Here is a 57671-nt window from a genome sequence, read left to right on the forward strand (position 1 = left end):
GTTGAGTGCAGACATTTATCTTGCATATATTTGGGAGGAAAGAGCAGTTGCCGACGGCAACTGCTCTTTCCCCCTTCAGAATGATTATCATTTTTATGGCTTGTATATCTTATTCTCTGGAAGTCCCTTTTGGATTTTCCTAGAAAATCGCAGGTTTCAAAGCCTCTACCCGTTTCAGGTAGAGGTACTCTGTGGGTTCGCGGTAGCATCTCGTAAGAGAAGCAAGCTATGGAGAGGGGTTTTTAGCAGACTTGAAGACTTTTCAAACACCCTCTTAGAAAACTCTTTCCCAATCTCTATTTCTGACTTGGTTTGAGCGCCAAGAGCATTTCTAGTTGACTGGTTGATTTGTCGGGGCTAGTCGCAGTCGCAGCAAAACCCCGAATTGAACTCAGAACGGCGTTAGCGTCAGGGGGAATGGGTCTACCTTGGGCTGCAAAACGGTTAACTAAAGATGCAGTTTTATCCACATCTAGGTAGAAGTAGCCACCATTAGGCTGTTGTAATGAACTGGTGACAGTTTTAAACGTGTCGCTTTTATCGAGAGATGAGGATTTAGAAGCGGCTAACGCGTCAGCAACAGGGCCACCAACTGCCAAAAAGACGGTATCTTGATCTAACCAACCGTGGGCTAATAAAGCTCCTTGCTGAGGTATTTGCCATTCAGTGACATCTTTACCGCCTATATTTCTTTTAGCGATGTTGATTCTTTGGGCTTTGGCCAGGTTATCAAGTTTGGTGAAGGTGGCTTCTGCGGTTTTACGATCGCTTGTGTCAAAGACAAACGCACCGCCAAAACCAAGACTCGCTAACACGCCTTGATTAGATGGAATTGCACCAAAGCCAAATTCCCCATCCATCCAGCCAAAAATCTCTTTATCTAAGTCAATATCGACAAATTTCAACTGTCCGCGTACTTGTTGCAGTGTTTGTTGTGCTTCTGGATAGTCTTTTGACTGTTCTACTAGTGTTTGCCAGCCACGGCTGATACCGTTACCACTAATTAAAGCAAATGTCTCACTGGGAAATTGCGCCAATATTTTTGCGGGTGTATTTTGATACTGAAACTTGTTCAGTTGGGGATCTAGATTAGCGATCGCTTTTACCCGCACTCCCATATCATCCACACCAACACCTGCCACCATTGATTTTACTTGTTTTAATTGTGACAAGGTTTGTGGAGGTAGTGGTTTACCCTGTGGGCTGGCTGCTGCCAATTGCTGTACCATACCTGCGTAGTCTGGTACATAAATTTGAGCTAAGGTGTTTTGCAGATTTACGCTCTGACTGAGAATATTATTAGCGCCTTCTTTACTAGCAAAAGAAGGTTGACCTTTATAAGTATCAATTGCTTTTTCTACAGATTGTTTTTCTGGAGCTAATAGCAAATAATTATTATTTACAACTACACTAAATGTTGGTTTACCATTTTCTATAGTTTCTGTAATTTTTTCACCTTTGTAGTCAAATTCTTGAGTTTTAACATTTTTTTGAGTTTTTAATTTATTGGCAAAATTCAAAGCAGTAAGTTTATCTTTGATCCCTACCACCATCAGCATACTTGTTTTTTCTGGCAATTTGAGTGAGGGATTCACTTCATTACCAGGAGACTGCAACTGAACAGGTTTAGTTTTACTGGGTGGTAATACTGCAATCATCACACCACCAACCCAAGGCTTGATATCTTTGTCATAAGAAATATCACTGCCTTTAAATACATCTTTGTTAAAGTCTTCTAGACTTTTTGTTAATAACTTTTGGGCTTCTGGTGTGCCGAACTGCTGCAATTTTGACCAAGCTTGTGCATCAGTAGTTACATAAGTAGCCATCAGTGCCGAGACTGGAACTAATTTAGCACTCCCTAAAGCACCTGAGCTATCTCCAGCCGGGCCTTTAAAAACATAGGTATATGCTGCTACACCTCCCGCCACAATTACGGCTGCACCAATAGCAGAAAATAAAAACTTTGACTTACGTTCAGGCATTGTTATCGTCCTCTTTTCCTCAAATTTTTACTGAGGTTAGTAAAAACGTCATTGTTGAGTTCTCGGAATTCTGAATAAACTTCATTAATTATGCGGTTTTTACTGATAAAATTAGTAAATCTACACACAACTGTTAAAAAACTCTAAAAAAATACTTCAACGAGATGAGCAGCAAATCCGTAAATGGGAGGTTATTCATCTTGAGAGATATCCTGTGGGAAAGAAGCAAGGTATCCTAAGCTAATAAGTAAAATTGGAGAGTATTTGTACTCAATGGAAATCAACCAAAAACATCCACACAAAAGATGGAAAGATTAATTTAGAATCTGCCAACAATTGCATCTTTCCTACCCACTGTTTGGATTTGGAAACACAACTAATAGCGCTATTCTCGTAAACATACTCAGATTTTTTAGGATTAAAAGGCCAGTCAGCATCAATGTCGCATTCCTATTTTGATACAGAAAATAACGGACACAAATCTTTTGAGTTACCAGGAGCCAGACCACACTATAATCCAGATCGTCCTGGACAGGTAGAGCATATTTTTCTCGACCTGCATTTGGATATTCCCAAACAAAGTTATAAAGGCGTTTGCAGTATTCGTCTGTCACCGATACGTAGTGGGATTGAGCGTTTGACACTGGATGCGGTCAACTTAAATATTCAGTCTGTACACGTGGATGAAGAGGCGCAAAAATTTGACTACGATGGCGAACAGCTTTCGATCCAGCTTTCCCAACCAACAGAACTAGGCAAAAGGTTATTAATTGCGATCGCCTATTCTGTAGAAAAACCCCAACGCGGTATCTACTTCATTCAACCAGACAAACACTATCCCCACAAACCAACCCAAGTCTGGACTCAAGGAGAAGACGAAGACTCGCGTTTTTGGTTTCCCTGCTTCGATTATCCCGGACAACTCTCTACTTCTGAAATTCGTGTCCGGGTTCCCAAACCATTAGTAGCAATTTCCAACGGTGAATTAATTGACACCGCCGAGGAAGGCGCTGATAAAATTTACCATTGGTCACAGCAACAAGTTCATCCCACCTACTTGATGACTCTGGCTGTTGGTGACTTTGCCGAAATTCGTGATGAGTGGAAAGGTAAACCCGTCACCTATTACGCAGAAAAAAACCGGGAAGCCGATGCTAAACGCAGCATGGGCAAAACTCCCCGTATGATCGAATTTTTGAGTGAAAAATATGGTTATCCCTACGCTTTTCCCAAATATGCTCAAGTTTGCGTAGATGATTTCATTTTTGGCGGGATGGAAAATACTTCCACCACTCTGTTAACAGACCGGTGTCTTTTGGATGAACGCGCCGCTATAGATAACCGCAACACCGAAAGTTTAGTCGTTCACGAACTGGCGCATCAATGGTTTGGCGATTTGCTGGTGATTAAGCATTGGTCTCATGCTTGGATTAAGGAAGGTATGGCTTCCTACTCAGAAGTCATGTGGACAGAACATGAATACAGTGCAGAAGAAGCAGCATACTATCGGTTGTTAGAAGCACGGAGTTATTTAAACGAAGATAGTAACCGCTACCGTCGCCCGATGGTGACACATGTTTACCGAGAAGCCATTGAACTATACGATCGCCACATCTATGAAAAAGGGTCTTGTGTTTATCACATGATTCGGGCGGAATTGGGGGAAGAATTATTTTGGCACGCCATCCAAACATTTGTGCAGGATAATGCTCATAAAACCGTCGAAACAGTAGACTTACTCCGCGCCATTGACAAAGCAACAGGACGTAATTTAGCGTTTTTATTTGACCAGTACGTTTATCGTGGCGGTCATCCTGATTTTAAAGTGGCTTATTCTTGGGATGGAGATGCGAATTTAGCCAAGGTTACAGTCACCCAAACCCAAGCTGATAATAATAACAGTAAAAATTTATTTGATCTGAAAATCCCCATCGGTTTCGGCTACGTTCAAAAAGATTCCACAGAAAAACTCAGCACTCAGCACCCAGCACTCAGCACTTTCATAGTCCGGGTACATGAACAAGAACAAAGCTTCTACTTTCCCCTGTCAGCCAAGCCTGATTTTATTAGCTTTGATGTCGGAAATCATTTCCTAAAAACAGTGTCTTTGGAATATCCCATTCCAGAGTTAAAAGCACAGTTAGAATTTGACCCTGATCCCCTTTCTCGGATTTACGCAGCCACAGCTTTAGCGAAAAAAGGCGGTTTAGAAGCAACCAAAGCATTATCAGCATCACTGAAAAATGATCCATTTTGGGGTGTGCGGGTAGAAGTGGCGAAACAACTCGCAGAAGTCAAGTTAGATCAAGCTTTTGATGGGTTAGTTGCGGGATTGAAAGACAAAAATCCTTATGTGCGTCGTGCAGTAGTTACCGCATTAGGGACAATCAAAACCTATGACAGCTACAAAGCAGTTAAAGAAGTCGTACAAGAAGGCGATCGCAGTTACTATGTAGAAGCGGCAGCGGCTCGTGCAATTGGCGCGATCGCAGCTGCTAATCTGGATGAAAAGCCCAAGGAAGAAAAGGTTATCAAGCTGCTGAAGTCGGTTTTAGAAGAAAAAGCCGGTTGGAATGAAGTAGTTCGCAGTGGCGCTGTTGGCGGTTTAGCAGAACTCAAAACCTCAGAAGCAGCTTTAAATTTGCTTCTGGAATACACAAAACTGGGAATTCCGCAAGCTTTACGTTTAGCAACTATCCGTGCATTAGGTAAGATTTCTGTTGGTCAAACTCCAGTCAATCTCGAACGGATTTTAGATAGATTAACAGAACTCGCCAAAGACACCTTCTTCTTAACCCAAATCGCGGTAGTCAACGCCTTGGGACAGATGGAAACACCAAAAGCAGTAGGCATTTTGCGATCGCTATCTAATCAAACACCAGATGGACGGGTGCGCCGCTATGCTGACGAAGAAATTGCCAATGTCCAAAAGCGTATCGGATCAGAAACAGCTTTGCGACAAGTACGCGAAGAACTTGACCAACTCAAAAAACAAAATCAAGAACTCAAAAGTCGCTTAGAAAATTTGGAGGCGAAATCTAAATAGAGACTAGAAATTAGCAAGTAGGGTGTGCGATCGCATCAGCGTAACGCATTGCAAATCTATGGCGATGCGTTATCACCCTACCAAACTACAAATTAGATATCTTTATTAATCGGAAATCGCTTATGCACTAGTAAACCTACACCCAATACATTTCGGTTAATATCTCCATCTTGTTCAGATCCCCCCAACCCCCCTTAAAAAAGGGGGCTAATAACCCTCTTTTACCCACTTTTTAAGGGGGTCGCCGCAGGCGGGGGGATCTGAATCTAGAATGACCAAACCTTTATCCGAAAAGTATTGAACCTACACCAACAACTACTAACATGGCAGGTATGGAATTTAATTCAGGTACTGGCACAATTTGACCCGAACCACTGATTGTGTTGGTAAAAGCACCAAAGTCAGCGACTCGACGGCCAGTTGTGACTAAAAAGTATTGTCTTTGAGCATCCAGTTCTCGGCTCAATGCAACAGTACCATCGTTGGGAGCAGTACTTGCTACGAGAGCATTGGTTAATTGTCTGGTGGGACTGAAACTATCTTGATATAAAACTAAAAAATTATCCCAATCTCCATTTGTAGGTGATGTAGCCCCAGGTACAGCACTTGTAAATGTATATAAACCCGATTGGTCAACTATAAACTCAAAAACACTGTAGCGTACACTCATACCCAGTGTTCCATCTCTTTCACCAGTGATGAGGATGGGAGGATCGCCCGGTGCAGTACGCCGCCAGATTGGTTGATTTGTCGTATCTCCTTGATAAGTAAATACAGACGCTGTAGAAGGTTTAGCTGTCAAAAAAGTAGCTAATGTTAACCCCAGAACCACAATTAATGGCTTTTGGAAAGACTTTGTTCTTAACATCAAACTAATAGTTATTGAACGCAAAGGTTAGTGCAGAGTTACGCAAATATTTTATACTGAGCGTTTTCTAGGTATGTCAGCGCCAACAGCATTACCAATTGGCTCTCCTAATCCTTGTTCTGCATCACCATTTACAATAAAAAAGTAGGGGGGAAGGGAGCTCTTAGCAGGGGAGAAAAGCCACCTACAAGAGATGGGGTTTTAACCAAAGGTGAAAGGGAGCAAGGGAGCCTGAACGAAGTTCGGTTTGTACCTACAGTCCCCTCTTCTCCCTGCTAAGAGCCCCCTGCCTCTAATCAAATTCTGACCGAGAGTAGCAGCATGAGTAGGATAGGAAAGTAATAGGCTAGATACCAGTCCTACTATAAATGCACTTGAGAGCATATGAGAGGATGTATATTTGCAGGCGTGTAGGCTTTGGCGTAGCCTTTCGTAGAGAAGCCCGTCGCAAGACATCGCTACAATTTCTCGCAGCTACAGCAGTCCTAGCCGCTACTTTCTTTTTTGAGGAGAATTAATTGTACTTTTATAAAGTATAATTAAGAAAAAGATAAAAAACCTGGGCAGAACCATAGGCTTTAATAGCTCCATGTCTACCCGAAAAAGTTAAAGTTTAATAGTTTTTTATAAAAAACTACGGTTATTCCCAACAAGTAATTAGCTTGGAATGGCGAATACCACAAAAAAAACAGTGTAGATTTCCCAGTTGAAGAGGCAAACAAAAGCGTGGGTCAGTATCAACCTGCTCAGCTAAAGCGATACAATCCAGAAGCGATCGCTCGTCACTATCGTTACCGCCCCTGGCTGGCATGGGGACGCTTGCTGAGAATTATCTGGTCTTTTGCTGGATTCATTTTAAGTTTAAAGTGGGATGAATGGCAAAATCAAGTTGAGCAGAATCGGGGAAAACGAGCTACCCAATTACGTCAACTGCTCACTCGTCTAGGCCCCACCTTCATTAAAGTAGGTCAAGCCCTCTCTACCCGGCCTGACCTGATCCGCAAAGATTTCTTAGAAGAGTTAGTGAAACTGCAAGACCAACTACCACCTTTCGATAATGCGATCGCTTACGCGCTGATCGAAAAAGAACTTGGCTGTGCAGTCACAGATGCTTATAGCGAATTATCACCAAATCCAGTAGCTGCGGCCAGCCTAGGTCAAGTTTACCGTGGTCGTCTACTCAGTGGCGAAGAAGTAGCAGTTAAAGTCCAACGCCCCAACTTACGCCCAACTCTCTCCTTAGACCTCTATTTAATGCGTTGGGCGGCGGGTTGGCTTGCACCTTGGCTACCCCTAAATCTCGGTCATGATTTAACCTTAATTGTGGACGAGTTCGGCACAAAGTTATTTGAAGAAATTGACTACATCAACGAAGGTCGCAACGCCGAAAAATTTGCGACCAACTTTCGTAACGACCCGCAAGTGAAAGTCCCAGCTATTTACTGGCGTTACACCAACACTAGGGTCTTAACTCTGGAATGGATTAACGGCTTCAAGCTGACGGATACAAAAAATATTCGCGCCGCCGGTTTAGACCCAGAAGCAGTTATTCAAATTGGTGTAACTTCGGGTTTACAGCAACTCCTAGAACACGGTTTCTTTCACGCTGACCCCCATCCTGGTAATTTATTTGCTATGCCCGATGGTCGGATGGCTTACATCGATTTTGGCATGATGGATCAGTTAGAAGAAACCACCAAAGAAACTCTGGTAGATGCGTTAGTCCATTTAGTCAACAAAGACTACCTCGACCTCGCCACAGATTTTGTGAACTTGGGTTTTCTGACTCCAGACACGAATATTTGCCCGATTGTACCAGCATTAGAAGCAGTGTTAGGTAACGCTATTGGTAAGAACGTCGGGGACTTTAACTTCAAAACAATTACCGATGAATTCTCGGAATTGATGTATGAATATCCCTTCCGAGTTCCCGCCAAGTTTGCGTTAATTATTCGTTCTTTGGTGACACAAGAAGGAATCGCCCTCACCCTCAACCCAGATTTTAAAATTGTTGAGGTTGGTTATCCTTATATTGCGAGACGTTTGCTCACCGGGGAATCTCCGCCATTAAGGAGGCGGTTGCTAAATGTGTTGTTCAAAGATGGTAAATTCCAGTGGCAGCGTTTAGAGAATTTAATTGCGATCGCCCGTACTGATGGTAACTTTGATGTCTTACCCACAGCACAAATGGGCTTGCAATTTCTGCTGTCAGAAGAAGGTAAATTCTTGCGGCGACAGTTAGTATTAGCGCTGACAGAAGATGACCGCTTGCATACTGAAGAAGTACAACGCCTGTGGGATTTAGTTAAAGATGACATCAAGCCAAATCGTTTATTAGATGTGGCGATCGGATTTTTGGCAGAGTTATCTAGAGAAGGAGTAGCCGCAATTTTACCAAAAGCTACCGCCTTTGTTAATTTGGGCAACCCGACTTCAGGAGTAATGCGCTGAAATTTCAAACTCAAAGTTTTGGTAAGGAGGTAATTTTACCTCCTACCACTTCATTATAAAAAACAAATTTTTCTACCTTTTAGGATAATTCGGAGTTTTCATGTACTATTTTCCTCAACAACCACCTTATTTTCTCCTTGTTATTGGGTTGTTTATAGCTGTAACTTCTGGCTTTGGTTTATCTGGAACGCTGAAAGTTATCGTCCAAAAATGGCGCAAAGATAGTGCAGAAAAAACCGAATCTCGTTCTTTATTAAAGCCAATATTTGTACCCTTTTTGGGTATAACTGTTGGCGTTAGTTTATTTCTCTATTCAGGTTTAGCAATATTTGGTTTTCCTACCTTACTCGCCTTGGCGATTGGTTTACCTATTAGTCTGTTAACTTGCTTACTTGTATGGTTGCAGTTGGGTAGTATGCTGACTTTTATTAAAAATAAAGGAATGCAAGCTCTCGATTTAGATTCTTGGTCTTAGACAAAAGTCAACTGACAAATAGAATTATTAGAATCTTTTGATGCAATATACCTAACGTACAGTACAAGATGCCGAATTGAGTAATGGGCTATGGGGTGTGACAGTGGGTGCTTGAGCCACTAAAGTCACATTACCTTTGTCATCAATCACCCAGCCTTGGGCTGGGACAATTTGAGTTTCTTTATTGACAGAATTAAGTTTTTGTAGATTGATCCGATGGGGCTGAGTGCGATCGCTACTCTGACTCTTATCATCTAGAGTGATCCAATTTGCGAGGACAGAATCATCCATTAATGGGTCTGTGGGACTGGGTGCAATTCCTCCCCTTCCTGTAGAGACAAGAGAACCTCTTCTGACTTTACCGCCTGGTTTACAACCTGTAGCAATTTGTCGAGAGGCATCAACTGTCTCTGCGGGTAATTCTAATCCTCTGCTGGGGTCAATATCGGGGGTGTTGATTTGGATAATACCGTTTAATGCGGGGTTTTGGAGAGAAAAGGCGGTAATATCGCTGGTTGGGACTCTGCTGGGGTTTAGTTGGGTGGGATCTTCTGTACCTAAGAGGCGGATTAAGTCGGTGCGATCGCGCTGCACAAATCCAAATATACTATTAGTGGTGATTTTAATCCTACCACCAGCACCAGAGAAGGCATTGGCTGTAATGTCGTTATTTCCTAGAGGAGTAGCGACTATAAAACCATTCGGTGCATTGATGGTAATATTGCCACCATTCCCTGGAGCATTGGCTGTACCTGCATTTGTAGATATTTGACTATTGCGGCGTAATAATAATACATCCCTCACCTGTAGCGTAATATTTCCGCCTCCTCCTGTTTGACTATTAGAGGTTATTTGTCCTCTGTTGTCCAGCAGGATAGAGTTAGCGTTGACATTTATTGCACCGGCCGGCCCTAAATTACTGGGATTGCCTAAATAAACTCTGAATCTTGGTACTCGACTACTAACATTGATTACAGCGCCATCTCGGACAGTCAATCTTCCTGTCGTTACTGTCACTTCTCCAGCCTTTCCAGAACCTAGAGTACTAGACGACAAGCTACTACCAAAGCCGTTAGGTGAGGTTCCAACTAGTTCTACAGATTCAGAAGCATTGATAGTTAAATTGCCTGCGTCTCCTGTAGCTGGTTGAAATTCGATATTTTGGGGAGGAATAGCAAATCCACTGGATTGTGTTGATATCTGTGCGCCATTTTGAAGCCGTAACCTTCGGGTATTGATGTTTATATCGCCAGCTTTTCCTTCACCACTAGTTGCACTAATCAAGAAACTAACTTGATCGAAATTAGTATTTGGTAAGGGAGAGCTACCAATTAACTGCACAGAGTCAGAAGCGTTGACAAATAAATTTCCTCCCCTACCCTTTCCATCTGTAGAAGTATCTATTTGTGCGCCATCTCGAACAATTAATTTTTCAGCATTAATTGTTAAATCCCTGCCGTCTAAACTACCTGTAGTCCGACTGATCAAGGTAGCAAGATCACCAGTTAATTCTACTGTCTTACCCCGTACCTGGATACTACCACCACCTTCACCACTGACATCAACCGTAGACGGAATTTCAGCAGTTCCCTCGATTAGTTGAATATTCCCGAAATTCTGGACTTTTTCATATCCCAATACCCAACCTTGGCTAGTATGGTTAAGGCTGACCAAACTATTACTAGCAACACTTCCTAGCTCAATTCTTCCTGACTTTGCTGTTAAACTTCCACCTTCTAGTCTAATGCCACCGCCCACAAGTGCTAAAGTTTTACCTGCTTGTACTTGTAAACCTACAGGTTGCCTAAAGATATTAATTGCACCACCTAGACTAGCTTGAGATTGATTGCGGATGGGAGCCGCAGTCTGTCCAAACTGTAAACCAATAGGAATATTGATTGACAATGTAGGTGTTGTTTGGGGTTCTGTAGCACTAAATTTTTGACCATCGGCAAAGTTAATACTACTGGCTGTAGTCGCTAAAAATGAACCGCCAATATCTAATACAGCATTAGGCCCAAATACAATGCCGTTGGGATTAATCAAGAATAGGTTAGCCGTACCTTGGGCTTTTAGAATGCCATCAATTTGAGAGACAGAGTTACCCGTAACCCGACTAATAATATTTTGAACACTATCAATATTTCTAAACTCAGCAGTCATGTTCTCGCCTACAGAAAACTGCTGAAAACTATGGAATAAATTGCTGTTTACCCGCGTTCCACCTTGAATAAACAAAGTGTTAGCATCGCTATCTGGTATTACAACAGAATTATTAGGTAAAGTCCTATCTGGAATAATTTGAGCAACAACAGAACTTGGAGAGATAGCTATCGTAAGAGCTACTATAGATCCTAAACTTTTAAAACAGACACAAAAATAACTCATAGCCTAATGTAATCTCTTCCAGAAGTTCTTATTCTACTATCTCTTAATAACAAGTAAACTTTCAGATATTGAAGAATTTCTGGAAAAGACTACGTTAGCGAATCTCTTTTATACTAAGTACAATATTTTATACCATTAATGAGGACACAACTGTTGTTTAGCTTCTTAACGCCAGTTAGAATTTTACTATCCAATTTTTGAACTTCTTCCTGGTTATCACGATTAGGTAAATTAACCTCTTGATTAATAGTAGCAATAGCCACATTTCCATAGAAAGCTATGGCACCACTGACTGCAATTACTAAAGCTTGAGCTTTTATCATGTTATTACTCATGGGTTACTTTTTTCCTTTTCTAAAACTGACCTAAAATTCTATTAGCAGGCAACCCATTTGCCATTAACTAGACAACCATCCTTTAGTTGCTTACCTAGTGGCAGTTCTACTTCATTTTCTGTAACTTCTTGCTCACTAGCATCCCCACTAATTCCAAATTCATTGGTGTTGGTGCTGCCCTCTAATTCAAAACCACTAACTTCTGACACTACATCATTTTCAGTTACAACATCTAAGTCAGAGTTATTCAAGCTTTCTTCGGTTTGTAATTGCTCTACGTTTTGAGGTTCCATGATTACTTCCTTGCTTTGTTGATTGTATGAATGAATCGTTTTGTTGTTCTAATAATAACTACAGCATGGCTCACAAGAATTACGCACGAGTTAACAAAAGTTCATGTTTTTTCTGCGAAATTACCCAAATACACGTAAAACTGCGGGTTTCTACCATTTCTACATTCTCAAAAAATGTATGGTGGGCAAATACCCACTCATACAACAGGCTCGCCAGAATTAAGCTTGCCGATATGCTCCTGGTTGCCCATCTTGGACAACAAAAGAAGCTAAGGTGCTGATAGTGGTATTGGTGGAATCAACTATGCTAGAAACAGCCCGATAGTCACTTTGCCACTGTGTAGGAGTGAGTTGACAACGGACGTAACCCCGGAATGCACCATCGAAAAACTTAGTATGGGGATTACCACTCAAAGCGGCTTGTACTGGCGCAATGAATTGGCTGGGAAAGTCAGAGGTAATAGAAGTACCGACGAACTCAGTAGCTACAGTTGGTGAGGATGGGTTATTAAAATCAAGTTTTATGTCGTGTACCCAACTGGAATGGATATCGCCTGTAATCACCACAGGGTTAGAGGGACGGCGCTGGTTAAGGAAATTCACGATGCGATTACGTGCAGCTACATAGCCATCCCATTGATCTAAGATAAACACTCCAATCTCTGGACGTGGATCAAAATCGAATTGAGCAAACATTGTTTGCTGGGCAATAATATTCCAACGGGCGGAGGATTGGTTTAATCCTTGGAATAGCCACTTTTCTTGCTCTTGACCTGTCATGGTGGCATTTTCGTCAAAGGCTTCTGGACAACGTGGCTGGAGTCCATCATTACAAGGTTGGTCTGTGCGGAATTGACGTGTATCTAAGACATGAAACTCGGCTAAGTTTCCAAAACTCAAGCGTCGGTAAAGCTGAAGATTAGCACCATTAGGCAGTGAAGACAGGCGCAACGGCATGTGTTCGTAGTACGCTTTATAGGCGTTGGCGCGTCGTTGGACAAATGCTTCTGGGCTTTGGTTCTCTTCGGGGATAAAGTTGGCGTAGTTGTTTTCTACTTCATGGTCGTCCCATGTAACTATCCAAGGAAAGGCTGCATGAACTGCTTGCAGATTGGGGTCGGTTTTATAAAGTGCGTGGCGGTTGCGGTAGTCAGCTAAGGTAAAAATTTCCGGGCCATTGTGCTGACGAGGCCCGCCATTTTCTGGCCCGTATTCGTAAATGTAATCACCAAGATGTACAACAAATTCAATATCTTCATCAGCCAGATGTTTGTAGGCTGTGTAAAAGCCATTTTGCCAATCTTGGCAAGAAACAAAGGCATAGTTGAGTTGTGGGACAAAACTATTGAATGCTGGCGCTGTACGAGTCCGGCCAATGGGGCTAAGTTCATTACTAACGCGAAACTGATACCAGTACCAACGGTTAGCTTCTAAACCTTGGACATCAACGTGTACTGAATGTGCTAAATCTGCGATCGCTAAAGTTGTACCACGTCGGACAACTCTTCGCATATTCTCGTCTAGGGCGACTTCCCAGTGTACCACAACATTTCTGGGGGGCATTCCACCGCCATTGAGGGGGTCGGGTGCTAACCTTGTCCATAACACCACGCTATCTGGTAATGGGTCGCCAGAAGCTACACCCAAGGTAAAGGGATAGCTAGAAAATCTCGATCTGGCTAATGCTGGTTGCCATTGGCTAGTTAATGCTAAACCTGTGAAAAATCCTGCACCTAGTAAAACACTCCGTCGTTTATACGGTTTTGATAATAGGCGATCGCAATTGGTAAAATCCATATCTACCTTTAGTTAATTTCTAAGTTTTCCGCACAAATGCAATGAACCTATCAACCGACATTCAAGCGAAGATTAAGAAAGCGTTAAAAAGTCTGAAGTGTGAAATTCTACCTTTAGTTTTTATCTGATGCTCAACCAAGACCAAACACCTTTGTTAGATGCCATCAAAGCTTGTATGGCAAAGCCTCACACTCCGTTTTATACCCCTGGACACAAGCAGGGTCAAGGAATTTTGCCAAAATTGGCTGATTTACTGGGTGAAGCTGTATTTCGGGCAGATTTAACAGAATTAGCCGAGTTAGATAGTCTTTTTTCACCCCAAGGTGTAATTCAACAAGCACAAGCACTTGCGGCGGCAGCGTTTGGCGCTACACAAACATGGTTTCTTGTCAATGGCTCTACTTGCGGTATTGAAGCGGCAATTCTGGCTACCTGCGGTACAGGCGATAAAATTATTTTGCCTCGGAATGTGCATTCTGCGGCGATCGCTGGTTTAATTCTCTCTGGTGCGATGCCGATTTTTATTCATCCTGAATATGACTCGGTGTTTGATATTGCTCACAGTATCACGCCAAATGCTGTAGAAATCGCATTACAACAACATCCTGATGCTAAAGCGGTGTTAACAGTTTATCCCACATATTACGGTGTCTGCGGAAATTTAGCTGCGATCGCTAAAATTACCCATCAATATAATATTCCTTTACTGGTAGACGAAGCCCACGGCGCACATTTCACCTTTCACTCCGAATTACCTACTCCAGCTTTAGCCGTCGGTGCAGATTTAACTGTCCAGTCAATTCACAAAGTACTCGGTGCGATGACGCAAGCATCGATGTTACACGTTCAAGGAAAGAGAATAGATAGCGATCGCATAAGTAAAGCTTTGCAACTCCTTCAGTCTACCAGTCCTAGTTATATACTGTTAGCTTCCTTAGATGCAGCACGTCAGCAAATGGCGGTGGATGGAAAAAAACTCATGTCTCGCACTTTAGAACTTGCAGACGTAGCGAGAACCAAAATCAGCCAAATTCCGGGTTTAGCGATTTTGCAGCAACAATTATCACCTGGCTTTGTGGAATTAGATAAAACTCGGTTAACAGTTAACGTTACTGGTTTGGGTTTAACTGGATTTGAAGCTGAGGAAATTTTAGACGAAAAGCTAAGTGTAACTGCGGAATTCGCTTCATTACAAAATCTGACTTTTATTATTAGTTTAGGTAATACCGCAAGTGATATTGAGCAATTGGTACAAAGTTGCAATATTCTTGCCGAGAAGTATTGCCGCAACAAAGTAATTGTCAATCCTCAACTTGGGCAGAATTTTAGGGAATATTCTATGCAGATATCTCCCCGTGAAGCTTTTTTTGCTGTGGGTGAAACTTTACCAATAGAACAAACGAGCGATCGCATTTGTGCCGAAATTATCTGTCCCTATCCTCCCGGAATCCCTGTTTTAATGCCAGGAGAAATCATTACCACAGCAGCTTTAGCATATTTACAACAAATTCAAGCAATGGGTGGGATGATTAGTGGATGTGCAGATTCTAGTCTGCGAACTTTAAAAGTTGTCAAAAATTGGGGCGCTGTTCCATCGACTTAATATTTCGCAAAATACTAAAACTTAGTCATAGTGGATATTCTGTCGATGAGTGTTTTGTCTTTATCTAACGCAATGTGCGACTTATTATTTCGGTGTTGCATAAATGCGGGATGATTTCCTGATATTTATCTCTCAAAAACCTCTTCTTCTCTACGAGACGCTGCGCGTAGACTTCGGCGTGATATCAGTCTAACGCTTGCTTCCCCGCAGGGGTATGTGTACTTTGCGGTTGATTATTTCATCCCTAAATTCAGTAACGTTATATATGTAGATTTACTGATGCTTCATAACTTCTTTAAAAAGCATATTGCTAACTCAATTAACACCAAAGAAATTAATACTGTAAAAATACAGTCTGGTTATTTAAAATTTTTTAGTTGCATCTGCTTTTGCTATGGCATTATGCTTGATGACAAATAAGTGCATAACATTTTTTATCTTTATTAAGTATTTCGGTTTTTACGGAAAAAAGACAAAGTTTATATTTTTCTAGCATTAAATTTGGTTAAATAAATAGATTTTTCATAAGTAGCAATATAGTTATTTTATCGTGTGCATAATTTCAGATAACTAACACCTGGAAACTACAGTTAGCCTTTTAAGGCTAGATATAAATTCCGTATTTTTACTGTTTTAAAAAAAATAGATAAAGACAGACAGTAATTATCAGAACTAGGGAGTTCACGGGTTGTATTCAGTGTCAGGTATTAAGATGATATTAAAATTATCAGGATACGGTTAATTTAAGGTTATGACTATCAAACATAGAGAAATCTATCAAGAATAAGAATACTGATAGATTAACTATTTCAAAAAATAGCAGGAAGTTTTAGCTTGAAATAAGGCAGAAAGCACAAAAATGAATATTTCTATTCTGGTCTTTGGAAGTGATAAATTTGTCGCCAAACTTCCCGATCAGATCCTGAATGCAACCGCTTTTAGTTTAGAAGTTATTGCTGATTTTCATCAGGCAATTTCTCAAATTCAAATTTCTCCGCCTGATGTCATATTTGTGCAAGCAAGCCTGGATAGAAGTATAGAACTATGTAGTTGGTTGAAAAATCAGTCCCAGCTATCTTGGTTATACTGTATCCTTTTTGAGGATCGTTCATATCAGCTTGCTGCTAAAAATAAGCAGGATTTGGGAGGGGAATGGGAAATGACTGCTACTGCGCTCAGACAAGGTGCTGATGCTTATATTTGGCACTTGTCAGATGAAATAATAGACAATAGACCTGCAAGTTTAGCAGCCCATCATCAGGTAATATTAGCTCAATTGAGTGTTGGTTTACGGAAAGCTCAAAAATACCGTGAACTGATGCGAACAAATGATTTATTATCAGCGATCGCTTTAGCGGATTCGTTAACAGAAATTAGTAATCGTCGTGCAATGGAATGGGATTTACCTAGACAAATTAAAAAAGCCCGCACTCAAGGAATGCCCTTGAGTTTGATTATTCTAGATATAGACTATTTCAAAAAAGTTAACGATACATATGGGCATTTAGTTGGCGATCGCCTTTTGCAATTATTATCCTATCGATTGCGGCATAACCTGCGCTCTAAAGATACTCCCTTCCGTTATGGTGGCGAAGAATTTGTAGTTGTTCTCACTAACACCACTGGTGAAGAAGCAATGATAGTCGCAGATCGCCTAAATCGCATAGTTGCGGAACAACCATTTGCCATTAACGAAGAAGTAGTTATTCCAATCACAATTAGCTTAGGTGTTGCTAGTTTGCAAGCAGATGATGATGGTAAGGGTTATAGCTTACTAAATCGTGCCGATCAATGTTTGTTAAATGCTAAAGCTTTAGGACGCAACCAAGCTGTTAGTTGGGAATATTCCCATTCCCCTCATCTCAAAGTTGTGTCTTAGTCAAGAGGATGTATCACGCTCCAAATCTAGGCTAAATACTCCTGCACAGTGGCGATCGCATCTAACGCACTCTCCACAATATAAACGTTTTCTGGCGATAATTTCTTAAAGAAATTTTTGCTTTCTTTGTCGTCAGTTAACAAAATCACTGGCTTATTTTCTTTCAAAGCCAAGGCAATTTCTGAAGCCGTTCCTGCACCCATACCGCAAGCAATCACAACATTACTAGAAAGAACATTGATATTATTCCGTGCATTTCCCATGTCTGTGAAAATTGCAATATCTACCGCTTCAGAAATGCCATCTTCTTTACTACTGGGGAGAATTCCTAAAGTTAAACCATCAAGAGACTTTGCACCCTTATTTGCTGCATCCATCACCCCTATATTTCTACCACCAGTTAACAAAATCCATCCTTGTTGGGCAATGAGTTCGCCTAATTTATAGGCATTTTGCAAATCATTTATTGTTGCTCTTTCTCCAGGCCCCATTACCCCAATCACGATTTTTCTCATTCAGACTTACCATTTTTCAGCCCAATAAACAATTTCTGAGGCTGTACTATCAATGGCTACACCGTAGCTATCACCATGATTCCATTTAAAACCTTGGGTACCTCTATCTTCAGCATTCAAAACTAAGATTTCATAGGAAGGTGGAAAAGATGATCCCGCAGCATCACCAGTGTAGAAAAAGGTAGTTGGAACACCGTTGGGGAAGTTGGCATGATCGTTGGTATCACCGCCGATATATTTATGTTTGGCAAGTTTTCTGTATTGTGCAAGTAGTTTTTGAATTTGTGTCGGTGATTGTTTCTCTCTCACTTGCAAGAAACTACTTGCTTGTGCAACTCCTGAGGAGTAAGCAATCCGCACATCTTTTGTGTTAGCTGTAATCTCGCGGGGAAAATGCTGAATTTCTGCTTGATTTGGCCAAAGTTGATTGCGGATTTCACTGTAACGAGATGTATTAGTAATGATTTTTGCTTCAGTACTACTACTAAATGCTTTTCTGATAAAAAAACTACCCCCAACAATTCCTAGACTGCCAAGGGAGAGGAAAACTATCATGGCGGCTTTAGCAAGGTGCGATCGCTGCATTGAGTTGGGTGCTGCTAAATTTCATAGGCATATACCCAACAAATAAACTATCTTGGTAAGATTGCGGAGCTACCACCAATAATATTGATGAAATCTTTTTGTAATCAGGGGAAATACTGGATATTTATAAAATTATTGTAAATTGATTCTGTAGAGACGCGATATATCGCGTCTCTATTATTAAACTGAACCAATAATCATTCCAGCCAGCAAGATAAAGCCAATCCAGACATTCTGCCGAAACATTTCACCGTAAGCAACATTAGGCAAGTCGTTCTGTTTTAATCGCCAATACTGCCAACTCCAGCCCGTAGTAGCTAGTGCTAGAGTTATCCAAAAAGCAAGGTGAATGTTGATTGTCATACCCAGCCAACCTAGTAACAAGATTGTGCCAGCAAAGAAAATACCTACGGCATCTGGGGCGTAATTGCCAAAAAACAAGGCGCTAGAATTAATACCTATGCGTCGATCATCTTCGCGATCGCTCATAGCATACACAGTATCAAATCCCAATGTCCACAGTACAGTTGCGCCCCACAATAACCAAGTTGGACGGGAAAGGCTTTGAGTCACTGCACTCCAGCTAATTAACACAGCAAAACCCCAGGCAATGGATAGTACCAACTGTGGCACAGGGAATACTCGCTTTGCCCCTGGATACAGTATAATTACTGGGACGGCCGCCACCGATAGCCAGAAACTCAAAGAATTAAGATAAAATGCCAGAATAGCCGCACATCCTAGGGCTATGATAGCTACCACAACGCCAACTTTGATCGATAAGGCACGAGAAGCCAAGGGGCGATCGCGTGTTCTCTCAACTTCTGGGTCGATATCTTTATCCCACAAATCATTCACCACACACCCAGCAGCACTTGTGGCGAGAGTACCCAACACAATCACTCCCACCAAAGGTAAAGGCGGTTGACCACCCGCCGCCAAAAACACAGCCCACAGGGCAGGAATCATCAAAATTAACCGCCCTTCCGGTTTATGCCACCGTAAAAGCCGAATAATCACCAACCACACAGGTTCCTGGTTGCTTTCTGGCGTACTCAACATAGAAGTTAAGAAAAAATTACTAAATTTTGATAAATTAACACTTCTTTACATCTATAGAATAACTTTATTTGATATTTGTAAAAACACAACTTAAATTTGCAACGATAAATACATTTCCGTCATCACTCAAGTTGTAAATGGCAGGGTAAATCTACTTATCTCAGGTAGCGTCTCGATACGGTCAGCCTGAGAGTGCATCAGAGTCCACAATCTCGACACACCATCTTTGATCGTCCTTCTTAAATAGAGAGAGAAAACTAGATGCCGAATTTAGTTTCAGCTGGCTGGGAGAGTGTGAAAACTCAAGCAGTTCAGCAACACCGGATTATTGCTGCCATTGATTTGGGAACCAATTCTCTACACATGGTAGTGGTTAAAATTGACCCAACACTACCAGCTTTTAGCATTTTTACCAGAGAAAAAGAGACTGTGCGACTGGGCGATCGCGATTTAGTCACTGGCGAATTAAAACCAGAGGTGATGGATAGGGCGATCGCTTGTTTAGGACGCTTTCAAACCGTTGCTCAAACTTTCAACGCCGAAACCATCATTGCTGTGGCCACTAGTGCAGTGCGAGAAGCACCCAATGGCAAAGATTTTCTCCACAGGATAGACAGCGAATTGGGTTTAAGCGTTGACTTAATTTCTGGTCAAGAAGAAGCACGCCGCATCTATTTAGGTGTGCTGTCGGGGATGGAATTTAACAATCAGCCCCACATCATTATTGATATTGGTGGTGGTTCTACAGAAATTGTTTTGGGAGACATTCAAGAACCGCGCACACTCACCAGTACCAAGGTGGGTGCGGTGAGACTTACGAGTGAATTTATCACCAGCGACCCCATCACCAACAGTGAGTTTCAGTACTTACAAGCTTACGTCAGGGGGATGTTAGAACGTTCTGTAGAGGATGTTTTAGCAAATCTTCAGTTTGGTGAATATCCTCGATTGGTGGGAACATCCGGCACTATTGAAACTTTAGCCTTAATTGATGCCCGTGAAAAATTGAGTATGATGCCTTCTACACTCAATGGCTACCAATTAAGCCTCCAGGATTTGCAGGGCTGGGTGAATCGCTTGGCAAAAATGACCAATGTCGAAAGAACAGCCATACCAGGTATGCCAGAAAAGCGGTCAGAAGTGATTTTGGCAGGTGCGATCGTCCTTCAAGAAGCCATGATCCTGTTAGGTGTAGATGCAGTCACACTTTGTGGACGGGCGTTACGAGAAGGCGTAATTGTTGATTGGATGCTAACTCACGGTTTAATCGAAGACCGATTACGTTATCAAAGTTCGATTCGCCAGCGGAGTGTGCTGAAACAGGTCAAAAAGTACCACATCAATTTTGAACATAGCGATCGCGTAGCTGTATTTGCTCTGAGTTTATTTGACCAAACTCAAGGCATCTTCCACACCTGGGGAGATGATGAGCGACAACTTTTATGGGCAGCAGCAATTTTACACAATTGCGGTCACTACATCAGCCATTCATCCCACCACAAGCACTCTTATTATCTAATTCGGAATGGCGAATTATTAGGCTATACCGAAACCGAAATCGAAATCATTGCGAATTTAGCTCGTTATCATCGCAAATCTCCGCCCAAGAAAAAGCACGAAAATTTCCGCAATTTGTTGGGTAAAAATCATCGGCAAATAGTCGGCCAATTAAGTGCAATTTTAAGATTGGCAGTGGCTTTAGATAGGCGACAAATTGGCGCAATATCTCAGGTTAAATTTAAGTATTATCCTGATACCCAAGAAGTACATCTATCAGTTTTTCCCTCTCATCCTCATGATGACTGCGCCTTAGAAATGTGGAGTTTAGATTACAAAAAAGGAGTGTTTGAAGCAGAATTTGGTGTGAAATTAATTGCGTCTTTAGAATATTCTAAAGTAGCTATTAACTAATACTACACAGCATTCCTAAATTATTCGTGATAAACAAGCTTACCGACTTATTTAAAAAGTCGGTAAGCTTGGCGGCTAGATACAAATTTGTTCATTTTCCAAAGCTTTGAGAATTTTGAAATATAAATCCTCGACTCTTTTGACTTGAGCTTCACCAATTGCAGCATAGTGAGTTAAACTAGGTGAGCCATTAACTTCAATAATTACATAATTATTCATTGGCATAGTTATATCATCAGCAATAATATCTAAACCAGCTAATCTTAACCCCATATCTTTGGTGACATTTATTGCTAATTTTTTAAAGTCAGGGTGGATATTTTCGGTAACATCTACTCCATCTCCTCCACTGGATAAATTGGCGTTATCTAAGAGATAGACAGTTTTATTTTCGGGTATTACACTATCAAATTTGAGTTTTTGTCGTTGTAATTTTCGTTTGATGCGGAAATCATTAAAATCTATAATCTTTTTTCTGCCATTAGCAATACAACATTGTTCTTTTCGTTGTAGCAGTTCTAAAATAGTAGACTTGCCATCACCTAATACACATAGAGGAATTCTTTGATAAACTGCACTTACTTCATCATCAATGACTACAATTCTGTAATCATTACCTAGATAAAATCTTTCTACAATAAACCCTGGAGTGATGCGTAATATTTTTTTAGCAACTTGATAGTATTCTGTTTTATTATATACCTTTGCTACAAATTTTCCTTGACTGAGATTAATGGGTTTAACAATTACTGGAAAACCTAATTCTTCTTTAGCAAACTTAAATCCTGCATCAATATTTCTCTCACTACTTAGTTTTGCACATAATTTATTGCTAAAAAAAGTTTTTCCTTCAGTAACTTTATATCCAAAGTGCTTAAGAAAAAAGTTAGAGTAAGCTTTATCTTTAGCTATTTCGGCAGAACCGAAACCATTAATATTTAATTTACTATTACTAAAACAAGCTTTATTTCCGTTTTTAAAGGTAATATGTCCGACAAAAGCGTATTCAGGGTCTACTACAACTATTGCACCTATTTGAGGAGCAATTTTTTGAATTATTGATGTTACTAATGGCATTTGCTGTATCCAAAAGTATAATTCGCAGAAAGAAATTTTAACGAATTGTCAAGCATTGGTCAAGATAATAAAAATTAAGCACTACAAAATACCTTTTTTCAAAGCAACCAAAAAGTTAGATAAAATTAATTCACATGATAGTTTATAAAAATTAATATTATCGTCTAGTCTAAAAAAGTTTTTCTCTAAGACATTTTCTATACAGAATAATTGTTTTGTATATTTCGAGACATATATAAAATTTTCCTGTTGGTATTAAATTTGCGTGTAGAAGTAAGTAACCCTAGTAGAGATGCCACACTTGTTGACAATTCTAAATTTGGATTTGTTTTTTCCTTTTTTAGTTGCTAATCAAGGGTTTGAGACCGATCGCAAGTGTAATTTTCAAGAGCCATTTCTTGTAAAATGTTTTGCTAAGTCTTGACAATCCAAAAATAATGGAATAACAAGGTGGCAGCAGCTTGAAAAAAGGCGTTAGTGCATCCCCGCCAAGAGAAGTCAGTAACGCCTTCACTGAAAATTACACACGGATATCATAAATCATGCCACAAAATACAGATTACAAAGCTACTAGCCACGGAAATCAAGCGATCGCTTACAAAGAACGCCTAAATGGTTGGGCAATTGCTCGCTTACAGCCTGATGCACAACGAGAAATTGTGGCTCGCTTCCGCAGTCGTTCAGATGCAGACGGTTATATGCAGCGCCTACGTCAGATGATGCCTGATGCGTCTTTTATGGTTGTCTTTGATCATCAACGCGAAGAAGTTGTGGCTTAAAGTTTCAATCCGTTATTTAACTATACATTTGTAAGCAGGATTAAGGGTAAGGGTGCGATCGCCATTATTATTTAGGTGCGTTATATCCCTGTTAACGCACCGAATGATATTAAATATCTTATGAAAATAGGGAATGGGGAGTACTGAAAAATCATTGCCCCTAATCCCTGGCCTTGGTTGCAGCTATTTAAGTAAAACCTGTTGCAGTGCTTCTATCAGTCTATCAACACTTTCTTTGCGGCTATTAAAGCCCATCAACCCAACGCGCCAGACTTTCCCTGCAAGTTCTCCCAATCCACCACCAACTTCAATACCGTGTTCTGTTAATAGCCGTCGTGCAGTTGCTTTACCATCGACCCCTTCAGGAATGCAGACAGTCGTTAGAGTTGGTAAACGATATTCTCGTTCAACGTGCAAACTCAATCCTATCCCTTCCAAGCTTTCCCAGAGATACTCGACATTCTTTTGATGACGCTGCCAACAGTTTGCCAGTCCTTCTTCTGCCACTAAACGCAAGGCTTCTCGCAGAGCATAATACAGGTTGATTGGTGCTGTATGATGATAAACTCGTTCATTACCCCAATATTTACTCAGCAAAGTCATATCTAAATACCAGTTTGCCACCTTCGTGCTACGGCGCTGCAATTTTTCCCAAGCACGGGGACTCATGGTAAAAGGAGAAGCACCAGGGGGACAACCCAAGCCTTTTTGGCTACAACTGTAGGCTAAATCTACTCCCCACTCATCTAAAAATATCGGCGCACCACCAAGACTAGTAACAGTATCAACTAATAACAACGTGCCGAATTCCCGACACAGTTCACCAACTCCTTCCAATGGTTGACGCGCACCTGTGGAAGTTTCGGCGTGAACCAAAGCCAAAATTGTTGGACGATGGGTTTCCACAGCAATACGGAGTTCCTCTAAAGAGAAAACTTGCCCCCAAGGTTTGGTAATAGTACGCACATCAGCACCATATCGCCCAGCCATATCTACAAGGCGATGACCAAAGTATCCAGCCACACCGATTAAAATCACATCACCGGGTTCTATAGCATTGGCGATTGTTGCTTCCATTGCAGCGGAACCTGTACCACTAACGGCAATAGTTAGGGGATTGTTTGTTTGCCAAACGTAGCGCAGTAACGACTGAATCTCATCCATCAGCGCGAGAAAATCTGGATCAAGATGTCCCAGGGGGGAAGTATTCATAGCCTGGAGAACAGTAGGATGAGCATTAGAAGGCCCTGGCCCCAAAAGCAGCTTGGATGGGATTTCTAGAGGTTTGAGTTGTAAGCGTTGACTATCGTTAATCGAGATTGTTTGGGACATAATTTGTTCTCCCTAGACGGTACTTACCGGATCATAGAGCGATCGCATCACCGTTGTATCATCTTGAATTAATACCTCATTTGCTAGAAACAACAACTGTTGCAAAGTTTTACAGTAAATGTTAAGTCCGTGTGACAAATATGTAATGAATCAAAAACGTTCGAGTTTAAAACCTCTAAAAGGAGCAAATCGCCGGTGGCGACGCAGATTAAATCTCAAGGGAGAGATAGCCTTGGTAACTTTACCGACGGTAACTGTACTGACTGTCATGGCTGTAGTAGAAGGATTAACTCAGCAGCGTCTACTGTTTGCGTCCCTTGCTTCTAGTGCGTTTTTGATTTATCTCGATCCCCAGCACGGAACAAACTCTGTACGAACGCTGATTCTTTCTCAAATGATGGCTGCAAGCATTGGCTTTGTCACCTATCTGTTATTTGGTGGGGGATATCTCTCTGGGGGTATTGCAATGGTAATTGCGATCCCACTTATGATTTTCTTAGATGCAATGCACCCTCCATCTGTAGCTACTTCCTTAAGTTTTGCTTTAAAAGCTGGCAATGTCAGTAATCTAGTTTTATTTGCTTTGGCGATTGGGATTACTACTGTGTTGGTAGGATTAGAGCGTTATACCTTATGGCTACTCGCACATTATCATCATAAATAAAAAATAAATCTGGTTGGATATTAAATCCTGGATGAACGATGCCTGACCAAGCAATAATCAAGTAAGACTTGACTTGAACCTCAAGATTGACTTATGACTATTGACCAAAACTAGGGTGTAAGTAGAAAGGTGCAAATAAACCGAACTATGTAACGGAAAGTAAAGTAGCTTGAAAACCTCTTCCCTTCTGCCCTCTGCTTCCTGCCTTGTCATAACGACAATTTTTAACACCGACCTACTTAGGCTGTGGGGTGTGAAGGGAGAAGAAAAAACTTTCTTTTTGTACACCCCACAAGACGAGCCACCTTGGTGTCATAGCCTCCGCCAAATCTCCGGTTTGGTGGTCTTTAATGAGTGGTGGGTTCAAGCCCCCACTCATTTCCCCGACACCCGACACCCAACCTTGTATCTTAAGAGAAGTAGTAGACCGTCCCAACCTTGGTCATCATAGACCGCATCGTAGTAAGGGTCACTACAACACCCTTCTTTGTGACAAATCATTTATGACTCGCGTTATTGGTTTAATCAGTGGCACATCCGTAGATGGTATTGACGCTGCTTTAGTTGATATTTCTGGTACAGATTTAGATATCAAAGTGGAGTTGTTAGCAGGAAAAACATATCCCTATCCCGCCGAACTCAGAGAAAGTATTTTAGCTGTTTGTGCAGAGAAAGCCATCTCAATGGCAGAATTAGCAGAATTAGATGATGCGATCGCTTTAACTTTTGCTCAAGCTGCCCAAAATATTCAAACTGGTTATCAACCAGCAACTTTGATTGGTTCCCACGGGCAAACAGTCTACCATCGACCACCTGTGAAAGCAAGAGGGCAGAGAGGCAGGGGAGCAGGGGAGGATAACTCCTTTTTAGGCTACACTCTACAACTTGGGCGTGGTGATTTGATTGCATATCTTACAGGTATCACAACTGTCAGTAATTTTCGTGTTGCTGACATTGCTGTTGGTGGTCATGGCGCACCGCTTGTACCCAGAGTTGACGCTTATTTACTCAGCCACCCGGAAGAAGCACGGTGCATTCAGAATTTAGGCGGTATAGGTAATGTAGCTTACATACCACCCCGCCGCGATCACTGGTTAGAAAAAATGCGCGGTTGGGATACTGGCCCAGCAAATAGCCTCTTGGATTTGGCGGTGGAGCATTTAACTGCTGGTGCTAAAACTTATGATGAGGATGGTAAATGGGCAGCGATGGGTACTCCTTGCCATGCTTTGGTGGAACAATGGTTACAGCAAGATTATTTTCATCTACCGCCACCCAAATCTACAGGGCGTGAATTATTTGGTGTAGATTACTTGCAGCAGTGTTTAAAAGCTGCCGAACCATACCAACTTAGCCCATCTGACTTTCTGGCGACACTAACAGAACTTACTGCGGCTTCCATTGTTCAGAGTTACCAGACTTTTTTGCCTCAAATGCCACAGGGCGTATTTTTATGTGGTGGTGGAAGTCGCAATCTGTACTTAAAACAAAGGTTACAGACATTATTAGGAACAATCCCAGTTTTAACTACTGATGAAGTCGGGTTGAGTGCAGATTTTAAAGAAGCGATCGCTTTTGCTGTGTTAGCCTACTGGAGACAGCTAGGTATTCCTGGTAACCTCCCATCCGCAACAGGCGCACCCTATGAAGTTCTGTTAGGAGAAATTCACCAACCCCTTCGGGTAGAGAGGAAATAGTAAAAAATGCTCAAATGACCTCGTGGCACTGCGCCTATTACCTGTCACCTGTAATCTGTCCCCTTTTTAAAGCCTGACATTTTTGTGTTTCAAATATATCTTTGAGTCATATAAGTACTCGATTAATACAAGGAACTGAGAAGGTGGCTCACACTTTTTTAATGGAACCAGGACGCTGGACATTACAAGGCAGTTGGCTAGAACGCAATGGAATGCCAATCAGTGTTAAAGGTATGACCTTGGTTGCTTGGAATCGAGATAACTGGTTCACAATGGCAACAAAGCTAATATTTCCTGGTAGCGATCGCTCGGAAATCTCTTTACAATACAAAGGGCGTTTGCATGAGGGCGAACGCCAGTATACTTTTTTGCTTCAGCATAATCTTTTGGGGCAGATTGAAGGTGAGGGCTGGATCGGTCTAGATACAATTGTGCAGCGCTATTGGGTACTGAGCGATCGTCAACGTCGTAGTGGCTTTGAAACTGTACATCGTATTTCAAATGAGACTTACTATTTGAGTTGTGGTGTTATGGTAGGTCATTCTTTAACTAGTACTATGGAAGCCAGCCTAGAACGTCAGCCACTTACATAGTATAAAAAGGTAAAAGTAAAAAGGCAAAAATAAAAAGAAAGATTGCTTATACCGCAAGCTTTTTAACCATTTCAAATGGTCTGCTTACTTCCGCCAAGCTGTACTAAGCTCATAATCATTCAAATTGCATCCCCGTGTCTTTCTGAGGCTAAGGATTATGTAACTTCAAGGCGGATTAGCTTAGTGCTATCCCAAGAGATCGCAAATCAATAGAAATCATAGATATTTATTTAGTCAAAATTGGGCAAACTAAAAATAAATCAACATCAGATTGCGGAATGCTAGAAAACGTCAGGATGAATCTACCATTCCGTTGGTTTGAATTGGCATCTTCCACCAGTCGTAAAAACCACCCCCAGGCTAATGCTAGAAGTCCTCGCAAATAGGACTAAAAACTGCTTCAGTTCAAATCAATGAACTTTAGTGATGAGTCTAGAAATTGATTTCTAGAGCGAATAATTTGCATATACTTTTTTTCCCACACACTTACAACCTGCTTTTGGAGTCGAATATTTTATGTCAGACCCCAACATTGGACGCTTACTCGGCAAACGCTATCAACTCCAAGAGTTAATTGGTACTGGAGCTATGGGTCGAGTTTATCGTGCTAAAGATATTTTGTTGGGGGGTGTACCTGTTGCTGTCAAGTTTCTCGCTCTATCGATTCAAAATGAAAAGATGCGCTTACAAGAACGCTTTGAGCGAGAAGCAAAAACCTGTGCCTTGTTGGGACAAAAAAGCATCCATATTGTGCGAGTTATGGACTATGGCGTAGATGAAAACAACACACCATTTTACGTCATGGAATATCTACAGGGATACGGCCTGGGTCAGATTATTCGTCAGCACAATCTAGCTTTACCCAGATTTTTTAGTATGGTGCGTCAAATCAGCCTGGGGTTACAGTGCGCCCATGATGGCATCCCCGTTGATGGCACTGTTTACCCAATTATTCATCGTGATATTAAGCCCAGCAACATGCTGGTAATTCAAGACTCCAGTTTTGGGGAATTAGTAAAAATTCTAGATTTTGGGATTGCTAAGTTACTCCAAGCAAATAGCGACCAGACAAAATTTTATTTGGGAACTCTGGCTTATTCTTCTCCTGAACAGATGGAGGGTAAGGAATTAGACAATCGCTCGGATATTTACAGTTTGGGTGTGATGATGTTTGAAATGCTCACCAGTAAGATGCCATTGGTAGCACCAACTCACTCTTTTGGATCATGGTATAAAACACACCACACTCAAGAACCGCGCTCTTTTTCTGAAGTGAATCCTGGGTTACAAATTCCCAAAGAAGTACAAAATTTAGTCATGAGTTGTCTTGCTAAAGCACCAGGCGATCGCCCCCAAAAGGTGAGCGAAGTTTTAAGGGTGCTAGAATCTTTAGAACAAAATTATCGATCACACATAACTCAGCAAGATCACTCTACGCCCAAACCTCTAGCTACTCATACCATAACCATTCCCGTTGAGCTTCAGCCAAAAACAAAGGCTGATGTACAGGTATTACCTTCACACGACGAAATTCTTCGCTCTGTTTCTTGGCCAGATAATAAGCCAATTGCCGATATTGTTTTCCCCCACACGATTCGCGTCAACGACGAAGTTTTACCGGCCCTATGGGTGATGTTACCACAACGGGAAATTCTCAAAAGATTCGTATGTAATCGTTATAATCAATTTCTTTTTTTGCCTGCACCCCATCCCATGCTGCTATGGATTACCGTTATCTACAATCGCAAACATGGTGTTAAGTGGTTGCCTTATTACCTCGATCTTAAGACGAGTTTAGGCCAAGACATCGCTAGATTACTGGCAAAAAATGGTTACTATCGGTTGTTATTTTTTGCACGGGAAGCACCGAGTAACTGTTTTCATATTCTACTTTGCAGTATTGCTACTGCTCAACGCAAGAACCTAGAACAGTGGGCAGAAGAAAGTAAAATCTCAGGTTCATCTGTTGATCCACAAATTAGTAAAAATGTTCTCAAAAATGAGTACGAAAAAATTAAACCCCAAATTTTGTCTAAATTAGAAGCGATGGCGACAGATTCTCCCTTCGACCTTTCGGGCTAGGGTCTGATTGATTGCAAAATGTAAACTTTTATAACAAAAAATCTATATTCGGTTGTAAGCTCTACGTTATAGCAAATATAATGATTATCGATGGCGAGTGATCAGCTAGTATTTATTGGATCTACGCAAAGCTTGCACTGCATCCAATACAGCACATAAATTAGTTTACTTAAACAGCCACTATTAATATGGTTTAGTTTTAGTGACTAACTTACTCCCTACAATACAGTTTATTCTTAACAAATACATGCAGCCGTCAGGCTTGCTTTGCACATTGTTAAGTTTAGAATGGTTAATCTACAATTGCTGAATTAAAGTTGACGCCCCAGCATCCCCAGCTCTTTTCCTAGTTGGAACCAAGCAAGAGAAGGAGGTCGCCCACTGCGACACAAAACAACTCTATGCCAAAGTGGAACCAGAATCTAAGCCCCACTGGTGCTTGAGTAGCTCTTGGTAAGTAGCTTCACGGACAACCATTTGTTCATATAGCTTGACTAAAAAATCTTTTGCTTGGTCATGGCTCATATTCTGCACTTGGGTAGCAAATGAGCGGATGCTGAACTGTTGTTCCAAAGATAATTCGATTGGTTGATTCATAAGTGAACTCCGAAAACAACGCGTAAAAGTGAGATTTTAGTGACACATATCCCAATAGGTCAGTAATGGGATAGTTGTTCTACATTTGTTCCTATGTATTAAGAAAGATAACAATTGTTTGACAACTTTGCCCACACTCCTTGGGATAAACTTCTGATATCCGTAATCGCTTTTGCCTAAACCTACTGGTATACAACTCAAGTATGCTGAAGCCGATTCCGGGAAATTTCACGATTCGTGAAATTAAATACCTGATTTTAAGCCGGCCCAATTTCAGCGAGGGAGATACTGATTAGAGGGATGGGTCAATAAAAGGTATTAAACCTGAATTATATGCGCCATATCGTATTATGTGCAAGATGTCAATTGAACAAATTAGATAAACTTCGCCTCCAACAGGCAAATTTGGAGGTTAAAAACAGTTGTATCAAGTTGTAAACAATAAAAATGCTCAGACTGAACAAATTAGTGAGTATATTTACTTGAAAAAATCAAAATGCGAAAGCCCAGAGCCAAAATTACTTTTGACCCTTGACCATTGTCTTTTTACCGTTGACTATTAAGTGTCTTGCAGTTCAACGATGACAACTGTGATGTTATCATGTCCGCCTTGCTCTTTAGCAGCTTCTATTAGAGAGATAGAGGCTTTTTCTAGCAAAGGAATGTTTTGTAGACAATCAGCAATCTTCTCGTCCACCAATTCTTCGGTTAGACCATCACTGCACAACAGCAAGCGATCGCCTTGTGTTACATTTAGCGGTTGCACATCAAATTGGGTAAGGTCTTCCCGACCTAAACAACGGGATAACACATGGCGGAATGGGTGAACTCGTGCTTCCTCTAAAGTGATATCGCCAATCTTGATTGCCCTTGCAACCCAAGTATGATCTTCTGTGATTTGCTCTAGTTGCGATCCTCGCAAACGATACAATCTAGAGTCTCCAATATGAGCGCACCAAGGGGCTTCTGGCTGACGAAAAAGTACTGCTACAACAGTAGTACCCATATCAGCACGTTCAGGATGATGTTGCTGATCCTGCAAAATTGCTTCATTGGCCTGCCACAAAGCTTTTTCTAGCAATTGTGCATCGGATTCAGGAGAATGCCAGTTTTCTACTAAATGGGCTTGAATTTCCCGTGTGGCAATGTGGCTTGCTTCTTCACCTCCTGCGTGACCGCCCATTCCATCAGCCACGATAAAAAATCGTCCTTCGGGATCGACATAGTAGGCATCCTGGTTACTAGAACGAATAAGTCCCGGATCACTAAAACCCGTGAATTTCAATTTCATAACTTTTTATTGCAATAATTAATACATACGTTCATAACGGTCGAGGCGAAGAAGCAAGCGGATCAGTATTACTGAAACTGCTGCTGCTACCAAACCAGCTAGCAGCGACAACCATACATAATGATTCACTAATAAAATGGTCGCTGACAGAGTAAATCCACTGATTATCAAAGCGTAGCTTATTCCTAGTTGAATATTACCCTGTCGCCGCAGCAGACGTTCTGATTCTATAGAACGCACTCGTACCCGCATGTCACCGCGCTCTAATTTCTCTAGGGTATCTTCTAGCCTACGTGGTAGTCCAAAGGCAGTCGTACTCACCTGAACTGCTTGACGACTTAATTCATTCAGGAAGCTATTACTGTCAGCACCATTCATATTTGTCATAAGTTGCATTGCATAAGGTTGGGCAACTTCCATAAAATTAAACTCTGGATCTAAGCCCTTACCTACCCCCTCTAGAGTGGAAAAAGCTCTCATCACAAAAGTGAAAGTTGCGGGAAATCTAAATGGCTGATTATAAGCTATTTCGTATAGATCATCACTAATTGCTGCCACCGATTGGGTTTCAAACGGCTTATCCATAAAGTTATCCAGCATATACTGAACAGAACGCCGGACTGGCCCAATATCATCGACTGGGGCGATCGCTCCCAAATCAATTAGAGATTGTACAACGCGATCGCCATCTTTTTGGGCAATCCCAAACAGGGTTTCCATAAGTCCTTCCCGGATATTGGACTTAATTCGCCCCATCATGCCAAAATCGTAGAAGATCAAACCACCATCTGCACTTACAGCAATATTACCTGGATGGGGATCTGCATGGAAAAAGCCATTATTGAGTAGCTGATGTAAATAAGCCTGAGCGCCTTGACGGGCAATTAACTTGCGATCTAAACCCGCAGCTTCTAAAGCTTCATATTGACTTATTTTAATTCCAGGCAGATATTCTAAAGCTAGAACGCGTGGGGAAGTGTAACGCCAGTAGATCCTTGGCACTTTCACCCAGTCATAACCGCGAAAGTTGCGGCGAAATGTATCAGCGTTACGACCTTCACTCAGATAATCAATTTCTTCCCAAAGAATACGACAACATTCTTCGTAAATCCCCAGCCAATCTCGGCCTTTACCCCACTTGGGATGGTTTTGGAAGTAGCGAGCAATTCCCTTAAGAATTTGTAAATCTATCTCAAATAACTTCTTCAGTCCAGGACGCTGTACCTTGATAACAACAGCTTCCCCATTGTGCAGCACAGCTTTATGTACTTGCCCTAAACTCGCAGCAGCTAGAGGAATAGGTTCAAAACTTTGGAAGAGTTCAGGAATTTTCTTTCCTAATTCTTGCTCGATAATTGTCTCTACTTGCTCATAGCTAAATGCGGGGACTTTATCTTGCAACTTCGATAACTCCTCGACATATTCAGTCGGGAATATATCCGCACGAGTTGAAAACAACTGCCCAACTTTAATAAAGGTAGGCCCTAAGTCTAGTAGAGTATTACGCACCCAAATTGCTTGAGCTTTGCGCCTTGCAGCTTGTTTTGCTTCCGTTACACCGCCTGGGTAACTCCAAGATTTGTTATAACGCCACAGTTTGAACATAAAGGTCAACACAAAAGACCAAATGTCCACAAAGCGGCGTTTGCTAGAGTAGTTTTCACGATTCCAACGGTATGCTTTGTCTGAATAACTTTGTTCCATATCTTTTGCGTACCGTTGGTTTGTCACCGAATCAACTGGAAGATAAGACACTCTGATTCCTAAACTGTTTTTGATGAAGGTGTCATTTGCTAATGAGCATTGACTGTTGACTAAACAGAACTACTGCGATAACGCTGTAATTCATTCCGCAATAGAGCAATTTCTGCTCGCAATTCATCAATGTTTGCTTGCAAATCAATTGAATCGGAAGCACCTGTGCCTGTTTGACCAGCATTAGCCGCTTCTGCTGCCCGATTTGCTCGTTCTGTGACTTCTTCTGTAAACTGACGCAGGTGTTCTCTCGCTTCCGCATCAAATTTACCGAACTCACTCAACGCATCGGTCAAGGCAACCTCTAGACGCTCATTCATCACTTCAGCTACCGCTCTGCCTACGAAAAAGGCTTGTAAAAGGGGGTTACTCATAAATTTTTGTTACGCTCATCCGCAAGAGAATTATAACTTGCCCGTATGCTTCACTGCTTCTATCTAGAAGTTTGAGGTTAACTTTACAAGTTAAAGTTAGATATTTTACAGTTAATAATTATAATCACATAGATATATAATTATTGAACTAAGTATTAATTACTATATTAAGAAAATCTAAAAATATTTGATTAATCTGCTTAAGAGATATTCTGATTTGCTTAATTTCTTTATTTAAGAGGGCTTTATGGCGTTTCGTGTTTTAGTGCGGCACATTTCGTTGAAATTAGGGGCTAGAGGCTAGTTAGGGTTTACATCATGTCGTTGATAACTGTTATAAAATTAGCTTCCTTTTGAATACAAGATTGAAGTTTATGTTTATTTACAGTTTTAATTGTTATACCAAAAAATCAACGATTTTTCTCACATTTACATCAAATCCAAGTTCATATTTTAAGGTAAAAAAACTAATTTTATTTAAGTAAAAAATATAAGCAACAAGGGATTATAGTAACAAATGTGGAAGAAAATTAATTTACAATATTCACATCAAAATTAATTATGTTTGAGAATTTTTATGATTTGCAAAAAAACACACTTCGTAAATTCGCTTTAATTTTTTCTGCTATTAGTTTAACTATTAGTAGCTGTACCCCTGAAAGAAGATCCATGCTCAGAGCAACATCTGAAAATTTCCGCAATCAAGCCGTTGAAGCTATTACAGCATATAGAGAAATTAATCAACTACAGTTAAGAGAATCAACTGAGGATAATATAGACTCAACTATTGCTGAACTACTAAATAATCCTATCCTTGAGAATAATGATGAGGGCATCGATTTTCAACAGCTAGATTTAATTATTTTAGGAGATAAAAATCAGCCATCAGAACTTGATACAGCATTAAATAATTTACAAGCAGAATATGATAAAGCTGTAGAAATATTTACTAACCTAGAAACAATTGACATTGGAAGTAGAAAGATAGTAACTCAAGCAGTTCAACCAGCCCGGTGTTTAACAGTTAAAATGCTACGCCTTGCTCAACTCTTACAAAAAAATCCACCAAAACCAAAGAATCCTGAAAGAGCAGTAATTGGGGTAGAGCTAATTAAGCTGCGTCAACAGTACAGACAAATTAATATATTAGAAACTCAGAAGAAAGAAATTGAAGATCAAGTTAGTATCCTAATCAATAAGTGGCGTAATCTGGATTTAGAAGAAAAAGAAATGGTAGAGACTGCGATCGCTAAATTTATAGTAGCAGCAGATAAAGGTCAAAGGCTCTCAAAACTTATTGATGAATATCCTCATCTTAGCTTTGATGTAATTTCGTTTAGAGTTACTCAAATTTTGAGTTTAACTACAAATATTACTGGCAATAACTACAGTTCACTGACAGGAAAAATCAACACTATTGAGCAGGAAATAAAATCAGATCAAACTCTTAGTAGTTTCTTTATAGATGTTGTTAATGGTCAATCAAAGCCAGATAAATCTCAACTTAAATGCCAACTTTAAAAAGGTGTGAATAATGAATAATGACCCTATGGATAGTACACCGGTAGATAATAAAACTATAAATGGGCTAGTTATAATCATCAAACAGCTGCAATCCGAACCTAGTGATAGTATTGATTTACAAAAGCTGCAACAACTAGAAGATAAATTAGAAGATATATTACTAACCCTACAATTTGAGTTGAAGCAAGCTAAGGATAAAAGTAATTGGGACTCAGTAAATAAATTAAGACCAGCGGTTCGGGAATGTAAATACACAATAGATAGTATTAGAGCCGCGATTATCAATAAAATTGTGATTGGAGTGAATTCAGAAAATCTCCAAGAAATGCAGAAAATTTTGCAAAATCTAGAAGAAGCGCATCAAACTCAGATGCAGATTAATGTTGTAATTGGTTTGTTTGGGTTTTTACGTAGGCTATTATCTGGTAGAATTTTATTCTAGGATAAAGTTGGTAATGTACATAAGCCATATCTCTACTTACTTAAATTCGTAATTAAACATTATGAATTACGTTCTCCTTGCGGAGGAACAAGCGTTCGACTGAGTTCACGCCGAAGTCTACACGTAGCGTCTCACAGAAAGCGTCATTACGAATTGCTAAATTCTACCTGCACTAACAACTGGTAAAGAATTTACACTGATACCACGGACAAAAACATCTACACAGGTATCGATATATTCATCACAGGTATAGCTGTTTTTCTTGAGCTTGACATTACGGCAGAGCATACCTGCTAGTAACACTCCTGTAAACATATCGATCGCTGCCACTGGATCAAGTTCCGGTCTAACAGTACCACGTTTCTGACCGAATTTGAGGTAAGTAACTAGTTGTTCGCTCCAGGGTTGAACGGCTTCTTGGATAACTTGCTTGGCTGCTTCTGGATGACGTTTAGCTTCCCCAATGAAGGTACGAATCAAATCTTCTTGGGCTTCCAGCATAGTATTGTAGAGTTCGGCATAGCGTCTCAAGTCAACACGCAGATTTTGTGTCCAAGTTTCGGGGTGAGCTAAAGCTTCTATTTGGAGTGCTAGAGCATTTTCAAGGACTGCTTTGAGGAGTTGTTCTTTGCTGGCAAAGTGACGAAATAAAGTTACCTCATTCACCTCAGCAACACGAGCTATTTCACGGGTAGTTGCGCCTTGTACACCTAAACTAGCAAATACCTGTGAGGCGGCTTCTATCAAACGTGTACGGGTGAGAGTCGATGAACGAACGTTTTTAATCATTTTGCTTGTAAGTACTTGCTTGCATTATAGAATTTAAAAAAGATGGTATTAAGCAACTTAATACAATGTTTAGCAAAAAACGGCAAAGCTCAGAAAAGAGGTATGGTCAAGATTAATAAAGCTTTACTAATCAATACTGCCTACTTGCGGGTGTAGCGATGTTTAACGCCAATGGGGAAATATTCGCGATCGCCTGTTGCTGTTAGAGTAACCTGTGGTGTTTGATATTCTGAGGGGACGTAATTAGCAAACTCGCTGTTAAGGCGTAGTAATTGCGTAAGAATTGCAGCAGCTATGGCTTGGCGTTTATCTTCACTACTTTCAACGCCTGGTGCTAGTTCTACAACTACAGATAAAAATCGGTTCTTGTCGTCATCTTCCTTGACTTGCAACACGAATTTACCTGTAACCCATTTTTGAATGACTGGTTGTTCTAATCCTACGGTGACATTTTCTGGATAAATATTTGCGCCAAAGTAAGAAACTGTAAAGTTAGAGCGTCCAAAAACGTAGACGAAAGGTAATGAGTGAATTCCTCTTTTTGAGTGCTGAGTGTTTGAGGGGAGATTTTCTAGTGGGTTAAATTTCCATTCCGCCAAAAACTCCAGCATGGCATCATAGCTAATAATTCCACCAGTGTCTAAGATGTCATAACGCACTAAAGGAATACCATTGTCTCCAGAGAACAGCAATGAGCCATTTTTCACCTCGAAAAAACGACTCGTGGGGTCATATTGTACTAGTGTGGGTAAACGAGATTCACCAAATAACGTTCTAGCAGCATCAGGATTTTCGGCTAAGAAACGACGAATGCAGATACTCAAAGGGGTTTCATTACCCAACACACCAGCATCCGCAGTTCCATAAAGTGAGGCGAAATCGTAGCAAGGATTTTGCGAACCAACTCTTTCACCGACTAAACTGCGCCATTCTTCGCTGAATACTTCTCCCGCCATGACTAGCTTCATGTGATATTTCTGCCATTTCACACCACGGCTAACGCCAGTGTCAATCACATCCTTAAGGAATGGCGGATATCCTAAAAGTACAACTTGCTCAAAATTTCCACCCAGTTCTTGAACTACCCGCAAGATTTCTTCTTTGTTGTTACCGGGAGTAATAACTGTGATGGGATAACCTTTACTCGCAAGATAGCGACAGCAATTGGTGGTGAACATCCCGCCTACCCAAGTTCCTAGGGTGAAACAAATCACTGCGAGGGTGCGTCGGGTATCTGCATTAAAACTATCATGAAAAATTTGCTCAAAGCGTATGGCGATTTGCAATTCATCTGTGAAGAAGCGAGGCCAAAATGTTGGTTTACCTGTGGAACCGGAAGAAGCGGCTATCATATCGCACGCGGCTAACTGACCGTTGCGGCACAAATCAGACAAAGGATAATGCAGTATATAATTTTCTTTGGCGATCGCAGGTAATTTCTGAAAATCGTCCAGAGTTTGAATTGTCTCAGGATTAATCCCGCTTGCTGCTAAAAAAGCCTTGTAAGCCGGGACATTAGCGGCTACATCGTGAAATAACGTTAAGACTACTGATGAACTAGCAGTGTTCAGATGCCTTTGTAGTAAGGTTTCTATAGGTATAGATACAAAATCTACAAATGCTCTGATAGCCCGTTGCTGTTGTGAATTGCAGTTCATCACGCTGACTCATCCTAATGTTGTGATTTAACTTAATGCGCTAGTGTAGAAAAATAACTTTTATTAACAAACATATATAAATAAAGCTCTATTCTGCCGATGATTCCTTGATCTGGCCTCTGTTTGCAGGCAATTTTAGACAGCATGTCCGTAAACAGAACCGCATTTGTTGTAGTAATTTATAAAAACCCTAATTTATCCTTCAGCACCATGCAAGTTTATTGCAGTAAACAACACACAAATCTTGGCAGTAATCGGTTTTGTACCTCTTGCGGTGAACCATTGCCTCTTGCTGTTGGGCAAATCGTGGATCAACGCTATCAAATTATACGTCAGTTGGGACAAGGTGGTTTTGGACGTACTTATTTAGCGGACGATAGACATAAGGCTAATCAAGTGTGTGTGCTGAAGGAATTTGCACCCCAAGTGCAAGCACAGCAAGATTTACAAAAAGCCAAGGAGTTATTTGAACGGGAAGCAAGTGTGCTGAAACAACTCCAGCATCCGCAGATTCCGCGTTTTCACGCTTCTTTGCAGGTGAAAGTAGGCAGTAAAGATTTTTTCTTTCTCGTTCAAGATTATATAGAAGGTGACAATTATTACCAGTTGTTAGAACAACGTCAAACTTTTAGTGAGGCAGAAATCATTACTCTTCTGCAACAGATTTTACCTGTGTTATCTTACATCCACTTACAAGATGTTGTTCACCGTGATATTTCACCCGATAATTTGATTTGGCGGCGTTCTGATAATTTACCTGTGCTGATTGACTTTGGTGGTGTAAAGCAGTTACCAGCGTCTCAAGGTTTTTGGTTTACTAAGTTAGCAGCCAATCACACCTTATTAGGTAAAAAAGGCTACGCGCCAGAAGAACAAATTCGGCAGGGAAAGGTATTTTTGAGCAGTGATTTATACTCTTTGGCGGTGACAGTATTAGTATTATTAACAGGTAAAGAACCGCAAAAATTATACGATAGCTATCAAGGAATGTGGTATTGGGGTAAAGAAATTCAGGTTAGTCCCAAGCTAGAAACTGTGTTAAAAAAGATGCTGGCTTATAAACCGAGCGATCGCTATCAAACAGCCGAACAGGTTCTCAAAGATTTACCATCGCCAGATGTGACTCAACTTAGCCACCCATATATTACCAAACTGAAGACTCAGGTAGTTTCTCCCGGACGACAACGCGCCAACGCTATAGTTAGTAAAATTCATCACAGGACTCAAGCCGTTACCCGCGCTCTGTCTTTACCTGTTTGGTTGCGTCCATTTGCTGTGAGCCTCGGCGCTACAGCACTGGTTGGTTTAACATTTGCTGGGACTTTGGCTGCGGTAAATGCTGTGGTTCGAGGTATAAATTCAATTAGCATACCTGCAATTTCGTTGCCCCAAATACCATCACTTCCAAATCCTATTAGCCTACCAGTCAGTGACAAAGGACGTAAAAATAATGCTGAGGTGATGGCGCGTCGTCAAGAGCTAAAAATACCAGAAGTTTTCTTTACTCGCATGGTAGACAATTTATTTTATGATAAGAGACCAGACATGCAAGGGCGGAGCCTGACATCTAAATCGGGAGATACAGCTTTGCGAGATGAATGGTTTAGAATTGCTGATGACTTGTTGGATAAACTAGAACAGGCTGAACTTAGCACCGCCACACATCAAAAATTAGGAAGCTACAGTCAAAAAGATTACGAAAGATGGAGACTGCAAGCCAGAACAGGAAAGTTGGGTAACTATACAATCAGTCAGTTAAACAAAGAGACAAATCAAAAATTTGAGCAGTTATTTCCTGGTAAACAACGGGAGAAACAGAATCAACAAACTTACGGTCAAATTTGGTATGCGATCGCGGCTGATAAAGTGAGTAAAATACAATCGAACAATTAATTAGGGTGTAAAGGTGATGAGTGAGGGGATAAGGAAGCAAGGGAGCAGGGAAAGAATATCTTACTTAGCACTATTGACTATAGACCAATGACTAAATTTTATTGTTCTAAAGGTCATGAAAACCCCGCAGGTAGTAGATTTTGTCTCCAGTGCGGTGAAAATTTGCAAGATTTACCTGTCAGTTATAGTATCCAACCTGGATTAACTTTAAGCGATCGCTATGTAGTTGTGCGTCAAATCGGGCAAGGTGGATTTGGACGTACTTATTTAGCTGAAGATATCAACCGCTTCCGCGAACTTTGTGTTTTAAAAGAATTCTCTCCCCAAGTTCAAACTGCTTACGTTTTACAAAAAGCCGAAGAACTTTTTCAGCGAGAAGCAAGTGTCCTCTACAAATTGCAACATCCCCAAATTCCCCGCTTTCGGGAATTGTTTCGCACAAATCTGCAAGGTAAAGAATATCTCTTCTTAGTGCAGGATTATGTGGAAGGGCAAACATATAATTCTTTATTAAATACTCGCAGACAGCAAGGCTTACGCTTTACAGAAGCAGAAGTACGCCAACTCTTACAGCAAATTTTGCCAGTTTTAGAGTACATTCACTCTTTGGGTGTAATTCATCGAGATATTTCGCCAGATAATTTAATTTTACGCGCCGCAGACCAGTTGCCAATATTAATTGACTTTGGTGGTGTCAAACAAGTAATTGCCACTGTTGCCTCTCAATATTACCAACCAGGTGTAGCAGCACCGCCTCCAGCACCAACCTTATTGGGAAAAATCGGCTTTGCACCGCCAGAACAAATGCAAACTGGTTCCGTATCTCCCCACAGCGACTTATATGCTTTGGCAGTAACGATATTAGTGCTGTTGACAGGCAAACAACCACAAGAATTACTAGATAATTACACTCTCACTTGGAAATGGCAACAGGAAGTTAGCCTGAGTCCGATGTTAGAACAGATATTAAATAAGATGTTAGCGCCTCGTCCGAGCGATCGCTATCAATCTGCCAGTCAAGTTTTACACGCACTTAATCCTACACCTGTTAACTATTATCCGACTCAACCACCAGTTACACCGTCTCCTGCAACATCAGCCACTTTTGCTGTCTCCCCTTCTCCTCCAGTTACCCCAGCACCACCTCGTCCTACCCCTGTATCTCCCATACCCATTCCGCAACCAACTAACTGGTGGACACCAACCAAAACCTTTGCTGCAACATTAGTCTTAGTTGGTGTTGTTGGAGTATTTTGGTTGGGTACAAATCGCAACAATAACAATGGTGGAAATACTGTTTCTACACCCACCCCAACTGTTACCCAACCTATTGATCCTTTAGCGAATTATTCGCCAGAAGAAAAGCAACGCAAAGAAAAATTAAGCGATCGCCGCCAAGAATTAAATATTGATCAAAACTTTTATGTAAACTTAGTTAATCAAGTTTTTTGGCGGAGAAACCCTAGTTTGCAGGGACGCACTCTTAGCGATGAACCAGAAAATGAGAGTTTGCGAGCTGCATGGGATCGAACTGCTAACGAATTATTAGATAAGCTTTCGCAATTGAGTACTAAAGCACGTCGCCAACTAGGAAATTATACCGCAGCCGATCGCGATCGCTGGAAAGCAGCAGTTAATAAAATTAACGTCGGCAGTCGCGCTTTGTATGATTTAGGTGATGCAGCTTTCTACAATATATTTCCAGAACAACGCGGGAGAGATTTTTTAGGTGAACCCATCGGCCAAGTTTGGCATGGGTTTGTGAGCGATCAACTCAATGCTATCCTGGCTGGTAGTGCTTTTGAGAAGATTGTCTTTGCTCCAGAGGCTACCAGTAAAACAGTTACTGGCACTCTCAAACCTGGTAGCGGTAAAATTTTTATCGCCGCACTTTCTCAAGGGCAAACATTGGACTTAAACCTCAAAGCCAATACCAAAGTTTTGTTATCAGTTTATTCGCCTTCGGGAAAAATCAAATTTTTAGATGACTCGACAAAACGCACCTTGTCAACAAAATTACCAGAAGATGGATATTATGAGTTTGCGATCGCGTCTACAGCCTCAACAGCAGTAGATTATCAACTCACCATCGCCGCCGAAAATCCCGTCCCTGTAGAATCACCCACGCCAACACCTACGCCAACACTCACACCTACTCCCACGCCTACTCCCACTCCCACGGAGATACCCACACCCACGCCACCAGAAACAACACCGTAGTACCGTGCTGTAGTAGTCTTAAATGTTTTATAGCAATTGGTATAAATCCGATTAAGATTAACTTATGATCAGCAAAAAACACAAAAAAATGCCGAGATCAAAAGTTTGATTATTTACTTTTGATCTCGGCATAGTTATAGCAGTAGCCAAGGCAGTTAGGACATCGGCCAATGATAAAATTCATGCACTAAAAGACTTTTAACCCTGTTACCTGTCACCGTTCGGCTGACGCTCACGGCGGAAGCCTGTTACCTGTCACCTGTTATAATTTTGGGAAGTCCTTAATCTGCTATCCTTTCAAAATTTTCAAACAGAGTACCAGGCCCAACAGTAGATGATGTATTGACTCCACGGATTTTCTGTCCCCTATCAAGGATCACGCCAAACACATTGTTAACACTTTGGGTTCCGTTTAAATTTAAGAGACTAAAAGTAATTTGAACCGTGCAATCAGACTGAACTTGATAGGTTCCTAAAATGTTACCTTCTGCAACACCACCTGCAAGAACACTAAAACCACGCCCATTGAAATTACCCTGTCCATCAAAACGAACAATTCTGACTGCGGCTGCGGGAGAGAAAGGAGCTTGATCACCAAAAAAACCGCTGACTTCAAAGGCGTAAGTTCCCCTTAAGTTAGCATTTCTACACTGTGCATTATCCGCCAATACTTTGCCCGAATTGATGAAAAATGAAAGAGGCAATGCTGACAAAAGACTAATAGCTAATGTTGCTTTCATACTAGTTTGTTTTTACTGTAAATCTGATTACGAGGCGTGATGCGTAAAGCCCTCTTTTTCTAAAAGAGGGAATATCAGAGTTAAAAGCGTCAATCCTACAGCCTATTAAATGCACACAAGCTTATGCGGCTTTAACGGTTGCTCAATCTTATGTTTTTGTGCATAGGCCAGCAGTTCATCCATTGATTCTGTGAAAGCTGTAAACCATATATTGACTAACTCAAGTAGTTCTTGACGAGTTTCATCTGTCAGTTGTATCTGTTCAAAAAAAGGCACCACATCATCTGTAGTCAGATTGTGGTTATTTTCCATTTCTACGTGATGTCCCCCAAAATAACGGTATTGTTTTTTGGTAATTGGTTGAAGTTCTGTAATAACTGGTGCTGTCATTGAGAAAAAAACATTTGCTGCTGCTTCTGCTACTTCCATAGCTACTAGCCTCTGGAGAGGCTGAGATTTGAAAATATATCGTTCAATTTGAGGGCAAACTTGGCGTGTTTTCTGGGTTTCTTCACCCCAAAGAAATCTCAAAGCATCAGTGAAGCTAAGTGATTCATCAAGCCCCAATTTGTGAATATCTTCTAGAAGCCACTGCCAATGGTTTTGTTCTTCATAAGTGTGTTGATTTATTAATGCCTGAATTGTGTTATTGGTTGGCTCTTCTCTAAAAACATATGTGCATAGCTCTGCAAAACCCATAACTAAAGGAGAAAGGCAAGGAGCAAAAACCAATCTTTGTCTTGGATCTATACTTTTGTCTTGTAAAAACTCAAATAATGGCAATTGAGCAAATTCTTGTTTTCTCTGTTCAATCAAGGCAAAGACTTCTTTCATGTATATACCTTTCTATTATTCTATTACCAGTACTAAATTTTGTTTAATTGGACAAATACTGGTAGAGTTATTACTAGAAATGTATGCCGATGGAGTTTGGTATTACATCAGAGCATCCAACTATTTTTTATTCAATAGAATTATGAAATATTTATGGAAATTAGTATTTATCTACTTGAATACATGGAAATAGGACTGTACATTATTAACCCGGATTTCTCACAAATGATAAAAAATGTTCACTTGAACAAAATTTAGGTTAATTTAATTGGTACATCTTTAAATTAAAATTAAAAATAGAATACATCAACGTATAAACCGAATATATCAAGATAAATGAAATACAAATGATTTAGTAAATAGAGTAAGGGTGATCACCAATTGCCAACTAAACTGTTTAGTTTAAATACCAGGCTGCCAGTACACAGAGGTATTGAACAAAGCCTCGAAACTCCTAATTTTCTTATCATATAGCTGTAGCGGAGCGTTGAGTAATTAACGCTCCGCTACAGCTAACAGCGCTTTGCTAGAAATCACGCTTTTAGCCTTAGCTAAACCGTATTGCCTCATCACGATGATCATTTTATTGTTTATTTTCTGGAAATCTCTTAGGGACTTTCAAGGGGAATTAAAATCGCAAACTCTGTTCCCTTACCCAGTTCTGACTGACAACTCAAGGTTCCACCATGCTTTTCCACAACAATTTGACGAGCAATAGATAATCCTAATCCCGTTCCTTTACCCACAGGCTTAGTTGTATATAAATGGTCAAAGATTTTTTGCCGGACTTCATCTGACATTCCCATCCCATTATCTTTAATCCGAATTAATACAGCAGAATTGTCCTCTGCATTGAGAGTAGTCTGAATTGTAATTTGATTGGGATTTGCTTGTAGTTCACTCAAAGTATGCACTTGATTGGACTCCTCTAGAGCATCAATAGCATTGGAGAGCAAATTCATAAATACCTGATTGAGTTGTCCAGGGAAGCATTTTACCAAGGGCAAATCACCATAATTTCTGAATATTTCAATGTCAGGATAAGTATCTGACGCTTTCAAGCGGTGTTTGAGAATCAAAATCGTGCTATCGATACCTTTGTGAATATCAAAGGGAATCTTGAGATTGTTATCTGCTCTAGAAAAAGTTCGCAAGCTGACACTAATATTTAAAATGCGATCGCTACCTTCTTTGATTGAGGAAATCAGTTTGGGTAAATCTTCTCGCACATACTCCAAGTTAATGGCTTCCGTTTCCTCTTGAATTTCTGCCACTGGGTTGGGATAGTGTTGTTGATAGAGGTCGATCAGATTAAACAAATCCTGAACATAATCCTTAGCGGGTTGGAGATTTCCAGCAATGAAGCCAACAGGGTTGTTAATTTCGTGGCCAACACCCGCGACGAGGTTCCCCAATGCGGACATTTTTTCGCTCTGTACCAACTGTAGCTGCATCTGTTTCAGGTTTTCCAGGGAGTGTTCTAGCTGTTGGGCATACTCTTGAGACTGCTGATAAAGACTAGCATTTTCTAAAGAGATGGCAGCTTGAGAGCAGAGTAAGTTAAGAATGGTGAGGCGATCGCTTGTAAATGCTCCTGAAATCAGATTATTTTCTAAGTAAAGGATACCAATCAATTTCCCTTGTCTAAGAATCGGAGTACATAATAAGCTCTTGGGTTGCTGTCGAATCATGTAGGGATCAGAAGCAAAAGCAGTCTCCGCCGTTGCATCATCCATCACTAAACTTTCCCCAGTGCGTTCGACATAGTTGAGGAGAGTCACAGGAATTTCCTGCATTGCTTCGACTGGGAGAGATTGCCACACTGTAGGAAGTTGATCAACGGTAGAATCTTGACGCGAAGATTTTGAGAAACCTGCTCCTACAGCTTCAATTACCCAATGATCATCTTTAACTAAAATCAAGGCGCATTTTTCAGCACCTGCATTTTCAATTACCACCTGCATCAAAGCCGAAAGCAACTTATCCAGATGAATTTCACTAGAAAGGCTTTGAAAAGCTTTGATGATGGTGATTAAATCCAAAGCTTCGGAAATGCTTGTACTGCTTGAAATTGTGCTTTGAATAGTAGACAGTGAATTACTGCCGGAATTTGCGATCGTAGTGATGGGATTGAGGCGGATTTTTTCTCGTTCTAGAACAGTAGCAAGTAATTGGGGATAGCGTTTTTCTAGGTCTTCAACTTTGGTCTTCGCTTCCCAACGAGCATAACCGTAGTAAGCATCGCTGAGATACAGTTGAGCAATTTTCTCTTTGCCCCATTTTAAGTAAAATTGAGCAGCAAGTTCGTTGGCTAAAGATTCTTCTTGGATGTATTCATTTTCTTTGGCTTTGGCAATAGCGCGATCATAATAATCCATTGCTTCCAGATTATTACCTAAAACTCGATGCTTTTCTGCTTCCACCAGCAGGAATTTATGCAGGAAATTACCAGGAGCATGATCCGCCCAAATCTGCATTTTTTCTTGGTTAGCAGTTACCTTTTCTAATATTAATTTTTGCGCTTCATTAGTAGCGTGAGAAGCTTGCGAAAGCTGTAGCAAAGAATCATAGAAATAGAAAACAGCAACAAGAATTGTGCCAATGACTCCTGGTAAATATTGTTCGGCTATTGCTGCATTTTCCACAGCTTCCGGTAATTTGCCAAATAAATAACATAAAATGAATTTATTAAAATATAAGTGAAATATGCCAGTGATGTCATTGGTTTGTCTTAAAAACGGCAGTAATTTCTCCTCATCATATAATTCACCAATTAAATAACATGGATTTTCTGCACCACTCATCAGGTTTATAACTGTGTGTCGGTAAGTTTCGTTATAACTTAGACCTGTTGTTAGTTTTAATTGCCTAAGAGCATCACTATATCTGGCCATTTCTTGTTCAAGTTCTTCCAGTTGCTCACCCATGAGGTATAAGTTGTAGCAGTAGCAGTAAGCACAATAGCCAGCAAATTCTAAAGCACCTGCTTCCAGCAATCCAAAATAAAGTTCCCGTAAAGATATATCTAAATTCTCCCTAGCATTTTCCTTCCAATGTGTTACGCAAGCATGGACTATAAATGATGCGCGATATCTAAACTCTTTTGCAGCTGGGAATTTGTCTGACAAACTCAATGCCAGTTTACCAAATTGATAACCTGTCTCAATATCTGTCATGCCGCCACAAAGAATTGCAGCATAATAGGCATAAGCAACGGTAGATGCTGCAATATTGCCGTGTTTAACTGATAAATTGATCTGTCTATATACAATCAGTGGTAACAATTGGGGAATAGCATTATAGGCAGCACCAGCAACCATTGATAAAATTTTCATGGCTGCAAGATGGGTAGGTTCTGTCATTTCTGGCAAGTTGATTAAGTCTTCAACCCGCCTTCCCGCCAAATTTGACGTAAATTCCGCCAATTCCATCTGAAAATCTGACTGTGTAGGCTGTTCTGGAATTTCCATCCCCAAGAGTTTTAAAACAGCCAGTCCAGTTTTTACTGCTTCTAGTAGTTTGTTTTGTGCTGTGTATGCTTGGATTTGGATGTCATACACTTTCACTTTTTCTAAGAGAGTTCTGGCTTGTTGCAGTACAACTTGTGACAATTGCTCCATGTCCTCAAAGCTACCGCTTAAGTGGGCGGCCTCTGCTGCATCCTCATATAAAGCTAAAGTGAGGTCATACTGACTTTGCCAGCTATCTACTGCTAACAATTCTCTCCCGATTGTGAAATACTCGACTGCCGCGCTGTAAGCCGTTGAAGCTTTTGCTTTGCGTCCAGCAATCAGATTTAACCCAGCAAGTTCGTCTCGTTCGCTTTGATGGTTAATTAATCCCATCCCCATATTCAATTGATTGACAATCTCAAAAATACGCTCTTCTCGTTCTGCTTCGGGAGTATTGCTCAACAGCAGTTGCCCAATTCTGAGGTGAGTGGACTGTTTTTTGCTGTCAGGAATCAGAGAATAGGCAGCTTGTTGAACGCGATCGTGGAGAAATTTATAATTTGGGAATTGGGAATTGAAAATTGGGAATTGAGTAGATTCTTCGTCGTTACCTATTACTGACGATTCAGTACCATTTGATTGAAAGAACTTGTAAACTTCACTTGTCGGAATAATTAATCCCTCTTGTAAAGCTTTCCATAAATCTGTCGCTGTCTCAACTAAATATTTTTCATAGACAATTGCGAGATTTTTTAAGTCAAAAGAGTTACCAATACAGGCAGCTAGTTGCAATATTTCTTGAGTAGAAAAAGGTAACTTCTGTAACTGAAGCGCCATAAACTCGACTACATCATCACTGAGGGCTAGACCCTTCATTTTAGCTATGTCGCATTGCCAATAACCAGTCTCAAAGTCAAACCAAAGTACCCCATCTTCATAAAAAGACTTGAGCAATTGATTAGCAAAAAAGGGATTACCTTTGGTTTTTTGATATACCAATTCAGTGAGAGGTAGCGCAATATTGAAAGAACAATTAAGAGTATCTGCAATGAGATGGTTTAAATCAGATTGCTTGAGAGGCGCGAGGGTAATAGTATTAATAGTTGCTGGGGCTTTCCTAATTTCTTCTAAAGTCGATATCAAGGGATGGGTTGGATTGACTTCGTTATCTCGATATGCGCCAATGAGTAATAAATAGCGGTTATTTACTTCACTCATTAATAGCTGCATCAACTTTAAAGAAGCCGAATCTGCCCATTGCAAATCATCCAGAAACATCACTAAGGGATGCTCTTTTGTAGTAAAGACTTGGATGAATTTTTCAAACAATAAATTAAAGCGATTTTGAGCAGCATTACCAGACATCTCTGGTACTGGCGGTTGTTGATTGATAATTCTTTCTAGTTCAGGAATAACTTCAATAATGACTTGAGCATTATGACCCAAAGCCGACATAATTTTAGTTTTCCACTGTGCAATTTGGGCATCACTCTCGGTGATCAATTGTGCCATCAAATCGCGGAAAGCTTGCACAAAGGCAGAAAAAGGAATGTTGCGTTGGAATTGATCAAATTTGCCCTTGATAAAGTAACCGCGCTGTCGCACGATGGGTTTGTGAACTTCGTTAACGATCGCAGTTTTACCAATTCCAGAAAACCCAGCTATCATCATCATCTCAGCATTTCCCTGTGCCACGCGATTGAATGCGGCAAGCAAGGTTTTTACTTCTTCTGTACGGCCGTAGAGTTTTTCTGGAATAATGAAGCGATCGGAAATATCCCGAATGCCCAACTCGAAGGAATTTATTTTCCTAGTTTGTTGCCACTGGTGCAAGCAATTTGTCAGGTCGTGTTTTAGCCCTAGAGTACTTTGATAACGATCTTCAGCATCTTTGGCCATTAGTTTGCTGATGATGTCAGACAAGACTGGGGGAATGTCAGGATTAATACTGTGGACAGAAGGCGGTTGCTGGGCAATGTGACAGTGAACCAATTCCATCGGATCGTCAGACTGGAAGGGTAACTGTGCCGTGAGAAGTTCAAAAAAAGTAACACCTAGGGAATAAAAATCGCTGCGATAGTCAATACCCCGATTCAAGCGTCCGGTTTGTTCGGGAGACAGATAAGCGAGAGTACCTTCAAGGACATTAGGACTGATAAGAACTTGCGTTTCTCTGGGTAGTAATGAGGCGATGCTAAAATCGATAAGTTTTACTTCAAGGGTGGTAGAGTTAATCAGAATGTTAGCGGGTTTAATGTCTTTGTGAATGACTCGGTTGCGATACAGTCCTTCTAAAGAAGAGACGATTTGCAAGGCAATGTGAAAAAACTCGCTCAATGATTCGACATTTTCCCCCATCCCTTTATCGCCCCATCTTCCCAACTCATTCTGGAGGGAGATACCGCCACAGTCTTCCATAATTAAGGCATAACCGTTGCGGTAGTTTTCTAGACTATAGGTTTCGATAATTCCAGCAAGATGAAGATTTTTGGTAATCGTGTATTGATTGCGGAATTGAACAAGTTCCTTGAAGTTGGGATACTCACTCCGCATGAGTTTAATTACAACAGGTTGTTTATCTGAAGTGCGCTGTCCCCGATAAACCAGGGTTTTACTGCTTTCGTAAATTGGTTCAGTAATGCGATAGCCTGATAGTGTAATCGTGCTGGTAGTGTGCATAAGAAAGCTGTTTAATTGCCGAATCTAAGAACCCTCAATACTTAGAATTCCCTGAAATTTCCACAATCTAACAGACTGATACCAATCAGACTCAGCACTGTAGAAGTCAGACAGCATCCTGGTTTATTTGACTACTGCTCGATCGCTGCATCAGTTAGACGACTCCACTCATTCCACGAGCCATCGTAATTGCGAACATTTGGATAGCCTAGTAAATACTTTAAGACAAACCAGATATATCCAGAACGCCCACCGATCGCACAGTAGGGAAAAATTTCTTTATCAGCCGTAATACTTTTACTGGTATAGAGATTTTTTAAATCGTCGAATGATTTAAAAGTGCCATCCTCGTTAAACATGAGGATATGCTCAAGATTCACTGCACCTGGAATATGGCCAGTGCGTTCACCTGCTTTTGGTGGTTGATCAAAAAACCACTCACCAGAATATTCTTGAGTTGTTCGGACATCTAACAATATGCGATTGTCCAAGCCAATTGCTGCCTGAACTTCCGGGTATAGTACTCTGAAACTGTCATCAGGGGCTTTAGCGTGGTAATCAGTAGCAGGAAAGGTAGATAACTCAGTAGCTAATGGACGATTTTCTGACTTCCATTTTTGGTAGCCGCCATTGAGAACTCGGACATTTTCATGTCCAAAAACTTTCAACAACCAGAAAATCCAGCCGCCTGTTCCAGGGTAACTGCCATAGGCAATTAGTGTTGTATCATTAGTAATGCCTGAGCGTTGCATGAGCTTTTCAAAAGCGATCGCATCTAAATTTATCCTCAAATCTGGCAATAGTAAGTCTGTAAAAATGTTCCAAAATACAGCACCAGGTATGTGAGCATTTTTGTAAGGTTCTGGACTCACATCCACTTCAATAATCCGAACATTTGGATCATTGAGATGATCTGCCAGCCATTGAGTATCAACAATAACTGATGGATAAGCGTAATCAGAATTTACAGTCATAGTAAAGTGATCCAAAAAGGTGAATATTTGATCCCAATTCCTAAAATTTGGCAACAGATTCAAACCTTGAAATCTAGACGCTGTTGTACTTTCATAATTACGAATTGGTATAAAGCTAAGATAAATGTGCTGGTAATAATACTTCTAGACCTCAAAAGTGTACAATTTACCAATTATGGTTGCTTTAATCGCTCTATTTCGGGCAATTGCCCAAGCTAAAGATGAACAGACATTGCGATCGCACATATCCACAGACATGAGTCAGTATTTTTCAGCTACAAGATGCGGGCTGTTTTTCTTTGATCAAATTCCTCTAATTGACATTAAGCTTCAAAAAGCACTAAAAATTGCATTATCACCCCAACACAACCCAGTTGCGCGCTACTTATTAGAACGCCATGCTCCTGTTCATGAAGCTTTGGTAACAGAACCGAAGACATGGAGATTAATTTGTCCGCGTGCTGATCACTGGCACGTTATGGCAGGGCCAATTGTCAGCAATGGCCAGTTAGTGGGTGTAGTAGGTTTTACCCGTAAGCAAGGGATGCCGGCATTCGATTCACAAAATCTCACAGATTTGAGTGCGATTTGTTTGCATATTTCTACTTGGGTGTCAACAGCAAAATCGCAACTTCCGCCATTACAGACAGCGCGTTTAACACCTCGTGAAGTAGAAATTGCTTCCTTAGTGGCTCAAGGACGAAGCAATGCAGAAATTAGTAGTGAACTTTGGATTACAGAAAACTCTGTTAAGCAAGCTTTAAAAAGGATGTTTCGCAAGCTTGAGGTTTCATCTCGTACTCAAATGCTGGCCAAGCTTACCACAGTTTTACAGCCCAGCCTACTGCCGAAATAGTAATTGCGATCGCCGAAATAGTCCAGTAGGGTGTGCCTAGGCTAAAATGCTGCAATAGAATTCTCTTGTGGGATGGCATCTTGCCTACACCACAAAAAATATATTTTTTGCACTATTTAAGGCTTGCCACGCCACTATCAAACTCTTTCAAGCTATGGTTTTTTCGCCTCTGGTTTCTGATACTTGCCTGGATATTTTTTTTGAAAGTAGTCTTCCATAATTTGGTAAATCATTGGGGCGGCGATACTACCACCACCACCACCAGAATGTTCTGCAAAAGCGACAATTACCATTTCTGGATTATCGGCTGGCGCATACGCACCAAACCAAGCATGATTTTGCTTCACCCGACGTTTCCAGGCTTCCGCTGTGCCACTTTTACCAGCTACCGGGGGAATTGTCGGCTTGTTTAAAGCCTTACCCGTACCTTCAGAAACAACCTTGCGTAATCCCTCGCGTAGAATTTTAATAGTTATCGGCTTCATATTTAAAGATTCACGCCAGCTCTTGGCCTCTTCATTATCTTTGAGTAAATGCGGTTGGACTCGGTAGCCGCCATTGGCTGGTACAGCAAACATAATAGCCACTTGTAAAGGTGTGGTTTGTAAAGCACCTTGACCAATGGACATATTAATTGTGTCGCCTACAGTCCAAGGTATTTTCCAGGCTTTCTGCTTCCATGTTTCATCTGGTACTAAACCTTTGGTTTCTTCTGAGGTGAACTCAAAGCCAGTTTTTTGACCAAATCCATACTTGCGCGTCCATTCAATTAAAGTCGGGCCGCCAACACCTCTACCGATTTGATAGAAAAAGGTATCACTACTCCACTGCATCGCGCCAACAAACCCTAAAGGCCCGAACCCGGCGTGGTTCCACTCGCCAAATCGTGTCCCACCAATGTTTAAGGAACCGTAGGTTTGTAGTACTGTGTTAGGAGAAAACTTGCCTGATTCCAACCCAGCAGTTGTGGTGACAATTTTAAAGGTGCTGGCAGGAGGAAAGGCACTCAGGGCGCGATTAACTAGGGGATATTCTACACCTTGCACAGATTCCCAATCTTTTTGAGAGAGTTTTTGTTTAGAGAAGATATTGGGATCAAAGGTGGGATGAGATACTAGGGCTAAAACTGCACCATTTTTCGGGCTGATCGCCACAATAGCACCATCGCGATCGCCTAAAGCTTTTTCTGCTGATTTTTGAATATCTAAGTCTAGAGTCAAGTGCAAATCATTGCCTGCTTTAGCTTGTTTCTCTCCTAAAACCCGCAGTGGTCGCCCAGCACCATCTACTTCTACCTGCTGACCTCCCCATTCACCACGCAATGTTTTTTCATAGGCTTTTTCTACTCCCATCTGTCCGATGACATCACCTAATCGGTAGCCTTCTTTTTGTCTTTCTTTTAACTGTTCAGCAGTTAACTCTCGTGTATAACCCAGTACGTGGGCTAGTTGCTTGCCGTGGGGATAGTAGCGAACGGCTTCTGTATGGATTTCCACATCTGGCAGTTCGTTTTCATACTCCTTCATAGCTGTGACTTGGGCTTCATTCAAATCACGCGCAATTCTAATCAAAGAAGAAGAATTTGCACCTGCTTCGTCCAGTTTTTTTTCAATTTCTGTTTCGGGAATGTCTAAAATTTTTGCTAAACGCGGCCCCACAACTGGCCAAGAAGGTTTAGTGTGTGCCATTGGCCAAAGATACACAGAACGAGGATAGCGTGTACTCGCCAAAAGTTTGCCATTACGGTCAAAAATATTACCTCGCTCTGGCTGTTTGGCAATCACCCGAATGCGGTTTGCCTCGGCTCGTTTGCGGTGCATTGCCCCCTCAACAATTTGCAAATATGCCAAGCGCGCAGCTATTCCACTTGTCATCAAGAGGGTAAATATGATTAAAAATATGGATTGGGAATTTCTTCCGACTGTACGTGTATTTTTTTTTCCACCAAGAGGAGACGGGTGTAATACTGCCATAGGATAAAGATTAATCTATTAACAAATACTATATGTATACAATGGTTCTAGACTTATACCGGGTCTTATGGTGAATAACAATGTGCGAGTCGATGTCGCATGTAGTGAGTCAGAATGTCCCAATTCAAGGAAATTCTTCAAGCTAGTGTCCTAAGCTTGTCTTAATCTGCAAGGGGCGAAACAAGCAATTGTATCGTCTCACAGCTATGGAGAAAAGCCTAACCTATTCTCAATACCGTTGCCAAATTAAGAGGGTTCAACGCCTGTAGAAACGGGATGAATACGTCTCAAAGAAGTAAGCTTGGCAAAAATCTGGGTTAATAAAATAGGCTCAGGCATTTGCAGAAGCATTTTTAAGATTTCATGGACATATCGAAAACCAAGATCAGGGCGAACGCACGGGATTTCTGAAATTCCTGCTGGATAAGGATCTTGACAAAAAAATAGGCTAAATCTAAAAACGCTGAAACCCTTGCTATTAAAGGATTATAACACTTTAGATGCGTTTGCCCTGACCTCAGAATTAACCCAGATTTACACAAAACAATTGCTGTCAAAGCAAAGAAAGAAGGTCAAAGCCTGAATTCTTGGATAGAAAAATGCCTGTGTGAATATACTAGTTAAGCGCTTTACCCTTGACCAATGACCAAAAAGCCTAAATTTCCTTACCTAGTAGGTTCTAAGTGGACAGCACAGCAAAAAGTAGACGGTTGGAGACACTTCCAAGTAGTTAACCGGAAAAATCAGAGTAAATGGGTTTATGCTGAAATGGTGGCTGCTTGCGACCCTAATGTTCGTTTTTGGATTAACGCCAAACTCCTACAAGACCGCTCTCAGTGGCTGGCTGGATGGCAATCATTACAAGAAATTGAAGCAATTTATAGCGTTTCTGATTTTAGTAAGACACCTCTCGTTGATTAGAGGCAGGGGGCTCTTAGCAGGGAGAAGAGGGGACTGTAGGTACAAACCGAACTTCGAACTTCGTTGAGGCTCCCTTGCTCCCTTTCACCTTTGGTTAAAACCCCATCTCTTGTAGGTGGCTTTTCTCCCCTGCTAAGAGCTCCCTTCCCCCCTGCTTTTTTATGTCAGAGACTAGGGGTTAGGGAGGACATATCTTATTTGATGAGAAAATACCATAGTTGATTGAGCATAAATACTTAAATCTAAGAAATTTTAGTTAAAAGCCTTAATTTTATAATTTTTCACAAATGAAATATTAAGCGTTAAAAATCAGTACTCAGATCGGTTAGTTCGTAGCAAACCAAAGCTAATTTCAGCTCTAAAAAACTTCCAGTAGCATTTTTAGTATCGAGTTAGGCATTTATCTCTTGACTGCCAACCCTATACCCATCTCGATTAGGAATCAGAATCAATAGATTCTATACAAAGCATATACAAAGGGAGTCCCGTTATTTTTGTTTATTGTAACTATTTTTATATAAATAAAATTATAAAATTCAAAAAAAAATATTTTTAGAATAAATAAAGGTTTTAATAGGGAATTTTATCTATAAAATGATTTACTGTAATTTCATAAGCTTGATAGCTGTGTTTTATAAATTTTAGCCCCCTTTATTTTCTATGTAATTTCGACAATAATGACACTCAACTACCTCACACATTGCCATCTGCGGTTAGGTCAAGGCCAATGTTTGAGCCAAAAGTTTGACAAAAAACTATAAGAGGCAAACAACAGTGAAACTAGCAGTATACGGAAAAGGCGGTATTGGCAAGTCAACAACTAGCTGTAACATATCTGTCGCTTTAGCCAAACGGGGCAAGAAGGTTCTGCAAATCGGTTGTGACCCCAAACACGACAGCACCTTTACCCTAACGGGGTTTTTGATTCCCACAATTATCGACACTCTCCAGTCAAAGGACTATCACTACGAAGACGTTTGGCCAGAGGATGTAATTTACAAAGGCTATGGCGGTGTTGATTGCGTAGAAGCTGGCGGGCCACCTGCGGGTGCTGGGTGTGGTGGCTACGTAGTTGGCGAAACCGTAAAATTACTGAAAGAACTCAACGCCTTTGATGAGTACGACGTAATTTTATTTGATGTACTGGGTGACGTGGTTTGCGGTGGCTTTGCGGCTCCTTTGAACTATGCAGATTATTGCATGATCGTTACTGATAATGGTTTTGATGCTTTATTTGCGGCGAATCGGATTGCGGCTTCAGTCAGAGAAAAAGCTCGGACTCACCCATTGCGTTTAGCAGGATTAATTGGTAACCGGACTTCCAAGCGCGACTTGATTGAGAAATACATAGAAGCAGTTCCCATGCCAGTTTTAGAAGTTTTGCCATTAATTGAAGACATTCGCGTGTCTCGCGTTAAAGGTAAGACGTTGTTTGAAATGGCTGAGTCTGATCCTTCCCTGAGCTACGTTTGCGACTACTACCTCAACATCGCCGACCAAATTTTAGCTCGGCCAGAGGGAGTAGTCCCAAATGACACTCCAGATCGAGAATTGTTTGCTTTGTTGTCTGATTTTTATTTAAATCCGCGTAAACCACAGGTTCCTAATTCCGAAGAGGAACTAGACTTGATGATTGTATAAATCACCAAGTTCTCAGGATGAGGAGCAATATGGCTTTTTTTAATAGCTTTACGGATTCGATCAGACAAAAGTGGTTACAGTTCTTCCAGGCTAATCGGGAATGGATCACCCTGCACATGGAAGTAGAATCGGTGTACACCCCTGATGGCGGGAAACGACCACCCTCTTACCTCATCCTGGGAGTTGTGAACGCCCTAGAACCAAAACTAGCGCAGTTGATGATGCCCTTTTCCAGACTGAATGCTGACGCTGACACCCTAATTGAAGTCCTGGATTTACATTTTGACCCAGACATCGCCCTTGGTAATCGCTTGAGTCATCCTCAAGTAGAACCAGAGACAAATCAATATGAGTCAACAGTTGTTGCAGATGACAATGTTGACGATGAAACTTTAGCAATTTCTCACACAAACGGTTTTGCGTTAAATGTTAGTGAATCGGAAGAAAGTAGCAATGGATTAGGTGATATCTCCTTATCCAATGGACACAATGGCAAACATGAGTCTCAAGAGGCGATCGCTACCGAAACTGATGATTTTGGCGATGTTTCTTTTGATGCCGATCCGACATCAGCAATAAAGCTAGAGGAAGAAATTCTAGATGATTTGAACACACCAGACGAAAACGCTTTTAGAGATGTTTTGTCTGATGTTTGGGGTGATGAAACTGGATTGCAAAAAGCTGAAGAAAATAATGATTTTTTAGGGGAAGAATTACCAACAGGTGTTTTTGATGACTCAGAAATTGCCCGTCTCTTCCCCAACGCTTAATAGTTACTTTTGAGAAAGTATGAAGTATGAAGGGTGAAGTATGAAGTGGAAAATTTCAACCTTCACCCCCTCAAACTTTCAGTAATTGGGATGTCGCGGCGGACATCAAGCGACATCTGAAAATTAGTAAAAAGCTGTAAAAGAAAGTTTTTACTTTTCCTTTTTTACTTTTGCCTTTAAATAACTAGGGGAGAAAACCAAAATGACTGTCGCTCAACAACCAGAAGCTTTAAACTTTGAGTGTGAAACTGGAAATTACCACACCTTCTGCCCGATTAGCTGCGTGGCGTGGTTGTACCAAAAAATTGAAGATAGCTTCTTTTTGGTGATTGGGACAAAAACCTGTGGCTATTTCCTTCAAAATGCGATGGGGGTAATGATTTTTGCTGAACCCCGTTATGCAATGGCAGAGTTAGAAGAGGGTGATATTTCGGCACAGTTGAATGACTACGAAGAATTAAAACGGTTGTGTGAGCAAATTAAACGCGATCGCAATCCTAGTGTTATTGTCTGGATTGGTACTTGCACCACCGAAATTATCAAAATGGACTTGGAAGGATTAGCGCCCAAGTTAGAAAGTGAAATCGGCATTCCCATCGTTGTCGCCCGTGCAAACGGACTAGATTACGCCTTCACCCAAGGAGAAGACACCGTTTTAGCAGCAATGGCTAACCGTTGTCCTAGTGAGGCTCCAGTGACGGAAAATGAGAAAAATGAGCGCAACGCCATCCAAAAGCTGCTCAACTTTGGTAAGAAAAAAGAAGATGTAGTCCAAGAAGAATCTGAGTACGTAGATCACCCCCCCTTGGTTCTCTTCGGCTCCCTCCCCGATCCTGTCGTTACCCAGCTAACTTTAGAATTGAAGAAACAA

General features: G+C 40.9%; 45 protein-coding genes and 1 pseudogene (1 of these 46 running past the window's edge). 22 read left to right on the plus strand and 24 right to left on the minus strand.

The features are described 5' to 3' along the window. Window positions 1-296: 296 nt before the first annotated feature. Complete coding sequence (locus IQ259_RS09785; RefSeq protein ID WP_193884127.1) at window positions 297-1985, minus strand: DUF3352 domain-containing protein; 1689 nt, start codon at window positions 1983-1985, stop codon at window positions 297-299. Between the two features lie 439 nt (window positions 1986-2424). On the opposite strand from IQ259_RS09785, the gene IQ259_RS09790 reads away from it, so the two are divergent. Beyond that, window positions 2425-5031, plus strand: a complete 2607-nt coding sequence (locus IQ259_RS09790; protein WP_193884129.1) for a M1 family metallopeptidase — start codon at window positions 2425-2427, stop codon at window positions 5029-5031. Window positions 5032-5314: 283 nt separating this feature from the next. Here the strand turns inward: IQ259_RS09790 and IQ259_RS09795 are convergent, their stop codons facing one another. Continuing rightward, window positions 5315-5899 carry a PEP-CTERM sorting domain-containing protein gene (locus IQ259_RS09795; RefSeq protein WP_193884131.1) on the minus strand — a complete coding sequence of 195 codons (585 nt, stop codon included), beginning with the start codon at window positions 5897-5899 and terminating at the stop codon, window positions 5315-5317. Between the two features lie 392 nt (window positions 5900-6291). On the opposite strand from IQ259_RS09795, the gene IQ259_RS27545 reads away from it, so the two are divergent. The 3 genes from IQ259_RS27545 (at window position 6292) to IQ259_RS09805 (ending at window position 8825) form a co-directional block, all read left to right on the plus strand. Continuing rightward, window positions 6292-6417, plus strand: a complete 126-nt coding sequence (locus IQ259_RS27545; protein ID WP_255525300.1) for a hypothetical protein — start codon at window positions 6292-6294, stop codon at window positions 6415-6417. 208 nt (window positions 6418-6625) lie between these two features. Beyond that, the gene (locus IQ259_RS09800; protein ID WP_193884133.1) at window positions 6626-8350 is read left to right on the plus strand and encodes an AarF/ABC1/UbiB kinase family protein; all 1725 of its coding nucleotides are present in this window, start codon (window positions 6626-6628) and stop codon (window positions 8348-8350) included. A gap of 100 nt (window positions 8351-8450) precedes the next feature. Then, window positions 8451-8825 (plus strand): hypothetical protein, encoded by a 375-nt coding sequence (locus tag IQ259_RS09805; protein WP_193884135.1) that lies wholly within the window; start codon window positions 8451-8453, stop codon window positions 8823-8825. Window positions 8826-8876: 51 nt separating this feature from the next. On the opposite strand, the gene IQ259_RS09810 is transcribed toward IQ259_RS09805, so the two are convergent. The 4 genes from IQ259_RS09810 to IQ259_RS09825 all read right to left on the minus strand — a co-directional run bounded on the left by IQ259_RS09810 (window position 8877) and on the right by IQ259_RS09825 (window position 13638). Continuing rightward, a complete protein-coding gene (locus tag IQ259_RS09810) occupies window positions 8877-11213 on the minus strand; it encodes a filamentous hemagglutinin N-terminal domain-containing protein (RefSeq protein WP_193884137.1) in 2337 nt (778 codons plus the stop codon). A gap of 113 nt (window positions 11214-11326) precedes the next feature. Beyond that, a complete protein-coding gene (locus IQ259_RS09815; RefSeq protein ID WP_193884139.1) occupies window positions 11327-11548 on the minus strand; it encodes a hypothetical protein in 222 nt (73 codons plus the stop codon). 41 nt (window positions 11549-11589) lie between these two features. Continuing rightward, window positions 11590-11841 (minus strand): hypothetical protein, encoded by a 252-nt coding sequence (locus IQ259_RS09820; protein ID WP_193884141.1) that lies wholly within the window; start codon window positions 11839-11841, stop codon window positions 11590-11592. A 219-nt stretch (window positions 11842-12060) separates the two neighbouring features. Beyond that, on the minus strand, window positions 12061-13638 hold the full coding sequence (locus IQ259_RS09825; RefSeq protein WP_193884143.1) for an alkaline phosphatase: 1578 nt from the start codon (window positions 13636-13638) through the stop codon (window positions 12061-12063). Window positions 13639-13765: 127 nt separating this feature from the next. Between IQ259_RS09825 and IQ259_RS09830 the strand changes: the two genes are divergently transcribed. Both IQ259_RS09830 and IQ259_RS09835 read left to right on the plus strand, forming a co-directional pair. Continuing rightward, entirely contained in the window at window positions 13766-15241 is a 1476-nt protein-coding gene (locus IQ259_RS09830) for an aminotransferase class I/II-fold pyridoxal phosphate-dependent enzyme (RefSeq protein WP_193884145.1), read from the plus strand. Window positions 15242-16100: 859 nt separating this feature from the next. After that, window positions 16101-17120 carry a diguanylate cyclase gene (locus IQ259_RS09835; protein ID WP_193884152.1) on the plus strand — a complete coding sequence of 340 codons (1020 nt, stop codon included), beginning with the start codon at window positions 16101-16103 and terminating at the stop codon, window positions 17118-17120. 26 nt (window positions 17121-17146) lie between these two features. On the opposite strand, the gene IQ259_RS09840 is transcribed toward IQ259_RS09835, so the two are convergent. The 3 genes from IQ259_RS09840 to IQ259_RS09850 all read right to left on the minus strand — a co-directional run bounded on the left by IQ259_RS09840 (window position 17147) and on the right by IQ259_RS09850 (window position 19282). Then, entirely contained in the window at window positions 17147-17635 is a 489-nt protein-coding gene (locus IQ259_RS09840; RefSeq protein ID WP_193884154.1) for a TIGR00725 family protein, read from the minus strand. Between the two features lie 6 nt (window positions 17636-17641). Continuing rightward, on the minus strand, window positions 17642-18220 hold the full coding sequence (locus tag IQ259_RS09845; RefSeq protein WP_193884156.1) for a hypothetical protein: 579 nt from the start codon (window positions 18218-18220) through the stop codon (window positions 17642-17644). A gap of 180 nt (window positions 18221-18400) precedes the next feature. Further along, the gene (locus IQ259_RS09850; RefSeq protein ID WP_193884167.1) at window positions 18401-19282 is read right to left on the minus strand and encodes a 4-hydroxybenzoate solanesyltransferase; all 882 of its coding nucleotides are present in this window, start codon (window positions 19280-19282) and stop codon (window positions 18401-18403) included. Window positions 19283-19543: 261 nt separating this feature from the next. On the opposite strand from IQ259_RS09850, the gene IQ259_RS09855 reads away from it, so the two are divergent. Next, window positions 19544-21193, plus strand: a complete 1650-nt coding sequence (locus IQ259_RS09855; RefSeq protein WP_193884169.1) for a Ppx/GppA phosphatase family protein — start codon at window positions 19544-19546, stop codon at window positions 21191-21193. 75 nt (window positions 21194-21268) lie between these two features. Here the strand turns inward: IQ259_RS09855 and IQ259_RS09860 are convergent, their stop codons facing one another. Beyond that, window positions 21269-22270, minus strand: a complete 1002-nt coding sequence (locus tag IQ259_RS09860) for a cyanophycin synthetase (RefSeq protein ID WP_193884171.1) — start codon at window positions 22268-22270, stop codon at window positions 21269-21271. Window positions 22271-22812: 542 nt separating this feature from the next. On the opposite strand from IQ259_RS09860, the gene IQ259_RS09865 reads away from it, so the two are divergent. Further along, window positions 22813-23049, plus strand: coding sequence for a hypothetical protein (locus IQ259_RS09865; RefSeq protein WP_193884173.1), 237 nt, complete (start codon window positions 22813-22815; stop codon window positions 23047-23049). Between the two features lie 183 nt (window positions 23050-23232). On the opposite strand, the gene IQ259_RS09870 is transcribed toward IQ259_RS09865, so the two are convergent. Then, a complete protein-coding gene (locus IQ259_RS09870) occupies window positions 23233-24381 on the minus strand; it encodes an alanine--glyoxylate aminotransferase family protein (protein ID WP_193884175.1) in 1149 nt (382 codons plus the stop codon). 12 nt (window positions 24382-24393) lie between these two features. Beyond that, window positions 24394-24519 (minus strand): hypothetical protein, encoded by a 126-nt coding sequence (locus IQ259_RS27550; protein ID WP_255525302.1) that lies wholly within the window; start codon window positions 24517-24519, stop codon window positions 24394-24396. Between the two features lie 7 nt (window positions 24520-24526). Between IQ259_RS27550 and IQ259_RS09875 the strand changes: the two genes are divergently transcribed. From IQ259_RS09875 to IQ259_RS09890, 4 genes are all read left to right on the plus strand, one after another. Further along, window positions 24527-25045: an HPP family protein gene (locus IQ259_RS09875; RefSeq protein ID WP_193884177.1), complete on the plus strand. Its 519-nt coding sequence runs from the start codon at window positions 24527-24529 to the stop codon at window positions 25043-25045. Window positions 25046-25548: 503 nt separating this feature from the next. Continuing rightward, a complete protein-coding gene (locus IQ259_RS09880; RefSeq protein WP_193884179.1) occupies window positions 25549-26742 on the plus strand; it encodes an anhydro-N-acetylmuramic acid kinase in 1194 nt (397 codons plus the stop codon). A gap of 143 nt (window positions 26743-26885) precedes the next feature. After that, window positions 26886-27335, plus strand: a complete 450-nt coding sequence (locus tag IQ259_RS09885) for a hypothetical protein (protein ID WP_193884181.1) — start codon at window positions 26886-26888, stop codon at window positions 27333-27335. 516 nt (window positions 27336-27851) lie between these two features. Continuing rightward, window positions 27852-29417, plus strand: a complete 1566-nt coding sequence (locus IQ259_RS09890; protein ID WP_193884183.1) for a serine/threonine-protein kinase — start codon at window positions 27852-27854, stop codon at window positions 29415-29417. A 399-nt stretch (window positions 29418-29816) separates the two neighbouring features. Here the strand turns inward: IQ259_RS09890 and IQ259_RS09895 are convergent, their stop codons facing one another. The 4 genes from IQ259_RS09895 to IQ259_RS09910 all read right to left on the minus strand — a co-directional run bounded on the left by IQ259_RS09895 (window position 29817) and on the right by IQ259_RS09910 (window position 33434). After that, window positions 29817-30014 (minus strand): NblA/ycf18 family protein, encoded by a 198-nt coding sequence (locus IQ259_RS09895; protein WP_190684639.1) that lies wholly within the window; start codon window positions 30012-30014, stop codon window positions 29817-29819. Window positions 30015-30573: 559 nt separating this feature from the next. Continuing rightward, window positions 30574-31305 (minus strand): Stp1/IreP family PP2C-type Ser/Thr phosphatase, encoded by a 732-nt coding sequence (locus IQ259_RS09900; protein ID WP_193884185.1) that lies wholly within the window; start codon window positions 31303-31305, stop codon window positions 30574-30576. Window positions 31306-31323: 18 nt separating this feature from the next. Continuing rightward, a complete protein-coding gene (locus tag IQ259_RS09905; RefSeq protein ID WP_193884258.1) occupies window positions 31324-33009 on the minus strand; it encodes an AarF/ABC1/UbiB kinase family protein in 1686 nt (561 codons plus the stop codon). Window positions 33010-33119: 110 nt separating this feature from the next. Then, entirely contained in the window at window positions 33120-33434 is a 315-nt protein-coding gene (locus tag IQ259_RS09910; protein WP_193884186.1) for a DUF6825 family protein, read from the minus strand. Window positions 33435-34103: 669 nt separating this feature from the next. On the opposite strand from IQ259_RS09910, the gene IQ259_RS09915 reads away from it, so the two are divergent. Continuing rightward, window positions 34104-34955, plus strand: a complete 852-nt coding sequence (locus IQ259_RS09915) for a hypothetical protein (protein ID WP_193884188.1) — start codon at window positions 34104-34106, stop codon at window positions 34953-34955. A gap of 13 nt (window positions 34956-34968) precedes the next feature. Further along, window positions 34969-35400, plus strand: a complete 432-nt coding sequence (locus IQ259_RS09920) for a hypothetical protein (RefSeq protein ID WP_193884190.1) — start codon at window positions 34969-34971, stop codon at window positions 35398-35400. 156 nt (window positions 35401-35556) lie between these two features. Here IQ259_RS09920 and IQ259_RS09925 read toward each other — a convergent pair whose 3' ends face one another. Both IQ259_RS09925 and IQ259_RS09930 read right to left on the minus strand, forming a co-directional pair. Beyond that, a complete protein-coding gene (locus IQ259_RS09925; RefSeq protein ID WP_193884192.1) occupies window positions 35557-36189 on the minus strand; it encodes a TetR/AcrR family transcriptional regulator in 633 nt (210 codons plus the stop codon). A 140-nt stretch (window positions 36190-36329) separates the two neighbouring features. Continuing rightward, the gene (locus tag IQ259_RS09930; RefSeq protein WP_193884194.1) at window positions 36330-37847 is read right to left on the minus strand and encodes a phenylacetate--CoA ligase family protein; all 1518 of its coding nucleotides are present in this window, start codon (window positions 37845-37847) and stop codon (window positions 36330-36332) included. Window positions 37848-38057: 210 nt separating this feature from the next. Here IQ259_RS09930 and IQ259_RS09935 point away from each other — a divergent pair, with 210 nt between their 5' ends. Together IQ259_RS09935 and IQ259_RS09940 are read left to right on the plus strand one after the other, a co-directional pair. Then, entirely contained in the window at window positions 38058-39740 is a 1683-nt protein-coding gene (locus IQ259_RS09935; RefSeq protein WP_193884259.1) for a serine/threonine-protein kinase, read from the plus strand. Between the two features lie 87 nt (window positions 39741-39827). Continuing rightward, entirely contained in the window at window positions 39828-41960 is a 2133-nt protein-coding gene (locus IQ259_RS09940) for a serine/threonine-protein kinase (RefSeq protein WP_193884196.1), read from the plus strand. A gap of 281 nt (window positions 41961-42241) precedes the next feature. Here the strand turns inward: IQ259_RS09940 and IQ259_RS09945 are convergent, their stop codons facing one another. The 4 genes from IQ259_RS09945 to IQ259_RS09960 all read right to left on the minus strand — a co-directional run bounded on the left by IQ259_RS09945 (window position 42242) and on the right by IQ259_RS09960 (window position 50639). Continuing rightward, window positions 42242-42700 (minus strand): hypothetical protein, encoded by a 459-nt coding sequence (locus IQ259_RS09945; RefSeq protein ID WP_193884198.1) that lies wholly within the window; start codon window positions 42698-42700, stop codon window positions 42242-42244. 105 nt (window positions 42701-42805) lie between these two features. After that, window positions 42806-43534 (minus strand): hypothetical protein, encoded by a 729-nt coding sequence (locus tag IQ259_RS09950; RefSeq protein ID WP_193884200.1) that lies wholly within the window; start codon window positions 43532-43534, stop codon window positions 42806-42808. A 608-nt stretch (window positions 43535-44142) separates the two neighbouring features. Further along, window positions 44143-49665: an ATP-binding sensor histidine kinase gene (locus tag IQ259_RS09955; protein WP_193884202.1), complete on the minus strand. Its 5523-nt coding sequence runs from the start codon at window positions 49663-49665 to the stop codon at window positions 44143-44145. Between the two features lie 131 nt (window positions 49666-49796). After that, window positions 49797-50639 carry a sulfurtransferase gene (locus IQ259_RS09960; RefSeq protein ID WP_193884204.1) on the minus strand — a complete coding sequence of 281 codons (843 nt, stop codon included), beginning with the start codon at window positions 50637-50639 and terminating at the stop codon, window positions 49797-49799. A gap of 175 nt (window positions 50640-50814) precedes the next feature. Here IQ259_RS09960 and IQ259_RS09965 point away from each other — a divergent pair, with 175 nt between their 5' ends. Further along, window positions 50815-51495 (plus strand): LuxR C-terminal-related transcriptional regulator, encoded by a 681-nt coding sequence (locus tag IQ259_RS09965; RefSeq protein ID WP_193884206.1) that lies wholly within the window; start codon window positions 50815-50817, stop codon window positions 51493-51495. A gap of 152 nt (window positions 51496-51647) precedes the next feature. Here IQ259_RS09965 and mrdA read toward each other — a convergent pair whose 3' ends face one another. Then, window positions 51648-53468: a penicillin-binding protein 2 gene (gene mrdA / locus IQ259_RS09970; protein WP_193884208.1), complete on the minus strand. Its 1821-nt coding sequence runs from the start codon at window positions 53466-53468 to the stop codon at window positions 51648-51650. Between the two features lie 246 nt (window positions 53469-53714). After that, window positions 53715-53909 (minus strand): annotated as a pseudogene (locus IQ259_RS27750) (IS4 family transposase); the annotation flags it as partial. A gap of 81 nt (window positions 53910-53990) precedes the next feature. On the opposite strand from IQ259_RS27750, the gene IQ259_RS09975 reads away from it, so the two are divergent. The 5 genes from IQ259_RS09975 to IQ259_RS09995 form a co-directional block, all read left to right on the plus strand. After that, the gene (locus IQ259_RS09975; RefSeq protein WP_339383859.1) at window positions 53991-54092 is read left to right on the plus strand and encodes a toxin-antitoxin system HicB family antitoxin; all 102 of its coding nucleotides are present in this window, start codon (window positions 53991-53993) and stop codon (window positions 54090-54092) included. 18 nt (window positions 54093-54110) lie between these two features. Further along, window positions 54111-54389 (plus strand): TIGR02450 family Trp-rich protein, encoded by a 279-nt coding sequence (locus IQ259_RS09980; protein ID WP_193884210.1) that lies wholly within the window; start codon window positions 54111-54113, stop codon window positions 54387-54389. A 774-nt stretch (window positions 54390-55163) separates the two neighbouring features. Next, on the plus strand, window positions 55164-56030 hold the full coding sequence (gene bchL / locus IQ259_RS09985; protein WP_339383858.1) for a ferredoxin:protochlorophyllide reductase (ATP-dependent) iron-sulfur ATP-binding protein: 867 nt from the start codon (window positions 55164-55166) through the stop codon (window positions 56028-56030). Window positions 56031-56059: 29 nt separating this feature from the next. Continuing rightward, window positions 56060-56800 (plus strand): DUF5331 domain-containing protein, encoded by a 741-nt coding sequence (locus tag IQ259_RS09990; protein ID WP_193884214.1) that lies wholly within the window; start codon window positions 56060-56062, stop codon window positions 56798-56800. A 202-nt stretch (window positions 56801-57002) separates the two neighbouring features. Then, window positions 57003-57671 carry the 5' end (the start) of a ferredoxin:protochlorophyllide reductase (ATP-dependent) subunit N gene (locus tag IQ259_RS09995; RefSeq protein WP_193884216.1) on the plus strand. Its footprint extends 735 nt past the window's final position, so the window shows 669 of its 1404 coding nt (coding positions 1-669); the start codon lies at window positions 57003-57005; the stop codon falls past the right edge of the window.

The sequence above is a fragment of the Fortiea sp. LEGE XX443 genome, assembly GCF_015206815.1.
In the GTDB taxonomy this organism is placed as follows: Bacteria; Cyanobacteriota; Cyanobacteriia; order Cyanobacteriales; family Nostocaceae; genus Nostoc_B.

Bases quoted from the DNA above. Each gene is read 5' to 3' on its own strand.
- IQ259_RS09785 (WP_193884127.1), bottom strand. From the start codon at position 1,985: ATGCCTGAACGTAAGTCAAAGTTTTTATTTTCTGCTATTGGTGCAGCC.
- IQ259_RS09790 (WP_193884129.1), top strand. From the start codon at position 2,425: ATGTCGCATTCCTATTTTGATACAGAAAATAACGGACACAAATCTTTT.
- IQ259_RS09795 (WP_193884131.1), bottom strand. From the start codon at position 5,899: ATGTTAAGAACAAAGTCTTTCCAAAAGCCATTAATTGTGGTTCTGGGG.
- IQ259_RS27545 (WP_255525300.1), top strand. From the start codon at position 6,292: ATGTATATTTGCAGGCGTGTAGGCTTTGGCGTAGCCTTTCGTAGAGAA.
- IQ259_RS09805 (WP_193884135.1), top strand. From the start codon at position 8,451: ATGTACTATTTTCCTCAACAACCACCTTATTTTCTCCTTGTTATTGGG.
- IQ259_RS09810 (WP_193884137.1), bottom strand. From the start codon at position 11,213: ATGAGTTATTTTTGTGTCTGTTTTAAAAGTTTAGGATCTATAGTAGCT.
- IQ259_RS09815 (WP_193884139.1), bottom strand. From the start codon at position 11,548: ATGAGTAATAACATGATAAAAGCTCAAGCTTTAGTAATTGCAGTCAGT.
- IQ259_RS09820 (WP_193884141.1), bottom strand. From the start codon at position 11,841: ATGGAACCTCAAAACGTAGAGCAATTACAAACCGAAGAAAGCTTGAAT.
- IQ259_RS09825 (WP_193884143.1), bottom strand. From the start codon at position 13,638: ATGGATTTTACCAATTGCGATCGCCTATTATCAAAACCGTATAAACGA.
- IQ259_RS09830 (WP_193884145.1), top strand. From the start codon at position 13,766: ATGCTCAACCAAGACCAAACACCTTTGTTAGATGCCATCAAAGCTTGT.
- IQ259_RS09835 (WP_193884152.1), top strand. From the start codon at position 16,101: ATGAATATTTCTATTCTGGTCTTTGGAAGTGATAAATTTGTCGCCAAA.
- IQ259_RS09840 (WP_193884154.1), bottom strand. From the start codon at position 17,635: ATGAGAAAAATCGTGATTGGGGTAATGGGGCCTGGAGAAAGAGCAACA.
- IQ259_RS09845 (WP_193884156.1), bottom strand. From the start codon at position 18,220: ATGCAGCGATCGCACCTTGCTAAAGCCGCCATGATAGTTTTCCTCTCC.
- IQ259_RS09850 (WP_193884167.1), bottom strand. From the start codon at position 19,282: ATGTTGAGTACGCCAGAAAGCAACCAGGAACCTGTGTGGTTGGTGATT.
- IQ259_RS09855 (WP_193884169.1), top strand. From the start codon at position 19,544: ATGCCGAATTTAGTTTCAGCTGGCTGGGAGAGTGTGAAAACTCAAGCA.
- IQ259_RS09860 (WP_193884171.1), bottom strand. From the start codon at position 22,270: ATGCCATTAGTAACATCAATAATTCAAAAAATTGCTCCTCAAATAGGT.
- IQ259_RS09865 (WP_193884173.1), top strand. From the start codon at position 22,813: ATGCCACAAAATACAGATTACAAAGCTACTAGCCACGGAAATCAAGCG.
- IQ259_RS09870 (WP_193884175.1), bottom strand. From the start codon at position 24,381: ATGTCCCAAACAATCTCGATTAACGATAGTCAACGCTTACAACTCAAA.
- IQ259_RS09875 (WP_193884177.1), top strand. From the start codon at position 24,527: ATGAATCAAAAACGTTCGAGTTTAAAACCTCTAAAAGGAGCAAATCGC.
- IQ259_RS09880 (WP_193884179.1), top strand. From the start codon at position 25,549: ATGACTCGCGTTATTGGTTTAATCAGTGGCACATCCGTAGATGGTATT.
- IQ259_RS09890 (WP_193884183.1), top strand. From the start codon at position 27,852: ATGTCAGACCCCAACATTGGACGCTTACTCGGCAAACGCTATCAACTC.
- IQ259_RS09895 (WP_190684639.1), bottom strand. From the start codon at position 30,014: ATGAATCAACCAATCGAATTATCTTTGGAACAACAGTTCAGCATCCGC.
- IQ259_RS09900 (WP_193884185.1), bottom strand. From the start codon at position 31,305: ATGAAATTGAAATTCACGGGTTTTAGTGATCCGGGACTTATTCGTTCT.
- IQ259_RS09905 (WP_193884258.1), bottom strand. From the start codon at position 33,009: ATGGAACAAAGTTATTCAGACAAAGCATACCGTTGGAATCGTGAAAAC.
- IQ259_RS09910 (WP_193884186.1), bottom strand. From the start codon at position 33,434: ATGAGTAACCCCCTTTTACAAGCCTTTTTCGTAGGCAGAGCGGTAGCT.
- IQ259_RS09915 (WP_193884188.1), top strand. From the start codon at position 34,104: ATGCTCAGAGCAACATCTGAAAATTTCCGCAATCAAGCCGTTGAAGCT.
- IQ259_RS09920 (WP_193884190.1), top strand. From the start codon at position 34,969: ATGAATAATGACCCTATGGATAGTACACCGGTAGATAATAAAACTATA.
- IQ259_RS09925 (WP_193884192.1), bottom strand. From the start codon at position 36,189: ATGATTAAAAACGTTCGTTCATCGACTCTCACCCGTACACGTTTGATA.
- IQ259_RS09930 (WP_193884194.1), bottom strand. From the start codon at position 37,847: ATGAACTGCAATTCACAACAGCAACGGGCTATCAGAGCATTTGTAGAT.
- IQ259_RS09935 (WP_193884259.1), top strand. From the start codon at position 38,058: ATGCAAGTTTATTGCAGTAAACAACACACAAATCTTGGCAGTAATCGG.
- IQ259_RS09940 (WP_193884196.1), top strand. From the start codon at position 39,828: ATGACTAAATTTTATTGTTCTAAAGGTCATGAAAACCCCGCAGGTAGT.
- IQ259_RS09945 (WP_193884198.1), bottom strand. From the start codon at position 42,700: ATGAAAGCAACATTAGCTATTAGTCTTTTGTCAGCATTGCCTCTTTCA.
- IQ259_RS09950 (WP_193884200.1), bottom strand. From the start codon at position 43,534: ATGAAAGAAGTCTTTGCCTTGATTGAACAGAGAAAACAAGAATTTGCT.
- IQ259_RS09955 (WP_193884202.1), bottom strand. From the start codon at position 49,665: ATGCACACTACCAGCACGATTACACTATCAGGCTATCGCATTACTGAA.
- IQ259_RS09960 (WP_193884204.1), bottom strand. From the start codon at position 50,639: ATGACTGTAAATTCTGATTACGCTTATCCATCAGTTATTGTTGATACT.
- IQ259_RS09965 (WP_193884206.1), top strand. From the start codon at position 50,815: ATGGTTGCTTTAATCGCTCTATTTCGGGCAATTGCCCAAGCTAAAGAT.
- mrdA (WP_193884208.1), bottom strand. From the start codon at position 53,468: ATGGCAGTATTACACCCGTCTCCTCTTGGTGGAAAAAAAAATACACGT.
- IQ259_RS09980 (WP_193884210.1), top strand. From the start codon at position 54,111: ATGACCAAAAAGCCTAAATTTCCTTACCTAGTAGGTTCTAAGTGGACA.
- IQ259_RS09990 (WP_193884214.1), top strand. From the start codon at position 56,060: ATGGCTTTTTTTAATAGCTTTACGGATTCGATCAGACAAAAGTGGTTA.